The organism is Pseudarthrobacter sp. BRE9, assembly GCF_031844305.1.
In the GTDB taxonomy this organism is placed as follows: Bacteria; Actinomycetota; Actinomycetes; order Actinomycetales; family Micrococcaceae; genus Arthrobacter.
This window is the reverse complement of record NZ_JAUZUY010000001.1, coordinates 965395-1023065: the sequence shown is the minus strand read 5'-3', so window position 1 is coordinate 1023065 and position 57671 is coordinate 965395. Positions and strand designations below refer to the sequence as shown.

Below are 57671 nucleotides of genomic sequence, written 5' to 3'. Positions count from 1 at the left end.
ATCCATGAAGCGGGACTGTCTGTTCCGGGAGACATCGCCATCGCGTCGTTTGACGGCTCAGCAGACTCTGAATACTCCTGGCCCGCGCTGACCACGGTTGAGCAGCCAGTGGCGGCCATGGCGGAGGCTGCCGTGGCGGCTCTCGTTGGAGCCAGCCGGGGAGAGGACCCGCGGCACCGGATTTTCCCCACCAAACTGCACGTACGCCAGTCCTGCGGCTGCCCCTAGCCGGGTGGCTGCACGGCGGGCAGGCGCAGCCGGCCTACCCGTTCGCCCAGCACCCGCCGTGCTTCCGCGCTGAGTCCGGCGTCACTGATGACCTCATCCACGTCATCCAGGGCGGCGATGGAGCTGATGCCCAGCATTCCCCACTTGGTGTGGTCGGCCAGCACCACCGTCTTGCGGGCTGCCGCCACAAAGGCCCGGTCGGTTTCGGCTTCGAGCAGGTTGGGCGTAGTGAACCCGGCGTCGGCGTCCATTCCATGGACGCCCAGGAAGAGGACATCCAGATGCAGCTGCTTAAGGGCCCCCGTTGCGATGGGGCCTACCAGGGCGTCCGACGGCGTGCGCTCGCCGCCCACGAGAATCACCGTTGAGGCGTAGCGGGCCGACCCGGACGAGGCGGCGTGGTGGAAAAGGTCAGCAATCCTGACCGAGTTGGTCACCACGGTGATCCGCGGCCCGCCGGCCAGTTCCCTGGCCAGCGCCCACGTGGTTGTTCCTGCGCTGAGGCCAACCGCCATGCCCTCGTGAACCAGGGCGGCCGCCTCCACGGCGATGGCCCGTTTCTCCGCGGTCAGCTGGGTGGACTTCAGCTCGAAACCTGGCTCGTGCGTGCTGGCGTCCCCCGGCAGCTTGGCGCCGCCGTGGATGCGTTCCAGCTTGCCGCCCTCTTCGAGCAGCTCGATATCCCGCCGCACCGTCATCAACGAGACGCCCAGCTGGTGGGCGAGGTCCGAGACCCGGACCACCCGCTCCCGCTGGACGGCGTCAACAATGGCCTGGTGACGTGCAGCGGGCAGCATCTGGGCGGAATCCTTCGGGCGGGGGACAGGGCTGGGTCCAGTCTAGGCCTGCACCACAACGAAGGAGTGGCAGTTATCCGGAAGCGTGCGTCAGAGGCGAGGAACGAGCCAGCACGCGGAGGATGACTGCCACTCCTGAGCCCACCTACTTCCGGAGCGACTGCGCGATCTGCTGCATGATCGTGGGATCGGAGAGCGTGGTGGCGTCGCCCGGGTCGCGGCCTTCGGCAACGTCTTTGAGGAGGCGGCGCATGATCTTGCCGGACCGGGTCTTGGGCAGTTCGGGCACCACCAGGATGTTCTTGGGCTTGGCGATGGGCCCGATCTCCTTGCCCACATGGTTGCGCAGTTCCTGTACCGTGGCGTCACCGTTGTTCACGGCGTCACCGCGGAGGATGACGAACGCGACGACGGCCTGCCCGGTGGTCTCGTCCGTGGCACCCACGACGGCGGCCTCGGCCACGGCGGGGTGGCTCACCAGGGCGGATTCGATCTCCGTGGTGGAGAGCCGGTGTCCGGAGACGTTCATGACATCGTCCACCCGGCCCAGCAGCCAGATGTCCCCGTCCTCGTCCTTCTTGGCACCGTCTCCGGCGAAGTACATGTTCTCGAAGCGGGACCAGTAGGTGTCCTTGAACCGCTGCGGGTCGCCCCAGATACCCCGCAGCATGGCCGGCCACGGTTCACGGATCACCAGGAAGCCGCCGTGGCCGTTCGGGACTGATTCGCCCATTTCGTCCACAACGTCCACGGCGATGCCGGGCAGCGGAACCTGCGCCGAGCCGGGCTTGGTGGCGGTCACGCCAGGCAACGGGGCGATCATCTGGGCGCCCGTTTCGGTCTGCCACCAGGTGTCCACGATGGGCGTCTTGTCACCGCCGATCACCTTGCGGTACCACATCCAGGCCTCAGGGTTGATGGGCTCGCCCACCGAACCCAGCACGCGCAGGGAGGAGAGGTCGTACTTCGCCGGGATCTCCGCACCCCACTTCATGAAAGTGCGGATGGCGGTGGGGGCGGTGTAGAGGATGGAGACCTTGTACTTTTCCACGATCTCCCACCAGCGGCCCTGGTGCGGGGAGTCCGGGGTGCCTTCGTACATGACCTGCGTGGCTCCATTGATGAGCGGCGCGTAGGCGACGTAGGAATGGCCGGTGACCCAGCCGACGTCGGCCGTGCACCAGTACACGTCCGTTTCCGGATGCAGATCAAAGACTGCCTTGTGGGTGTAGGCGGTCTGGGTGAGGTACCCGCCGGTGGTGTGCAGGATGCCCTTGGGCTTGCCGGTGGTACCGGAGGTGTAGAGGATGTACAGCGGGTGCTCCGAATCGTGGCCCACGGCAGTGTGCTCCGGGCTGGCCGTGTCCACCGTGTCCGCCCACCAGTGGTCCCGGCCCTCCTTCCAGTCCACGTCCTGGCCGTTGCGCTTGACCACCACCACGTTCTGCACGCTGTGGCCATCCTTCGCGAGCGCCTCATCCACTGCGCTCTTGAGGGCGCTGGGCTTGCCGCGCCGGTATGTCCCGTCCGCGGTGACCACCAGCTTGGCTTCGGCATCCTCAATCCGGGAGCGCAGCGCGTCCGCGGAGAAGCCCCCGAACACCACCGAATGCACTGCCCCGATCCGGGCGCAGGCCAGGAGCGTAATCACGGCCTCTGGAATCATCGGCAGGTACACGGCCACCCGGTCGCCCTTGACCACGCCGAGGGACTCGAAGGCGTTGGCCGCCTTCTTCACCTCTTCGGTCAGCTGCGCGTACGTGTAGGAGCGGGTATCTCCGGGCTCGCCCTCGAAGTAGATGGCCACCCTGTCGCCCTTGCCGTCCTCCACATGCCGGTCCAGGGCGTTGTAGGCGGCGTTGAGTTCACCGCCCACGAACCACTTGGCGAACGGCGGATCAGACCAGTCCAGGGCCTGCGTGAAGTCCTTGCTCCACGTGAGCAGTTCCCGTGCCTGCTTTGCCCAAAACGCGGGGCGGTCGGCATCCGCTTCCTCATACTCCGACGCGGTGACAACGGCGTTCGCCGCGAATTCCGGGGCTGGCGGGAAGGCCCGGGTCTCATTCAGCAGGTTTTCAAAGGCATCGCCCTGGTGGCCCTGCTGGCCTGCCGGCTGGGCGGAAGCGGAAGGAACGGTGGCCGTGGAGCTGGGGGTGTCCTGGGACATGTGAACCTCATCATTCATCGATCTTTGCCGCGCGGGACGCCGCCACCGCATGGCCCACCGTTCGCACGGCGTTGGGCTGCAGCCGGGGACGGACATACCGCAAAGAGCTGTTCCGCAACCAAGCCTAATGCTTACCGTGCCGCCTCTGTGCGCCCCGTCACATACGCCACCGCGAACGGCATTTTTTATGCGGTGAATGGTGTCTTCATGACTTGCCCGGCACCCCGTGGGACCTGCCCCAGCTAGTGATCGGCTTGGCCGTTGACTAGGCTGAGATGGAATTGTGACTTCACTTCGGACCGCTCCGGCCGGGCGCAAACAGCGCCTTGCCGGGCCTGGACCGCATGTCAAGACGGCACAGTTTTCGGGTCCGGACCGGGCCCGGTGCCGCCACGCTAAGGAGAGCAGAATGAACCAGCAGAGCTACGGCCAACGAACGGGCCCGGACGCCAAGGCGGGGTCCGGAAGCTCCGGATCCGCCGTGGGCGGATCAGGGAACGCAACACGGGCCGGCGATGCCGCCAAGGGACAGGCTGCAGGGCAGAAAGCTGCCTCCGGGAAGATCGACCCGAAGGCCAACCAGGCCGTGCTTGGGCCGTTCACCGTTCGTGACCTGGTTGTCTTCGCCAGCACCCTGATCCTTTTTGTTGCGTCCCTGCTTCCCCTCTTCGGCGCCCGGTACAACCTGTGGAACCTGAACAACCTGTTCTTCCTGGGACTGGGCATTATCCTGCCGTTGATCGCCAGCGCGCTGTTCGCCGCGCGCCGCCTGGCACCGGCCACCAGGATCCGCGTGGGTTCGCTCTCGGTTGACCAGTTCGCCTCCGTGGTGGCCTCCTTCGCCGTCGCCTTCTTCTTCCTGTCGGTTGCAGGCGGGTACGTCACCAGCCTGCTGGTGGGACTGATTGGCTCGGTCATCCTCTTCGCAGCCACCGTGCTGGGCCGGTTCCTGCCATACCTCTCCGGCGATTTCAAAGACCGGCCTGAGGCGCCGGCGCACATCGTGGCACGCGAAGCCGCGGTGCCGGCGCGGAAACCGCGGACCCCCAAAGCTCCCAAGCCCCAGTCCGGTTCCAACCAGTCCGGTTCCAACCCGTCGAAGGGTGGCGTCAATGGCGGGACCATGTTCGGTGGCGCCGGTGCAGGCTCCTCCGCGGTCCAGCCGGGGTCGTCCAGCCCCGCCCCTGAACCTGAGCGGTCCGCCCACATGCCCGCCACCGCGGCCGTGCCTGTGACGAACGCCGGGGGCGCCGCTGCCCCGACTACGGGAGCCGCCAGCGCCGCTGCCACTGGCGCAGGGACCGGCGCGGCAGGCGCCGGAGCTGGCGCCGCGGGTGCAGGCGCCGCTGCCGGGGCCGTCGCCGGCGGTGCGGGAGCGGCCGCCCCTGCGCCAACCGCGCCAGTATCAACCGCCCCCGAAGTCTCCGACCGGGACGCCGGCGCACCGCATGTGGACGCCGGCCCGCCCACCCAGGCAGCCGACGTCGTCCGCCCCGACTCAACCCCCGCAGCGGTTGAGACCCAGCACGGGGCCGTCCCTGCAGCCGGAGCTCCGCAGGCGGCATGGGAGCCGCCGGCCGCCACCGCCGTGCACCAGCAGGTCCGTTCCGAGCAGCCGATCGGGGCAACTGTGGACCCGTCCAGCCGCCACGACGAGACTGACGGGCAGCCGGTCCATGAGGCGTTCTGGTTCGCCGTCGCCCAGCACCGCACCGCTTACGACCCCCGCACCGGAGCGCCTGCCTTCGTGATTGAACCAGGTGGGTGGGTGCTGGCCCTTGAGGACCGGGGCCACGAATTCCTGGTCCAGCACACGGACGGACGGCTGGGCGTCCTGCGCGACCTCAGCAACATCGAGCGCGGCTGACGCCGGTGGCCGGGCCCCGCAGCAGGACCGGGCAGGCCACAGGCATGCCCGTGGTCTCGTCCGAATCCGTCCTGGCGCTGAAGCGGCGGGCACGGCGCATCCACCGGGCCCTGGCCGAAAAATATCCCTACGCCCACGCGGAACTTGACTTCCGCAACCCGTTCGAACTGCTCGTAGCCACCGTGCTGTCTGCCCAAACCACCGACGTCACGGTCAACCAGGTCACCAAAGTGCTGTTCACGCGCTGGCCCAACGCCCGGGCGTTGGCCGAGGCGGACCCCACGGAGCTTGAAACCATCCTCAAGCCCACGGGGTTCTTCCGCGCCAAAGCGAGGAACGTCCAGGCGTTGTGCACTCGCCTGGTGGACGACTTTGATGGGGAGGTACCGGGGAGGATGGAGGACCTGGTCACCTTGCCCGGCGTGGGGCGCAAGACCGCCAACGTGGTACTCGCCAACGCCTTCGGCATCCCGGGCATCTCGGTGGACACGCATTTCGCCCGGCTGGCGAAGCGGTTTGGCTGGACCCAGTCCGAGGACCCTGTGCAGATCGAACAGGACGTGGCGGAGCTGTTTGAGCGCAGGGACTGGACCATGCTGTCCCACCGGGTGATCTTCCACGGCCGCCGCGTCTGCCATGCCCGGAAGCCCGCGTGCGGAGCCTGTCCCGTGGCCAACTGGTGTCCCAGTTACGGCCTGGGGGAGACCGACCCCGTCAAAGCGGCCAAGCTCCTCAAATATGAACTGGCGCCCGGCAGCGAGGCGTTGCTGGAGCAGTACCTGTCGGAACAGCACCGGGCTGCGGAGATCCGGATGGCTTCCCAGTCGAGGGCCACGTGAGCGCACGCGACGACCTGGCCGGGCTGGTCCGGCGGGCGGAATCCGGAACAGCCGGTCCGCCTGATCCGCGCTGGGCCGCGCTGACCGTGGATGCGGCACGTGCCCGCAGGGCAGCGGTTTTGATGCTCTTCGGCGTGCTCGATGACGTCCCGGCCGCGTCCGGCAAGCCGCTGGCGCCGGCGGACCTGGACGTCCTGCTCCTGGAGCGCGCCCACACCCTGGGCTCCCACCCCGGGCAGGTGGCGTTCCCCGGCGGCAGCATCGACCGGGGTGAAACCCCGGTGGCGGCTGCGCTCCGGGAAGCCGAGGAGGAAACCGGACTGGACTCCGGCGGGGTGGAAGTCCTGGGCACGCTCCAGGAACTGGGCCTGGCCCACAGCAACTTCCTGGTGACGCCCGTGCTCGGGTGGTGGCATTCGCCGTCGCCGGTCCGGGTAGTGGACTACGGCGAATCAGCCCAGGTGTTCCGCGTCCCGGTCAGGGACCTCCTGGACCCGGACAACAGGGTCATGGCCACTGTCCACAGGGCAGGCCGCACGTTCGACAGCCCTGCCTTCACCGTCAAGGGCGTGGTCGTCTGGGGATTCACCGGCATTGTGCTGAGCGGCCTCTTCGAGCAGCTTGGCTGGTCCGTCCCGTGGGACCGCACCCGGCTGCACCCGATAGGGGTCTAGTTTTCAGGCCTGCTGCTGGCGTAAATCCACCACTATTCCGGTGGCGGCATTCTCGCGCATGGCCTTGATTCCGTCGCGGAGCAGGCTTAGGGACTTGAAGGTTGGTGACACCGCAACAATATTGCCCTCGGCGTCGGTGAGCCGTAACCGGTACGACTCATCGCCTGTACGGTGTATTTCAAATCTTCCCGCCATGGACGGGGACCTCCCTGGTATGCGTCGTTGCATCAGCGTGTGGACCGGTCTGCTTCAGTCGCCGCTTCGACTGTAACGTCCGTCACCGGGCGCGCATAGCTACCGCCGGGTAGATTACTTTTGCGTCCCCAAGGGCAGTTAGGCCTGCTATTTGGCGAGGTCGTAGGAGTCCACGACGGCCATGCTGACCGGGAACTCAACGGGGATCCGGCCGAACAGCAGCTCTTTCGCGGCCCTGGCTGATTCCTCGATGGCCGCGATGCAGGCGTCCACACCCTCCGAGGGCGCATGCACCATCACTTCGTCATGAAGGAAGAAGGCGAGTTCGGCCCGCACAGGCCCGCCGCTCCGGGCGGTTCCTTCCGTCCGCAAGGCGCGCAGCCGCCGTCGTAATTCCGCAAGCCAGCAGGCCGCCCAGTCCGCTGCCGAGCCCTGGACCACGAAGTTGCGGGTAAAGCGCCCGCGGGACCGGGCTATCGACTCAGCCCGCCGCTGCTCCTCCGCGGTGGCTGAGCGCTGGCTCAGGAACCACTGCCCGGACGGGGGAGGGCTGCTGCGGCCAAGCCTTGTGGTCACCGTCCCGCCCGCTTCGCCCGTCCGGGCGGCCCGCTCCACAAAGTCCACGGCACGCGGATAGATGCGTGCCAGCTGTGGCATCAGGCGGCCCGCCTCGCCGGAGGTGGCCCCGTACATGGCACCCAGCAGGGCCATCTTCGCCTTGGCGCGGTCGCCGCCAAATCCCTTGGCCGCGATCCCGGCATACAGGTCCTGGTCCCGCGCCGCCTCGGCCATGGACGAGTCCTGCGCGAGGGCCGCCAACACGCGCGGTTCCAGCTGCGAGGCATCGGCGACGATGAGCTTGTGGCCGGGGTCGGCGTGCACTGCGCCGCGGACCTGGCGGGGGATCTGCAGGGCGCCGCCGCCACGGGACGCCCAACGCCCCGACACCACGCCGCCCACCACGTATTCCGGGCGGAACCGTCCGCCGTCCACCCAGGCATCCAACCAGGACCAACCGTTCGCCGTGTGGAGGCGGGAAAGCTTCTTGTACTCCAGCAGCGGCTCAATGGCCGGGTGGCTGGACTCCCTTAGCTCCCACTTGCGGGTGCTTTTGACCTCGATCCCGTTGCGGTGCAGGGCGCGCATCAGGTCCTGCGGGGAATCCGGGTTCAGCCCGGGTGAGTTGAGCAGGGCACGCAGCTCCGCAGCCAACGCCTCCAGTTTCGCCGGACGCTGGCCGGCGGGCGGGCGCGGACCCAGGTGGCTGGCCAGTATGTGTTCGTGCAGGTCCTCGCGCCAAGGCACTCCGGCATGCTGCATCTCGGCTGCCACGATGGCAGCCGCGGATTCCGCCGCCAGGAGCAGCTGGAGGCGGTTCCGGCGGTTTTCCTCCGTACCCACGCCGGCCAGCGCAGCCTGTTGGGCCGCGTACTCGGCGCGGAGCTCCTCAAGCGTCCAGCCGGATCGCGGTGCCGCAGCGGGGTCATCGAACAGGGCGCCCTGGTCTGCCGGGGGACGCGGTGGCTGCAGCGCCTTCGGCGGAAGCACGGGATCCTCCACCGGTACCCTGTCCGTGTTCCGGGCATAGTCAGTGTGGGCGCTGAACTGCGAGAAGGTCAGGATGTTGCCGCAAAGGGTGACGTCGTAACAGCGTTCCACCTCCACGCCGGAGGCGAGCAGCGCCGGGTACCAGTCCTGGGTCCGGTGCCAGACCCAGCGGGGTGGTTGGCCGCCGGGGCGCCGGGCTTCCAGTTCACGGACGACGGCGGCAAGGTCGTTGGGTGCCACGATGCGGGGTTCGGGCTTGGCCGGCCGGGCGTGGCCCGCCTGCGTCAGTTCCTGGAGCGCCGCGCCGTGCGGGTGGGCGGCGAGCAGCAGGTACATGCTCCCATTCTGCCTTGCCGGTGGCATGTGCCTTGCCGGTGACGTGGAACCATTGGGGTTGTCCACGGTGCGGGTTGTCCACATACAGGATTTGCTCCCTTAACTCGGTTACTGGGCCGCGGCAGAGTGGCTCCATGAGCAGGCACCAGCTGAATGCATCCCCATCCGGGCCGGGACGGGCCGCCGGCTCCTCCTGGCGGCCAACGGACGTGGCGCCACCATCCCGCGGTGGTCCTTCTCCGGACAGCGCGGAAGTGCCTGGTGCCGCCTGGCTGCCGGAAGGTTCAAGGCCTGTAGGTTCGGTGGCGGCCGCTTCTGTGCCGGGGGGTTCCGCGCCGGTTGGTCTCGGAGAGGTGCTGCTCGTGACGTCCTCCGGCGTCCTCCGCGCCGAAGTGGAGCGTATTGTGGCAGCCGCCGGTGCGCACCTGCACGTCGTCCCCGACGCAGTCGAGGCGGGACGCTACTGGGAAGCGGCGTCCTGCGTCCTGGTAGGCAGTGACGTGCGCGAGCTGCCGCCTCGGCGGCGCACACCTGCTGTCATGGTGGGCCTCGACGGAGAAGGGGACAGCCTCTGGCACCTCGCGGCTGCCCTCGGGGCCGAACGTGTTGCCGTGCTGCCCGACGCCGCCGCCTGGCTGGCCGACCATCTGAGCAGATCGCGGTCCCCGGGGCCGGGCGGACTAGTTCTTGGCATCACGGGCGGTTGCGGCGGGGCCGGAGCCACTACCGCCGCCATCTGGATAGCGCAGGCGGCAGCAGGGCTGGGGGTGCGGGTCCTGCTGGTTGACGGCGACCCATGGGGAGGGGGCCTGGAGCTGGCACTCGCCGCAGAGGAAAACCCCGGGCTTCGGTGGCCCGACCTTGCTGAGGCCAGGGGAAGCATCGATCCCCTGCAGCTCTCGGATTCCCTGCCCGTTGCGGGAGGCTTTTCCTTCCTGTCCTGGCCTGGCACAAGGGAGCAGCCCCTTCCTGTCGCCGCCGCAGCCGCAGCGGGTGTGCTTGACGCTGCCCGGCGCGGCTACGAACTGGTCCTGCTCGATGTGGGACGGGGTGCGGAACCGCTCCATACGGTGGCGTGGGACTGCGACCGGATCCTGATGGTGGTCCCGGCGCAGCTGAAAGCGGCAGTGGCGGCCGTACGCCTGCTGCAGGAACTTCCGCCGGTGGAGGCTGCCCTGCTGGTCCGGGGCCGGCCCGGATCTGCGCTGGACAACTCGCTGATCGCTGATGCCGTAGGACTGCCGGTTCAGGGCCGTATACCCGAACTGCGCGCCGTTGCAGGCGCCATGGAATCCGGCCGTCTGCTGGACCTGGGAAAGCGCCGCAACATCCGGCGTTTCGCTGCCTCCGTGCTTGACTGGCTGGGCGACGACCTGCCGGCGGGAGACCTGGCATGAAGCGGGCGCCGGGTGGTCCGTTGGCAGCGGCCCCGGCAACGGGCAGCGCAGCGGGGGCCGGCGGCTTGGCTTCACGGCGCAGCGCCCGCATTCTGGAAGGGAACCAGGCCATCGGCCGGACGCGCAGCACGGAAACAGCCGGCAGGGGCAGGACCGTCGATTCCGGGCTGCTGGAATCCGTCCGCGAGTCGATGATGGCTGAGGCCGGAGCCGTTACCCCTTCACGGGTTGCCGCCGCCGTCCAGGCTACCGGCAAGCTGTTGGGCACCGCCGGATCACTTGCCGCCGTGGAACGGATCAGTGCCGAGCTCAACGGACTGGGTCCGCTGCAGGAGCTCACCCGGGACCCTGCCGTCACAGACATCTTCGTCAACGCTCCCGACTCGGTCTGGGTGGACCGGGGCGGCATCGAGCGCGTTCCTGTCCTGTTTGACGGCGAGGCCCAGCTGCGGGCGCTGGCCTGCAGGCTTGTCGCTGCAGGCGGGCGCCGCCTGGATGACGGTTCACCCTGTGTCGATGTCAGGCTTGCCGGCGGCTACCGTGTCCATGCCGTGTTGCCGCCGGTTTCCACGTCCGGGACGCTGCTGAGCGTGCGGATCCGTAGGGAGAGGGTCTTCAGCATGGAAGAGCTGCGCTCCGGGGGAATGTTCGGGCCGGGAGTGCAGGCGGTGCTGGAGAAAGTAGTGGCGAGGAGGCTGAGCTTCCTGATCAGTGGTGCCACCGGTTCCGGGAAGACCACGCTGCTTTCCACCCTGTTGGGGCTGTGCTCGGCGGCGGAGCGGCTGGTCCTGATTGAGGATGCGTCCGAACTGAATCCCGTCCATCCCCACGTGGTCGCCCTGGAATCACGCCACGGGAACCTTGAAGGCGGTGGTGCGGTGGATTTGGGGGAACTCGTCCGGCAAGCGCTGCGCATGCGTCCGGACAGGCTGGTGGTGGGCGAGTGCCGGGGCGCGGAAGTCCGCGAGCTCCTCACCGCAATGAACACAGGCCACAGCGGCGGCGGAGGCACCATCCACGCCAATACGGCAGCAGCGGTCCCGGCCAGGCTCAACGCCCTCGGGGCGCTCGCGGGGATGGGACCCGAGGCCGTGCGGCTCCAGGCCGCCAGCGCCCTCGACGTTGTCATCCATGTGGGCAGGACGTCCCGGGGCAGGGAAGTTTTGTGCATCGGACTTGTTGGCGACGGCGGGGAGGAATTGACGGTGGTGCCGGCGATTGAAGGATCAGGTGTGCCGGGTCCCGCATGGCCGGCGCTGGCAGCCCGTTTGGGCATTGGCCCCGGGGACATCCTGTGACCATCCTCCTCACTGCGGTCCTCGGCGCCGCCGTGTGGCTGCTCCTCAAGCCGCCCCTGGATGCTGCTTCAAGACTGCGCGCAGCCGGCAAAAGCGCGAAAGGACCCGGAATCCGGAAGAACCGCATACGGCCTTGGGGCAGCCCGGCCGGCAAGGGCCCGGCAAGGACGCAGGGACCCGGCCTGACCCTGGTGGTGCAGCAGCTGGCGGCGCTGCTCAGGGGTGGACGAACACCGGGCAGGCTGTGGGACGAGCTGTGGACCGTATACGGCGTTCCGGGGGACGGGCAGCGGCCACACCAGGCACTCCCGTCCCCCGTCCTGTCAGGGGGTTCAATCGCCGTCCTGGCCTCCGCACGCGCGGCCGCGGCAACCGGAGCTCCTGTGTCGGAGGCCATCCTGCGCGCGGTTTCCACTGCGTTCGGCCGCAAGGCCCGGGAGGGCAGGACCTGGTCTGAGCTTGCCGCCTGCTTTGACATCGCCGAAGCCAGCGGATGTCCGCTTGCCTATGTGCTGACCAGGTTCGCCGCCCAGCTGGAAGCGGAAGATGATGCGGACGCGGCCCGGCAGACGGCCCTCGCCGGTCCCAAAGCCACAGTCCGCCTCCTGACCTGGCTTCCATTGATGGGTCTTGGACTGGGTGCTGCCCTGGGGGTGGACCCGCTGGCCACCCTGCTGGGAACACCGCTGGGACTGGCCACACTGTTCGGCGGCGTGGTGCTCACAGCAGCAGGGAGGGCCTGGTCCGCCCGGCTTGTTTCGGCGGCCGCAGGGGCAGGAGTGCCGTGACGCCGGGTTGGGCCGCGGGCCTGGCGCTGTTCCTGGTGTTCGCCGCCGGTGCTTGGCTTGCCTGTTCAGGGCTCGACCGGTCGCGTCATCGGCTGCGCTACCTGTTTCAGGCCGGCGCGGGGGTACATCCGGTGGCTGCCGCGGAGGGGCCGGCAGGTGACAGGAGCTGTGGCTTGAAGGATACGGCCATGATGCTCGAACTCGTGGCGGCGATGCTGGATGCCGGAGCCGGTATCGGGCGTTCGCTCGAACTGGTGGCTGCCTCGGCCGTGCCGCAGTACAGGGAGTCGCTGAGGCCGGTGGTCTCGGCCCTGGCCATCGGTGCCGACTGGGAAACAGCATGGCGGAGCTCTGCCGTCCGACTCCCGGAAATCCTGGAGCTCCGGGATGCGCTGGGCTTCGCCGCACTTACCGGGGCGCCGTCGTCCGCGATTCTCTACGCCCAGGCCGCCAGGCTTCGCCGGGAACGGTTCAGGGCCGCGGAAAAGCGTGCCGCTTCGCTGGGCGTGAAGCTGGTGGTTCCGCTGGGCCTGTGCTCCCTCCCTGCTTTTATCTGCTTAGGCGTCGTCCCGGTGCTTCTTGCCCTGGTGCCATCCGGGTAACCGGCCGCTGCCGTGCCCCAGGATGCAGGCTGATCCCTTCCTTCACAAAGCCAGGAAAAGCCCACCTTTTCCACTTAGCGCATCCCCTCCCTTACCGGCTCCCGCGAGGCCGGGAAGAGTCAAGGCAGCCGGGAAAACCACCGGCAAACAATGGAAAGGAAACCACATGTCCGCCAACCACTACCGCCGTCACTACACCGCAGGAAGCTCCGCGTTCGCCGCGTCCGCGCAGAAGCCCACTAAACGGGACGGCAGCCCGGCCGGCACCGGCAGCCTGCCCAGCTCGAGCAGGCCGCCTTACCCTTCTGCCCGTCCCTTTGCGCCGGAGGCTTCTGTCCCGGTTACAGGCAACGTCGTGGAGCTCTACCCCGGTTCAGGCAGTACCGCACCCAAGGAGCGGCGCCACACGCGACTGCTGGCCTCACAGGCCGGCATGGCCACCGCGGAATACGCCATCGCCACCCTCGCCGCAGTCGGATTCGCCGGGCTGCTCGTGTTCATCCTCCGCAGCGATGAGGTGCGTGGCTTCCTGCTCAACCTGATCCGCACCGCGCTGGCGCTGCCGTGACGCGTTCGCCGGCCGGGGTACTTCTTCATCGATCCCTCCAAGCCGGACCCCTGAAAGCCGGACCCCTGAAAGCCGGACCCCTGAAAGCCGTGACCGGCAGCATGGCCTGCGGCCCACGGGACCAGGAAAAATCGGACGCCGCTGCACACTCTAGGGGCACGATAACGGCCGAGTTTGCCGTGGCACTGCCTGCCGTACTGGCATTGCTGGCCATGCTGCTTGCGGGAGCCGCCGCGGGGATGACGCAACTGCGCATCGAAGAGGGTGCCAGGGCGGGTGCCAGGGCGCTGGCCCGGGGAGATGACCCCGCGGCAGTGGAACGGACGGTCCGCACGCTTGCCGGCGGCTCGGCGGCCGCGGCAGTTGCGGCTGAGGGCGAATGGTTCAGCATCACGGTCACGGACCGCGTGCCTGGACCGTTGGGATCATCCATCCCGTGGACGCTTACCGCGCGTGCTTCCACGCGGAGCGAAACAGTGGGGACGGGAACCAACATTGGCACTGGTGCCCTCAGGGACTCGACGCACAGCCAGGCAGCCGGATGATGGGCGATGCCGAACGGAGCTCCCCTGTCACATGGCGCAGCCACGTCACCGCTGTCCACGGCTATCCCACCGCCGGGCGGCGCTATCCCGCGGCGGTCCGCAGGTATCCCACGGTCAGGCGGCGAAATCGCAAGGTCGGGCGAAGGTATCGCACCGCGGGCAGATGGAGGGCGGGAAGGCACGTTGGCTGCGAGCGCGGTTCCGGGACGGTCCTGGCCGCAGGGCTGGCACTGGTGGTCGTAACGGCGATGGCCGCCATGCTGCTCCTGGCCCAGTCGGCCGTGCTGGCCAGCAGGGCGGCAGCGGCCGCGGATCTGGCGGCCCTTGCCGCAGCGGATGCCCTCCGCGGTATCACCACGGGTGAGCCCTGCAGTGTCGCAGCCGACGTGGCCGCCCGCCACGCTGCCACGGTCCTTAGCTGTTCAGAGGGCGCGGGGCAGACCATTGAGGTGCGGACCGAGCTCGGCGAGCGCCCGCTGCTGGGCGCTGCAACGGGACAGGCCCGGGCAGGGCCTCCGCCGTAGCGATGACGGCATGAGCGGGAGTCAGCTCCTGGCTTCCACGTCCAAGCGGGTGGTCTCGGAGGCGTCCTTGAGCAGGACGTCCAGCAGGGTCACTGCGGCGGCCTTGTCCAGTGGATTGTTCTTGTTCCCGCACTTGGGGGACTGCACGCAGGACGGGCAGCCGGAGTCGCACTCGCAGGCCTTGATGGCGTCCCTGGTTGCTGCCAGCCACACCATGGCCTTGTCGAAACCCCGTTCGGCAAACCCGGCTCCGCCGGGGTGCCCGTCGTACACGAAGATGGTGGGGACCCCGGTATCCGCGTGCAGTGCCGTGGAGACTCCGCCGATGTCCCAGCGGTCGCTGGAGGCAACGAGGGGCAGCAGTCCGATCGCGGCGTGCTCCGCGGCGTGCAGTGCACCTGGGAACTGGGCCTCGATGAGACCCGCCCCCGTCAAGGAGCGGTTGTCCACCACGAACCAGACTGCCTTGGTGAAGAGCTCGCGTGCACCCAGCTCAAGGGGCTCCTCGCCCAGGACCTCATTGGAAATCAAGGCCTTGCGCTGGAAGGAGACAACCTGCGTGGTGACTTTCACGTCACCGAAGTGGACGGTTATATCGCCCCACTGCATGGTCCGCACAGTGTCCAGGACTTCGATCTGGGTCACGTCCCGTGCGGTGGTGTAGTAGTCGGGGTTTGCCCGCCGCACCATGACGCAGTGGTCGTCCTCGTTCAGGTCCTCCACCACGTAGGTGTCGCCCTGGTGGACATACACCGCGCCCGTGTGCGCCTGGTAGTGGGTCTGCGGCGAGTCCATGGTTCCCAGCAGGGAGCCGGTCTCGGCGTCCACGATGCTGACCGGGCCTCCGCCGTCGGCCCGGAGGTTGACCATGGCCGCGGCGCTCTGCGAGTGGGTCCAGAACCAGCCGGCAGGCCGCCGTCGCAGGTATCCCTGGGCCACCAGCCGGTCCAGGAGCCTTTCTGCGGTCCCGCCGAAGAGCTCCAGCTCGGCCGGCCCCAGGGGGAGTTCCGCCGCGGCGGCGCAGAGGTGGGGTCCGAGCACGTAGGGGTTGGACGGGTCGAAAACCGTGGCTTCCACCGAGACGTCGAAAATCGCCTCGGGGTGGTTCACCAGGAAGGTGTCCAGCGGATCGTCACTGGCGACAAACGCGGCGATGGCATCCTGGCCTGCCCTGCCGGCCCGGCCTATCTGTTGGAACAGGGAGGCCCGCGTGCCGGGCCAGCCGGCGACCAGGACCGCATCGAGACCGGAGATGTCGATTCCCAGTTCCAGGGCGGAGGTGCTGGAGACGCCCAGGAGCTGGCCGGAACGCAGGGCTTTCTCCACCGCCCGGCGTTCCTCCGGCAGGTATCCCGATCGGTAGGCTGCCACCCGCTGGGGCAGGCTGGGATCCACTTCGTCAAGGAGCCGCTTGGTGATGGCCGAGATGGTTTCGGCCCCGCGGCGGGACTTGATGAAGGCGATGGTGCGGACCCTGGCGGACACCAGGTTGGCCAGCAGGTCCGAGGTCTCGGCCACGGCCGTCCGGCGCTCCCTGGCCCCGTTCTCGCCCCGGACTTCGGTCAGCGCCGGTTCCCAAAGCGCTACGGTGGTGGCCCCGTGGGGCGAGCAGTCCTGGGAGACGGCCTTCACCGGGGCGCCGATGAGGCGTGAGAAGGAGACATCAGGCTCCGACGCCGTGGCGGACGCCGCAATGAAGACGGGCTCGGGGAACGAGGTTCCCGCTCCGTAGTACGCGCAGATCCGGCGGAGCCGCCGCATGAGGTTGGCCACATGCGAGCCGAACACGCCCCGGTAGCTGTGTGCCTCGTCCACGATGACGTAGCGCAGCCGGCGGAAGAACCCGGCCCACCAGGCGTGGTTGGGAAGGATACCGAAGTGCAGCATGTCCGGGTTGGCCAGGATGAAGTTGGCGTGGTCCCGGATCCAGCGGCGGGCGGCCGGATCGGTGTCGCCGTCATAGGTTTCCGCCCGGACCGTTGGCAGCTTCAGGGCCCGGATGGCGTTCAGCTGGTCGGCGGCCAGCGCTTTGGTGGGGGAGAGGTAAAGGGTGACGGCGCCGTCGTCGTGGATCTTCCCCGGGTCCGCGAGCACCCGCAGTTCGGATCGGTGGATCGCGTCAAGCGCCGGCAGCTGGTAGGCCAGCGACTTCCCGGACGCGGTTCCGGTGGCCACCACAACATGCTCCCCGGCATGGGCCGCATTGGCCGCGTCCACCTGGTGCCGGTATGGCTCCCGGATACCCAGCGACCCGTACGCCTGGGCAATGTCGGGGTGCACCCATGCGGGCCAGGGCGCATGGATTGCCTCCCGCGCCGGTATGGTCCGGACATGTCGGAGCTGTTCCGGGTCCGGGCCGCGGCCCAGCAAAGGAATCAGGGAGTCATGGGGGTTCACCCCACCATTCTTTCATCCGGGGCCGCGCCGCGGGCCCGCGGTTCGCCCATGGGAAAACCGAACGGCATGCGCCCCTGACGGCCCGGCTCAGCTCAGCGAAAGATCCGATCCATCGTGGGACGTCGAGAGCATCAGGACCCGGGCAACCGTTGTCCAGCCAAGGTGCGAATAGAGCTTCTGCCCGTCCCTGGATGCCAGAAGGAGACCCGTGCGGACATCATGCCCGAAAGCCTGGGCCGCCAAGGCGCGCATGATGAAACTGCCCAGGCCCCTGCGCTGGAATGCCGGCTGGGTGATGATCTTGTCGAACACCGCGGTGTCGCCCACCACGAACACCTGGCCGCTGGCCGCCACGGCATCTCCGGAGCGGACTTCAGCGTAATGGACGCCATCCTGCTCGGAAGTGGACAGTGCCAGATCGTCGTCGGAGAGCCAGGGGTCCTCGGCATCCTGGGTGTCCATATCCACAATCATCATGGTCTGCGAATCGGAGGTGACGTTGAGCCCTTGCCGGGCGGCCAGCGCAGCATACCGCGGGGGATCGTTGGTAAGGATGGTCAGTACCCGGGCAGGGGATTCTGCGGTCCAGGCAGCCAGCGCGGCGAACTCGTCATCAGTGGGTTCAGACGCGAAGACTTCCCATTCACCGCTGGTATCAGCCCGGAGCGCCGCAGGGAAGCGGCCCTCCGTGGTGGTCCGGTAGCCGCGACACCCGGCCCAGCCCGCAACCCACACCTCAAGCAGGCCAGTGATGTCTTCAACCAGGGTTTCCGGGCTCATGGCAAGAAGACTATTCCAGCCCGATCGCCAGCAACAGGGGGTAGGGAACTGCTTATGCAATCGTAATGAGGCCCCATGCTCCGGGCGTTGTGAAGCAGGACCCGGCCACCGCGGCAGCCGGTACCCTTAAATGCGTGGCTTTGAACAAAATTGTGCTCTTTTACGGCTTCACCCCCATCGCAGATCCGGACGCCGTCCGGCTCTGGCAGCGTGCCCTCTGCGAGAAGCTGGGCCTCACCGGCCGCATCATCATCTCCACGGACGGAATCAACGCCACCGTGGGGGGTGAGATCCGTGCGGTGAAGCAGTACGTCAAGACAACCCGTGAGTACCCCGGGTTCCGGGAAATCGACGTCAAATGGTCCGACGGCGGCGCTGAGGACTTTCCGAAACTCAGCGTTAAGGTACGCGACGAGATTGTCTCCTTCGGCGCTCCGGGTGAGCTGAAAGTGGATGCCAACGGCGTGGTGGGCGGCGGCAAACACCTGAAGCCGGAAGAACTGCACGAACTCGTGGAGGAGAAAAAGCAGGGCGGCGAAGACGTGGTCTTCTTCGACGGCCGGAACGCGTTCGAAGCGCAGATCGGCCGGTTCAAGGACGCGGTGGTCCCGGACGTTGCCACCACCCACGACTTCATCAAGGAACTGGACTCCGGAAAGTACGACTCCCTGAAAGACAAGCCCGTGGTCACCTACTGCACCGGAGGCATCCGCTGTGAGGTGCTCTCCAGCCTGATGGTGAACCGCGGCTTTAAAGAGGTGTACCAGCTGGACGGGGGCATCGTCCGGTACGGCGAAGCCTTCAAGGACCAGGGACTGTGGGAAGGCTCGCTCTACGTCTTCGACAAGCGCATGCACCTGGAGTTCAGCGAGGACGCCAAGACCATCGGGCAGTGTGCCCGCTGCTCGGCGCCCACCAACAAATTCGAGAACTGCTCCAATCCCAGCTGCCGCACCCTCACGCTGTACTGTGCAGAATGCGCCTCCAGCCCCGAGACGCTGCGCTGCCCGGAAGGCTGCACCGCGGCCTGATTCCGGCCCCGCCCCGCCCAGCTGTGGCACAAGGGACAACCCCGGCCACCATCAGAGCCGGTACACGTGGAACGCGTAGTTGGCCGCGGTCCTCGCTTCCACCCTGACCGTCAGGACGCTGTCCGTGGACACGTAGATGACGTTTTCGCGGTTGATGCCGCAGCGCAGGCCCAAGTCCACCAGCGTGAGGGTCTCGGTGCGCACCGTGAAGGTCACGCGGCGCTGGCTCCTGCACGCGATGGCCAGGATGTACGTTCCAGTTTTAAGGACCGGTGACGAGATGGTCCGGACCTCAGCGGCAGCGAGGAGCCCGGCATCGGCCTGGACCACGGGCCCGGTGCTCTCCGGAAGCGCCCGCGAGACCCAGTCACCCAGTTCCGCGTCGCTGACCGGGTCCTGCTGCAACGGGTCCCTGGTGAAGGCCGGCGCCGGGGCAATGGTGGCGGTGCCCTGCACGGTGCCGGGCCGGGCGTCGTCGTACGTATATTCGCAGCCGGCCAGCGCACCTGCCGCAAGCACCAGCCCAAGGGCGACGGCGGCCGCGGGCTTCGGTGCCAGCGGCGCCCGTGCTGTCCCTTGGGGAAGGGGCGCGGAGGTTCTCCGCACACTGGGCATAGTCAGACTTTATGCCCGCGACGGGCGGCGGGCCATAGCCGGAACGGGGCCTTATTGCGCCGGCACCAGCTGGTAGGCGTAGAGCAGCGGAGCGTCCACACTGGAGCTGCTGATTTCGACGCGTCCGGCGGCGGGCAGGCTTATTTTGGTGGTCTCCCGCCGGCCGTTGCAGGCGGCCCCGGCTTCCGCCACGGGCTTGCCGTCCAGCGACACCGCGAAGAAGGCCTTCCCCGTACCGTCACAGACAGCGGTGAGCGTGTAGCTTCCGGCGGGCACCCTTGCGGCCTCCTGCACAATCCGGTCCCGGTTGAGGATCTTGCCCGAGTCCTGGAGCACAACAGCCGCCGTGGAAGACGGCAGGGCAGTGGCCCGCCACTTCGGGACATCAGCGTTCTCCACGGAGGTCACAGGCGAACACCCCGCCACCGCCAGGCCGAGGACCGCGGCAAGCACTGTTCCCGGCAGCATTGTCCCCGGCAGCGGGCGGCGGACCGCAGCGGCCGCCGTGCGGGCGCGCGGCAGGAGGGCAAGGCGGGAAGGCATGGCTCCACCGTACCCCGCAGGCACGCCGGACTAAACTTGAGCGGTGCCTGAATCCCCTTACGAGTTCACCGCCGGCAACACGCCGGACGCTCCCCGCAGCGACCTGCCCGGACTGCTGACGTCGCTGGCCGCGGACCTGCGCCGCCTGCACTACACGCTGGACGGCGTGGCCGGGCTGCTGGGCCCCACGGCCTCCGCGGCACTGAACCGGGACCAGATCATCCCCGCGTTGCTCGCGGCCGAGCGCGCAGTGCGGGAAGACAACGGCGTGGCGCCGCTTGCCGCCGTCGTCCGTCTTTGGCTCCTCGCCGAGCCCCAGGAGCGGGAGACGCTCGACGCCGCGCTGCCGGGCACGGGCGTGGAGGGCCTCCTGGAGCTTGGGCTGGTGCAGCCCGTTCCCGGCTCCAGCCTGCTCGCTGCGAAGGCCGACCTGCGGCCGTACGGCTGGGACAAGAATGACGACGGCAGCGGCGGCGCCGAACTCTGGGTGGCCAGCGACCTTGCGGCCCACCAGCAGGCGGGAGTGCTGCGGCACGACCACGTCCTGGGCATCGGGCAGGCATCAACCACCCTGGTGCAGACCACCATCCGCCGCCACACCGAACGCGCCCTGGACCTGGGAACCGGCTGCGGCATCCAGGCCTTCCACCTGCTGCACCACTGCCAGCACGTGACCGCCACCGACATCTCCGAGCGTGCCCTCGCCTACGCCCGGTTCAACATCCTGCTTAATGCAGAGGCGTTGTCCGTCGACCCTGACCGCCTCGAAGACCGGGTGAGCCTGCGCCTGGGTTCCCTCCTGGAGCCTGTTGCCGGTGAGGACTTCGGGCTGGTGGTCTCCAACCCGCCGTTCGTCATCACGCCCCGCCGCTCCGGCGAGGATGCTGCGGACCAGTTCACCTACCGCGACGGCGGCCTGCCGGGGGACGGGATCGTCGCCGCCCTGGTGGCAGACCTGCCCGGCATCCTGGCGCCGGGCGGCTACGCCCAGATGCTCGGGAACTGGGAAGTTCCGGCCGGTGCCGGCTGGGACGGGCGGCCAAGGTCGTGGGTGCGGCCGGGTACTGACGCCTGGTTCATCCAGCGCGAGCAGGTCAGCCCGGAACAATACGCCGAAACCTGGCTGCAGGACGCCTCGGAATCCCGGGACCGGCAGCACTACCGCGACGCCTACGCCGCCTACCTTGAAGACTTCGCCTCCCGGGACGTGGCGGGAATCAGTTTCGGCATGGTGTGGCTGCGGCGCCCCGCTGCGGCCGGACGGGCCGCGATCAGCCGTTTCGAGGAAGTCACCTATCCCATCGAGCAGCCCATCGGACCCCACCTGGGTGCCGCCGTCGAACGCAGCGACTGGCTGGCCGCGCATGATCTGGCCGGCACCCACCTGCTCGTGGCCGACGACGTCACCGAGGAACGCCACCAGCGCCCCGGCGCCGAGCACCCCGGGGTGATCCTGCTCCGGCAGGGTGCCGGACTGCGCCGCACCAACCTGATGAGCACCGAGCTGGCAGGGTTTGCGTCCGCGTGCGACGGAGACCTCACCGCCGGGCAGATCGCCGGCGCTTTGGAGGCCCTCCTGGGCGGCGGGGTGGACGTCGGAAGGGGCGGGGAGGAAGGGTTCGACGCCGGGTCCTTCCAGGGTGCGCTGCTCGCCGACGTGGCCAACCTGGTCCGCGACGGCTTCCTCATTCCGGCCGGGTTTCCGGCCTGACGGCAAGACTCCTCACGCGCTCGCCGGAACCGGCGTCTTTTCCACATGAATGCGCACTATTCCCCAAAATATGGTGAACTAGGCGAACATGGGCTCATCTGCCCCAGCAACCTTTTTCTGTAGGAGCACCGTGCCAAGCAAGGCCAAAACCGGCAAGAAACTCGTGATTGTGGAGTCTCCGGCCAAGAGCAAGACCATCGCCAAGTACCTCGGCGAGGGCTTCATCGTTGAGGCCTCCATCGGTCACATCCGCGACCTGCCGCAGCCGTCCGAACTCCCCGCCGAGCTGAAGAAAACCTCGGTGGGCAAGTTCGCCGTCGACATTGAGCACGACTTCAAGCCGTACTACGTGGTGTCCCCGGACAAGAAGAAAAAGGTGACTGAGCTCAAGGCTGCGCTCAAGGACGCCGACGAACTCTATCTCGCAACCGATGGGGACCGCGAGGGCGAAGCCATCGCGTGGCACCTGCTGGAAGTACTCAAGCCCAAGGTCCCGGTGTACCGGATGACGTTCGGCGAAATCACCAAGGAGGCCATCCAGCGCGCCATGGGCAACCTGCGCGACGTGGACCAGGACCTGGTGGACGCCCAGGAAACCCGCCGCGTCCTGGACCGCCTCTACGGCTACGAAATCTCCCCCGTGCTGTGGCGCAAGGTGGCCCGCGGCCTGTCCGCCGGCCGCGTGCAGTCCGTGGTCACCCGCATGGTGGTGGACCGTGAACGCGAGCGCATGGCCTTCAAGGCGGCCTCCTACTGGGACCTGACCGGGCAGTTCGGCGCCGATTCCGGTTCGTTCAAGGCCAAGCTTGCCGCCGTTGACGGCGCCAAGGTGGCCACCGGCCGCGACTTCAACGACAACGGCGAGCTCACCTCCCGGAACGTGGCCCACCTCAACGAGGAACTGGCAACGTCCCTGGCGGCCGGGCTGCAGGATGCTTCGTTCACGGTCCGGTCGGTTGACACCAAGCCGTACACCCGCCGTCCCGCGGCGCCGTTCACCACCTCCACCCTGCAGCAGGAGGCGGGCCGCAAGCTGCGCTTCTCCTCCAAGAGCACCATGCAGATCGCCCAGCGGCTGTATGAAAACGGCTACATCACTTATATGCGTACGGATTCCTCCGCGCTGAGCGACGAAGCCATCACCGCTGCCCGCCGGCAGGCCTCGGAGCTGTACGGCCCCGAATACATTCCGCAGTCGCCGCGCGTGTACTCGAACAAGGCCGCCAACGCGCAGGAAGCGCACGAAGCCATCCGCCCCGCCGGCGATTCCTTCCGCACGCCTGCCCAGGTGGCGAAGCAGCTTTCCGGGGACGAGTTCCGCCTCTACGAACTCATCTGGAAGCGCACCGTCGCCTCCCAGATGGGAGATGCCAAGGGTTCGACGGCGACCATCCGCCTGGGTGCCGTCGCCACCGACGGGCGGGACGCGGAATTCTCCGCCTCCGGCACCGTGATCACCTTCCCCGGCTTCCTGGCCGCCTATGAGGAAGGCAAGGACGAGACACGGGGCGACGACGACTCCGACGAAGCGCGCCGCCTGCCCAACGTCGCCAAGGGCGACTCCCTCACCGCCGCGGACATCCAGGCCGTGGGCCACGAGACCTCGCCGCCGCCGCGCTACACGGAAGCGTCCCTGACCGCGGAACTGGAAAAGAAGGGCATCGGCCGCCCGTCCACGTACGCCTCCACCATCTCCACCATCCAGGACCGCGGCTACGTCCGGAAGCAGGGTTCCGCGCTGGTGCCCAGCTGGATCGCCTTCTCGGTCATCCGGCTCCTGGAGCAGCACTTCTCCGACTACGTGGATTACGAGTTCACCGCCGACATGGAAGGCGACCTGGACAAGATCGCCAACGGCCAGGAAGCCGGCGCCTCCTGGCTGCGGCACTTCTACTTCGGCGAAGACTCTGATCCCGGCCTGCTGAGCATCGTCAACAACCTCGGTGAGATCGACGCCCGGGAAATCAACTCGATCCCCATCACCGACGAAATCACCCTCCGGGTAGGCAAGTTCGGACCCTACCTGGAAAGCTCGGCCGCAGTGGTGGACCCGAAGACCGGCGAGATTGTCGAATCGGCCCGTGCGAATGTGCCCGAGGACCTGGCACCCGATGAACTGACAGCTGCCAAGGCCAGGGAACTGATGGAGACGGCCGCCCCCGAGGAACGCGTGCTCGGCACCGATCCGCACACCGGGCACACCATCGTGGCCAAGAACGGCCGCTACGGCGCCTACGTCACCGAGATCATCCCGGAGATGACCGAGGAACAGATCGCCGCGCAGCCGGTGGAGTACTACAAGAACGGCAAGCCCAAGCCGCCGAAAAAGCCGGTCAAGGCCAAGCCCCGCACGGGCTCGCTCTTCAAGTCCATGACCGTCGAGTCGGTCACCCTGGACGAGGCCCTGCAGCTCATGAGCCTGCCCCGGGTCCTGGGCGAGGACGCCGAAGGCAACCTCATCACGGTCCAGAACGGCCGGTTCGGCCCCTACCTGAAGAAGGGCACGGACTCCCGCTCCATCGGGTCGGAAGAGGAGATCTTCACCATCACCCTGGACCAGGCCCTGGAGATCTACTCCCAGCCCAAGCAGCGCGGTGCCCGTGCCGCGGTGCCTCCGTTGGCGGAGTTCGGCCCGGACCCGGTGTCGGAGAAGAACATCGTGGTGAAGGAAGGCCGGTTCGGGCCCTACATCACCGATGGGATCACCAACATCACGGTTCCCCGCGCCACCTCGCTGGAGGAGCTCACCCGCGAGCAGGCAGTGGAGTTGCTCGCCGAGAAACGCGCCAAGGGCCCCGTCAAGCGGACCGCCACCCGCAAACCTCCGGCCAAGAAGAAGGCAACGGCCAGGAAATAGCACCGTGGCCGGGGCGTTTGCGCCGGCCACCGGATCGTGATCGGGTAGTCGTATGACTGAACAGCCTCCGCATACGGACCTCCAGCCGCTTAACGACCTCGAAGAGAAGCTCGCCACCGGCGGACAGCCTGACGCGAACCCGGTGGACGTCATCCTGTCGTTCCTCAACAGTGAGGTCTACATCATCAGCTCGGACACGGTGGAGGGCGTGGACTCCCAGGTGGAGCCCCTTGTCCTCGCCAACGCCGACGGCGACCCTGTCCTTGCCGTTTTCTCGCACCCGAGCAGGGTGGACCAGCAGTACCTGGAAGCTGCGCCCAACGTCCTGGGCACCCAGGGCGCTGCCATCATCGCCAACCTCGGAGACGAACTTGGCATGGTGATCAACCCCGGCGCCGCCTATGGTTTCGAGATCAACCCCGAAGGTGTGGCCAACATCCGGCGCGACTTCAAACGCGCTGACGAGCAATAATGTCCCCATGCGTCTAGGCGTCCTCGATATTGGTTCCAATACTGTCCATCTGCTCCTGGTGGATGCCCATCCCGGCGCGCAGCCGGTTCCTTTCGCGTCCCACAAGCGGCCGCTGTCCCTGGTCCAGTACCTTGAGCCGGACGGCAGCATCAGCGACGAGGGCCAGCACGAGCTGACCGAGTTCGTGCTGGAAGCATGGGAATTCGCCGCCCGGCACAAGGCCGAGGACCTGCTGGCCTTCTGCACGTCAGCCATCCGCGAGGCCACCAACGGCCCCGCCGTGCTGGCCCGGGTCAAGCACGAAACCACGGTCACCCTCCAGGAACTCACCGGCAGCGAAGAAGCGTCCATGACGTTCTTCGCGGTGCGGCGCTGGCACGGGTGGGGCGCCGGGCCGATCCTGAACCTGGACATCGGCGGCGGCTCCTTTGAAATGGCTTTCGGCCAGGACGAGCTTCCCGAGGTGGCCACCTCCGTGCCGCTTGGCGCCAGCCGCCTCACCAGGGACTGGCTCGCCGAGGACCCGCCGTCGGCCAAGAGCGTGAAGGAACTCCGGCGGTACATCAGGGCGACACTCAAGCCTGCCGTCCGCGAATTCGACGGCCTGGGCCGGGCAAACGTGGTGGCCGGCACCTCCAAGACATTCCGCTCCCTGGCCCGGATCGCCGGTGCCGCCCCCAGCGCTGAGGGCCCGTACGTCAAGCGGGAACTGCACGCCTCGGACCTGGGCATCTGGACCCAGCGGATCTCCGCCATGAGCTCGGAGGACCGCCTGCACCTTCCCGGCGTCTCCGAGGCACGGGCGCATCAACTCCTGGCCGGCGCGCTGGTGGCCGAGGCCGCCCTTGAGATGTTCAAGTTCAAGAAGCTCCGCATCTGCCCGTGGGCGCTGCGCGAGGGACTGATCCTCCGGCGCCTGGACCAGCTGGTATTTTCCGGCCCGCTGGAGCCGGCCCCGCATGTGTCCGCCTCCCGGTCGGTGGAAGCGGCGGTCTGAACGGGCCGTTAAAAGCGGAAGCACCGGGGCGGGCAACAGGAAAATGGGGGAAAACCTGTTGCCGCGCCGCCGGTGCCCTGGCAGGCATCCCCATGCCTGCCGCATCACTCGCACCCTCAATGAGGTAATAACTACGTTAGGACCCCAAGTTGTGTGCTGCCTGCGCCCAAGATGGGAGTTGCCTGTGAATGCGTGCGAACTGCAATGATGGAGTCATGAGCAACCGAATCGCATTCCTTGGCTGTGGATCCATGAACGAGGCCATTCTTGGCGGCCTGCTGGAGGCAGGAACGGATCCCGCGGATGTGGTGGCCACGGTCCGCCGGGCCGGGCGCGCCTCGGAACTGGCCGAGCGGTACCACGGGATTACGGCGATTGCCGGCGAGGAAGAGCCCGACAACAACAGGCAGGCGACCAAGGGATCCGCCGTCGTGATCCTTGGCGTCAAGCCCGTGGGCATCACCGACCTGGCCAGGGAAATCAGCCCCGCCCTTTCGCCGGAGACCGTTGTGGTCAGCGTGGCCGCCGCCGTCTCCATCGCCCAGCTGGAGGCCGCCCTGCCGCCCGGGCAGCCGGTGATCCGCACCATGCCCAACACGCCGGCAAAACTTGGGCGCGGCGTCGTGTCCGTCTCGCCCGGAACCCACTGCACTCCTGGGCAGCTCCAGAAGGTCAAGGAGATCCTGAAGGGGGCCGGGACTGTCGTGGAGGTTCCTGAGGAGCAGGTAGACGCGCTCTCTGCCATCAGCGGGTCCGGCCCGGCCTACGCTTTCTACCTCGCCGAGGCCATGGCATCGGCAGGGGAGGAGCTGGGTCTGGACCGGGAGCTGTCCCTGCTGCTGGCCCGCGAAACGGTGGCCGGTGCCGGCCTCATGCTCGCCGAACCCGGGGCAGACCCCGCAGCGCTGCGCAAGGCTGTCACCAGCCCCAACGGCACCACTGAACGCGCCATTGCCACGTTCGACGAACAGGGCATCCCTGCGATCATCGCGGCCGGCGCCCGAGCGGCAGCAGACCGGGCAGCGGAGATCACCAAACAGCTCGGCTAAGGCCGGGCCGCGAACCGCTCCAGCAGGTCAACGTGGCCGGAGACGATCAGCATGTCGCGGGAGGACACCTTCGTCTCGGGCCGGGCGTAGGTGAAGTCCTCACCCGGGGACTTCACGCCCACAATGGTCACGCCGTACTTGGACCGGACCTTTGACTCGTCCAGGGTGAACCCCACCGTTTCGCGCGGCGGATACATCTTCACGATGGCAAAGTCGTCGTCGAACTCGATGAAGTCCAGCATGCGCCCGGACACCAGGTGCGCCGCGCGGACACCGGCGTCGGCCTCCGGGTAGATGACGTGGTTGGCGCCGATCCGGGTGAGGATCTTGCCGTGTGACGGGGTGATGGCCTTGACCCACAGGTGCTCGATGCCGAGGTCCACCAGGTTGACGGTTATCAGCACCGAGGACTCAATGGAAGTACCCACACCCACCACCGCGGAGCTGAACTCCTGGGCTCCGAGTTGGCGGAGTGCGTCGATATTGGTGGCGTCCGCCTCCACCACGTGGGTCAGGAGGGGCGCCCATTTCTGCACCAGGTTCCGGTCCCGCTCGATCGCGAGGACTTCCCGGCCCTGCTTCACCAGCTGCTCGGCCGTGGATGACCCGAACCGGCCCAGCCCGATGACCAGTACCGGGGCGTTGTGGGCGGGGCGCCGGGGGGCGTCTGTGGAACTAGCCAATGATCGGCCTCTCTTCGGGATAGTGGTACAACTGGCTGCGCTGGCGCAGGGCCAGCGCAGCGGCAAGGGTAACGGTACCCACGCGGCCCGCGAACATCAGCACCGTGAGGACGTAGACGCCCGCGGGCGGCACCTCCGCGCTCAGATTGGTGCTGAGTCCCACCGTGGCGAACGCGGAGATGGTTTCGAACAGTACGCGGTCAAGTGACTGGCCGCTGATGTGCAGCAGCAGGAAAGCCGACACGGACACCAGGGTGGCGCCTGCGACGATCACGGAGATGGCCACCCGCATGCTCCCCTGGGGGATGGTCCTGCCGTAGACCTTGACGTCGGCGTCGCCACGGGCTTCGGCGACGATGGCCAGGAACATCACGGCGATGGTGGTCACCTTGATGCCGCCGGCCGTGGACGCGGAGCCGCCGCCGGCGAACATCAGGGCGTCGGTCAGCAGCATGGTGGTGGAGTCCATGAGGTTCTGGTCCACCAGGTTGAACCCGCCGGAGCGCGTCATCACGGACGCGAAGAGCGCGTGGGTGATCTTGTCGCCCACGCTCATGGTGCCGATGGTCCGTGCGTTGTCCCACTCCATCAGCGCCCAAAGGAACGCCCCCGCCACCAGGAGGATCAGGGAGACCTGGATGGTGAGCTTGGTGTGGAGGTTCCACTTCTTCCAGTTCAGGCCGTTCTGCTGCAGGACCATCACCACGGGGAACCCCAGGCTGCCCATGAAGACTCCCACCATGAGGGGGATGAGGATCCAGAGGTCCGTCTCGTAGGGCACGATGCCGTCCGAATGGGGCGTGAAGCCGGCGTTGTTGAACGACGAGATGGAGTAGAAGATGCCGTGCCAGACCGACTGCCAGAACGACTCACCCAGAGTGAGGAACCGGGGGACGAGTGCCAGCGCCAGGACCCCCTCAATGACCACGGACGTGGTGATGACGATCCGGAGCAGGGTGCCCACCTCGCCCAGGCGGCCGGCGTTGTTCATGGATTCCGCCGCGATGATCTTGCCCCGGACGCCCAGCCGCTTGCTCACCATCAGTGCCAGCAATGACGCCAGCGTCAAGGTGCCCAAGCCGCCGATGAAGATGCCCACCAGGATCACCAGTTGCCCGAAGAAGGACCAGTGGACCGCCGTCGACACCACCGTGAGCCCCGTCACGCACACCGCCGAGACGGCCGTGAACAGCGCCTGGTGGATGGGGGTGGGGGTTCCGTCGGCTGAAGAGACCGGCAGGGACAGCAGGAACGTGAACACTGCGCACACGACGGCGAACGCCGTCAGGGCCAGCCGGGCCGGGGTGGTGTTGGCAATGTCGTCAATGAAGTCCCGCACCCGCGGGAAGAACCGGAGGCCCTCCCGCTCCTGCGCCGGGGGGTGCCAGGTGGCCGGAGTCCGGGGCCTTGACTGGCTCTGCGTCATGTGTGGCTTTTCCTCGGTTGAAACGGCTTCCCCCAGTAGTAAACCACTAAAGCCCGCGTCATGGCCGGTGGGCGGCGGCGCGGGCTCGGGTAGCCTGTGATTGATGACATACCTGCCCGGCCTCAGCCAGCCCGCGCCGCCAACGGTGGTGGCGTGGAGTCCTGACATGACAGCCTACAACTTTGGTCCGGGCCACCCCATGGCGCCGGAACGGATGGACCTGACGGCCCGCCTGGCCCGCAGCCTGGGCCTGTTCGACCTGGAGCATGTCGACGTCGCGGCGCCGGAGGTGGCCTCCGATGCTGACCTGCAGTCCGTTCACTCGGCAGATTACGTGGCGGCAGTCCGCCGGGTCAGTGCGGACCCCTCGCAGCCGGACGAGTCCCGGGGGCTGGGAACTGAGGATGATCCCGCGTTTGCCGGCATGCATGAGGCCGCGGCACGCCTGGCCGGCGGTTCCCTGCTGGCGGCCAGCCGCGTGCTGGAAGGCTCCGCCGTCCACGCCGTCAACTTCGGCGGCGGCATGCACCACGCGTCCAGGGACCGCGCCAGCGGATTCTGCATCTACAACGACGCCGCCGTTGCAGTGCAGAAGCTCCTTGACGGCGGCGTGGGCAAGGTGGCCTATATCGACGTCGACGCCCATCACGGGGACGGCACCCAGAACATTTTCTGGGACGATCCGCGGGTCCTCACGCTGTCCCTGCACGAAACCGGGCTGACCCTCTTCCCAGGGACCGGGTTCGCCAATGAGGTCGGCGGCCCCGCAGCGGAAGGAACGGCGGTGAATGTCGCCCTGCCGGCCGGCACCGGGGACGCCGGGTGGCTGCGCGCCTTCTACGCCGTGGTGCCGCAACTGGTGGGTGCCTTCCAGCCCGAGGTGATTGTGAGCCAGCACGGCTGCGATTCACACCGCACCGACCCCCTGACGCACCTCAATCTCAGCGTGGACGGACAACGCGAGGCGGCCAACGCCGTCGGGCATCTGGCCGGGCGCTACTGTGGCGGACGGTGGATCGCCACCGGCGGCGGGGGATACAACGTGCTGGACGTGGTGCCGCGGGCCTGGACCCACCTGGTGGCCATTGCAGCGGGACGGCCCGTGCCGCTGCGAACGCCCGTGCCCGCTGACTGGCGGCAGTATGTGAGCGAGAAGTTCGGCTCGGAAGCGCCTGCGCTCATGGGGGACGACGTGGAGCTGTGGTGGCGGTCCTGGGAAGTGGGCTTCGACCCCAATGACGCCGTGGACCGCACCGTCATGGCAACCCGCAAGGCTGTGTTCCCGCTGCACGGGCTGGACCCCTGGTTCGACTAGGTTCGCGGGGCGGCCGAAATAGTTGATGCCTTTCGAGGCATATGTCGCTAGGGTGGGAGGCATGGTGACAGACGACGTATTTGCCGTCATAGCGGAATCCACCCGGCGGGACATCCTGGTGGCCCTGCGGGCAGGGGACAAGGCCGTGGGGGAGCTGGTGGAGGAACTGGCGGCGAGCCAGCCCACCATTTCCAAGCACCTGAAAGTCCTCCGTGAAGCACAGCTGGTCAGCATGCGCGCCCAGGGCCAGAAGCGGTACTACGCCTTGAACCGCGGCCCGCTGGAGGGCATTGCCAGCTGGCTGGAGACGTTCGACGTCGGCTCGGCAGTTCCTGCGGCGAAGTCACCTGCCGCCCCTGCCTCCGCCGCGGGTGCGAAGGAAGAGGCTGCCGCCCCCTCAGCAGGAGCAACTGGACATGCCTCACCGCGGAAAGCGCCGGAGAAGGAACACGCCATGGCCGATGCTGTGGCAGCGGAGGCTGTCTCCGCCGGCGTGCTGGTGCGCGAGGGCGCCGACCTGAGCCCCGCCGTCGTGATTCCCGGCGGTACGGCCGCCCCGTTGAGCGACGACAGCGTCCCCCAGCAGATTGGCCGCACCGTTGGCCGCGCCGCCACGAAGGCAGCGGACCTGTTGGCGAACCTCCCCAACCTGCCAAAATTCGGCCGGAAGAAGTAGGCGGACCGGATTACTTGGCCAGCAGGCGCACGTGGTCCGGGGTGAGCTCTGAGATCCTGCTGACGCCCAGCAGCGCCATGGTCCGTGCCATGTCCTTCTCGAGGATTTGCAGGGTGCGGTCCACACCGGCGCGGCCGCCGGCCATCAGGCCATACAGGTAGGCGCGGCCGATCAGCGTGAAATCGGCGCCCAGGGCCAGGGCGGCCACGATGTCCGCGCCGCTCATGATCCCGGTGTCCAGCATGATGGCGGCGTCGGTGTTGTCTGCCGTGAAGGCCTGCCGGACCTCGGGGACCAGGTGGAACGGGATGGGCGCCCGGTCCAGCTGGCGGCCGCCGTGGTTGGACAGGACCACGCCGTCGGCGCCATGGTCAACCACGCGGCGTGCGTCCTCCACGGTCTGGATGCCCTTGACCACCAGCTTTCCCTTCCAGGTTTCGCGGAGCCAGTCCAGGTCCTCGAAGGTCAGGGTGGGATCGAACATCGAGTTGATCAGGTCCGCCACGGTGCCGGTGTAGCGGGAGAGCGAGGCGAACGTCAGCGGCTCGTGGGTGAGGAAGTTGAACCACCAGGCCGGGCGGTAGGACGCGTCCAGCACGGTCTTGAGAGTCAGGGCCGGCGGGATGGTCATGCCGTTGCGCACGTCCCGCAAGCGGGCGCCGGCGACGGCGGTGTCCACGGTGACCATCAAAGTATCGTTTCCGGCTTTGGCGGCCCGCTCGATCAGCTCCAGCGAGCGGTCCCGGTCCGTCCACAGGTACAGCTGGAACCAGTTGCGGCCGTTCGGTGCCGCTGCGGCCACGTCTTCTATGGAGGCGGTGCCCATGGTGGAGAGGGTGTAGGGGATGCCGGCCGCCTCGGCCGCCTGCGATCCTGCATATTCGCCCTCGGACTGCATCATCCGGGTGAACCCCGTCGGCGCGATTCCGACGGGAAGCCGTGAGGGTTTGCCCAGGATCTCCGTGCTGAGGTCGATGCTGGAGACATTCCGCAGGATGCCGGGCCGGAATTCGATGTCCAGGAACGCCTGGCGGGCGCGGCGGAGGGTGATTTCCCCTTCGGCTGCACCATCCGTGTAGTCGAAGGGCGCCTGCGGGGTGCGCCGCTTGGCGATGTCGCGAAGCTCCCAGATGGTGCTGGCGCGCTTGAGCCTGCCTTCCTTGCTGAACTCCGGCTTCTTGAACTGCATCAGCGGCGCCAGGTCAGAGTATTTGGGAACACGGCGCTTCAGGGCAGCGGGCAGGGCGGACGACGACGGAGCCCCGGCGGGTGCCGGCGCTGCGGGGATGTCCGTGGTGTCCGGCGCCGGCGTAGCCTCCGGGTTGTTGGGCTGGATGGTGTGGGTCATGGCTCCTCCTATGGTCCAACCACACTCTAGGCCATGTGGTCCAACCACATCAACTACCATTGGGCCTATGCGCACCCATCAGTTGGTCCTAACGTGGATCGAGGATCAGCTCTCGGCCGGCCGGTTGGCCGTGGGCGGCAGGCTGCCGGCGGAGCGCTCCCTGGCCGAACAGCTCAAGGTGTCCCGCACGTCAGTCCGCGAGGCCATCCGGATCCTGGAGGCGATGGGAGTGGTCCGGGCCGGCGTCGGATCCGGGCCCGAATCCGGGACGGTAGTTATTTCGGACCCCACTGCGGCGCTGGGCTCTGCCCTTCGGCTGCACGTGGCCACCCAGCACCTGCCCGTGGCGGACATCGTTGAAACCCGCGTCCTGCTGGAGGCATGGGCTGCGGCGAAAGCACCCCGGGACGCGCCCGAACTCGACAGTGCAGCTGCGCTCCTGGAGGCCATGGATGCCCCCGAAGGACTGCCGGCCGGCGACTTCCTGGCCCTCGATGTCCGGTTCCATCTGGCTCTGGCCAACGCCGCCGGCAATACGGTGGTCAGCGCCATGATGGGGTCGCTCCGGGAAGCCATCCAGGGATACGCGGCCGAACTGACGTCCAACCTGCCGGACTGGGAGGCCACGGCGACGCGCCTGCGCACGGAGCACCATGCCATCCTTGCCGCCGTCAGGAACGGCGACGGCGGCCGGGCAGCGGAACTGGTGTCCGCCCACATCGAGGGATTCTACAAAGAGGCCGGGCTGGCGGCGGGGTAAAGAGGCGGTAAAGAGAGGCGCGGGATAAGAACCGGTCAGCCGTGCACCGTACTGCGCGGCGCCTTGGCCGGGCCGGTGCTCGCCCGGACTTCCAGCCGCGGCTGGTAGCGGCCGCCGGGGGTTTCATTCCCTTCCTTCCGGATCAGCGCCCGGAGCTGATGCCAGGCCTGCTCGCCCAGCTCAGTGATGGGGACCGCGCCCGTGGTGAGGGCCGGCGTCGTGTACCTGGCGAAGGGGATGTCATCGAAGCCGGTCACGGAAATGTCCCCGGGGACGTCCAGGCCCCGCTCATGCAGCCCGCTCATCAGGCCCATCGCCACGAGGTCGTTGAAGGCCAGGATGCCCGTCGCCCCGCTCTGCAGGACGGCATCCACTGCTTCGTGTCCGGTGTCGAAGTCGGAGCCGCCTTCCAGCATGGTCACCTCCACCTCGGGGTGGGCGGCCCTGAACGTCTCCAGGCCCTTGAGCCGCATCTCGTTGGAGGCGCTGCGCGGCGGTCCTGCAAGGAAGGCAAGGCGGGTGTGGCCCAGTTCCACCAGGTGCCCCGCGATGTCCTGGACGCCCTGGCCATAGTCCACCACGAGGCTGGGCACATTCGGTGCGGCGGTGGTGCGGTTGATCAGTACCAGCGGGTGCAGCGAGGGCGCGATCTCCTCCAGCTCCGCATCCGACATGCGCGGGGCGCACAGGACCAGCCCGTCGCACCGCCGGCGCGCCTCGCCCGCCAGGATGGACTCCTCGCTGGACACTTCGAATGAATCCGCGATGAGCACGCGGTAACCGTCCTGGGCTGCCGCCCTGCTCAGGCCGCGGAGGATCGCCTGGAAGGTGGGGTTGGCCAGGTCCGGCACCACAATGCCGATGGTGTCCGTCTTGCCCAGGGCCAGGCTGCGGCCCACCGGGTTGGGCTGGTATTTCAGCTCGGCCGCGGCTGCACGGACCCTGGCGGCAATGTCCGGGTCCACCGTGAAGTTCCCGTTCATGACACGCGAAACGGTGGCATGGGAAACGCCCGCCTTCACGGCGACATCCGCGATGCCGATCCGGCCGCTTGCCGACTTCCTGGCCATAGGGAACCCTTCTTTTGCGCCATCCGCCGGCGCGGCCGGGAACAGTTGATGTCCCGGCAGGCCGGCCGTGACGGCAGGTGCTTTGAAAGACAGCATATACGGCAGCAGGAAAGCGATTTCTATCCTTTTCCCGCCCGTTTTCCCAGGCAGCGCGCCCTGGCCCGGTTGGCGCGCCGAGAAAACGCTTTCTATTAGAGCCCAAAGTGGTTGACGGATCACCCGGGGGGTTGATACAACTTCTATAGATAACCGAGAAAGCGCTTTCTCGCACTATTCCATCCGGTGCAGCAAAGTTGCCGCCGCCGGTCCACAGCCGCCGTTCCGACGGCCGGTAATGAGCTTTCGAAAGGGACCCCATGGTCAACACAGCCGAGACCACGTCGGCCGCAGCTGCTTCCCACGCCACCACCCGGAACGGCGGGAGGGCGCGCATCGCCCTGATCGGCACCGGTGGCCGCTCCGAGATGTACATCCGGGCCATCTTCGGCAAGCATGCCGACACCGCCGAACTCATTGCATTCTCGGATGTGAACCCCGGACGCGTGGAGTTCTACCAGCAGCTCATCCAGGAACTTGGTGCGCCGGGGCCGGTGGCATCATTTGATCCCGGAGACCTCACCGCGTACATCCAGGCCAACAACATCGACCGGATCATCGTCACCACACCGGACTACACCCATGCGGACTACATCGTGGAGGGCCTGCGCGCCGGAGCCGACGTCGTCGTCGAAAAGCCGCTGACCATCGACGCCGAAGGCTGCCGCCGCATCACCCAGGCAGTCCAGGAGACCGGCCGGAACGTGGTGGTCACCTTCAACTACCGCTACTCGCCCCGCAACAGCGCGCTCAAGGAAATCATCCAGAGCGGCGTGATCGGCAAGGTCACCTCCATCGACTTCAGCTGGGTGCTGGACACCGTCCATGGCGCGGACTACTTCCGCCGCTGGCACCGTGAGAAGAAGAACTCCGGCGGGCTGCTCATTCACAAGGCGTCGCACCACTTCGACCTGGTCAACTGGTGGATCGACGACGTCCCGGAGCGGATTTTCGCGTCCGGTGGCCTCAAGTTCTACGGCGACAAGAACGCTGCCGAGCGCGGCCTTGGCCCACGCCCGGAACGGGGAACGCCCGACGCCGATGCCCCCGCCGGCGAGAAGGACCCCTTCGCGCTTGACCTGAGGGAGGACGAGCGGCTCAAGGCCCTGTTCCTGGACAACGAGCACTACGACGGCTACCGCCGCGACCAGGATGTGTTCACCGCCGGCATCACCATCGAGGACAACCTTGCCCTGGTGGTGGAGTACCAGGGCGGGCCGCGGCTGAGCTACTCGCTGAATGCCCACAGCCCGTGGGAAGGCTACCGGGTGGCGGTCAACGGCACCGAGGGCCGGGCCGAGCTTGAAGTGGTGGAACGCGCCGCCGTCCTGCACAGCACGGACAAGAAAACGGTCGTGGACCCTTCCGCAACCCCGGTTGAGGAAGAGGACGCCGTCCGCCGCAACGGCGAGCGCCTGGTGGTCCAGCGCCACTGGGAGGCCGCCTATGAGGTGCCGATCGTCAATGGTGAGGGCGGCCACGGCGGCGGTGACGAGCTGCTGTTGTCGGATCTCTTCAACGGACCTGGCGAGGACCCGCTGGGCCGTCCCTCCGGTTACCTGGACGGGCTGCGTTCAGTGTCCGTGGGCATCGCGGGCAACCGCTCCCTGGAAACGTCCTTGCCCGTCCGGGTCGAGGACCTGGACCTCGGCGTCGACCTTTGCCGCGCCAAGTAGGGGAAAAGACATGAGCAGGATATTCGTTACCGGCGGTTCCGGCCGCCTTGGCCGCAGCGTGGTGGCGGGGCTGGCGCAGGCGGGCCACGAGGTGGTCTCGGTGGACCGTGACGCGGTGCCCGCCGAACTCCTGCCGGCCGGCGTCGTCCAGGAAACCGCTGACCTCCTGGCGCCGGGCGAGGCGCTGCGCCTCCTACGGGACGCAAAGCCCGACGCCGTCATCCACCTTGCGGCGATCGCGGTACCGTTCAGCGCGCCGGAGGACGTCATTTTCAGTACCAACACCCGGCTCGCCTTCGCGGTGATCAGCGCGGCGACGGAGCTGGGCGTGCAGAAGATTGTGACCGCAAGCAGCCCCACGGTCCTGGGTTATGGATGCCCGGCGGGGTGGCTGCCGCCGTCGTTCCCGCTCGATGAGCGCACGCCGCCCAAGCCCTGGAACGCCTATGCGCTGTCCAAGCTCATCGCCGAGCAAACGGTGCAGATGTTCGCCGCGGCGCAGGGGGAGAAGATCCGGTACGCGGCATTCCGCCCATGCTTCGTCATCTCGCCGGAGGAGTGGGAAGGCGCTCCCACGCAGCAGGGGCACACCCTCGCGGAGCGCCTGGCCGACCCCGCCCTCTCCGCCCCGGCTCTGTTCAACTACGTGGACGCCCGGGACGTGGCCGACTTCCTGGACCTGCTGTTGCAGAAGATGGAAGACATTCCCAACGGGGAAACCTTCTTCGTGGGGGCGCCTGACGCCCTCGCCACCGCGCCCCTGGCGGAGCTGATGCCCCAGTTCCTGCCGGGAAGCGGAGCGCTCAGCGCCGGCCTTACCGGAACCAGCCCCGCGTTCTCCATCGCCAAAGCCCAGGAACTGCTGGGGTGGCAGCCCACGCGCACGTGGCGGACAGAGCTCAAGTCCCATCCAACCCTCAACGACGAGGCCTCCGCGCTGGTGACCGCCGGCGGAGGCAAGGAGACATCATGAAATTCGACGGCGTACTCTTCTTCCCCGTCACCCCGTTCACGGCCGAAGGCGCCGTTGACGTGGAACTGCTCAAGGAACACATCAGCTCCCGGTTGCCCTTTGGGCCAGGCGGCGTCTTTCCCGCCTGCGGCACCGGAGAATTCCACGCCCTGAGCATCGAGGAGGTCCGCACCGTGGTGACGGCCGCCGTCGAGGTTGTTGCCGGGCAAGTCCCTGTGGTGGCCGGGGCGGGCGGACCACTGGGCCACGCCCTTGCCGCCGCCAGGGCTGCCGAGGAAGCCGGCGCTGACGCTCTCCTGGTGCTGCCTCCGTACCTGGTCACCGGCCCCACGGACGGGCTGGTGGCCTACATCGAGGCCGTGGCAGACGCCAGCACCCTGCCGGTCATCGTGTACCACCGCGGCAACGCCAGGTTCACTGCCGCATCCATGGCCAAGCTCGCCGCCAACCCCAAGGTCATCGGTTTCAAGGACGGCCTGGGCGACGTGGGCCTCGCCCAGGAAATCGTGTCCGCCGTCAAGGCCACGGGCCGGAAGGACTTCGCCTTCTTCAACGGCCTGCTCACCGCCGAGCTGACGCAGGGCGCCTACCGCGGGCTGGGCATCCCGCTCTACTCCTCGGCGGCTTTCGCCATGGCCCCGGAGATCGCCAAGGCCTACTATGACGCCTACGCTGCAGGAGACGAGGAACGCCGCAGCGCCCTCCTCGAGGGCTTTTACGCACCCCTGGTACGGCTTCGCGACCAGACCCCCGGCTTCGGCGTTTCCCTGATCAAGGCCGGCCTGCGGCTGGGTGGACTGCCGGTGGGTTCAGTCCGGCCGCCGCTGGTCGATCCCACCGAGGAACAGCTCGTGGAGCTCAAGGCCATCCTGGCCAAGGGCTACGAGCTGGCTGGGCGCTGATGAGCGCACCGGCGGCCGAAGCCGTCCGCACGGTTCCGCGCATCACCGCCCTGTCGACCCGGCTCCTCACCGTTCCGCTGCGCCGCAGCTGGGGGGTGGAGGCGCCGGAGAACCACGTGATCGCCACTGAGGTTCAGACAGACGACGGCGGCACCGGCTTCGGTTTCTCCTGGACGCCCACCATCGGCCCCCGGGCAGTCAAGGCGCTGCTTGATTACGACATCGCGCCTTTCGCCTCGGGGCTGCCCGCCACCCCCGAGGCGGTGTGGGATGCCCTCTGGAAGCGGCTGCACGAGGCCGGCGGCGGAGGCCTCACCACCATCGCCATGGCAGGCGCGGACCTGGCGCTCTGGGACCTGCAGGCCCGCCGCGCCGGCACGTCGGTCACCGGCCTGCTGGGCCAGCGACAGGAATCGGCCGAGGTGTACGGCTCCGGGGTGAACCTGCACTACACCCTTGACGAACTGGTGGCGCAGGCCGAACGTTGGGTCGCCGCGGGGCACCAGGCCGTGAAGATCAAGGTGGGCAAACCGGACATCCGGGAGGACCGCGAACGTGTGGCCGCCGTCCGCTCCGTCCTGGGCCCGGACCGCAGGCTCATGATCGACGCCAACCAGCGGTGGGACCTGCCCACCACGTTCCGGGCCCTCGACGTCCTGGCCGAATTCGGGTTGGAATGGCTCGAGGAACCGATCCGCGCGGACGATCTCTGGGCCTACCGCAGGCTCCGGAAGCATTCGCCCGTGCCCATCGCCCTGGGCGAAAACCTGCACAACATCTACCGTTTCCGCGATTTCATAGATGCGGAGGCGGTGGACATCATCCAACCCAACATCATCCGGGTGGGCGGTATCACCCCGTTCCGGCGGATCGTTGAGCTGGCGCGGACCAACAGCATCAAGGTCATGCCGCACCTGCTGCCGGAACTGTCCGGGCAGCTGGCGCTGACGCTCGCGGAGCCCACCATGGTGGAGGACGTGGAGGAGGCGTCGTTCGAACAGCTGGGGATCCTCGCAGGCCCGTCACCGGTCCGCTTCAGCAATAGCCGGGTGAGGCTGTCAGACCAGCCGGGGCTGGGCTTCCGCTTCCGGGACGCACCGTAGATGTGCGACACAGTGCACTGAAGAACGCACCAACCACAGAACAGGTACCTGACGTGACAACTGCAACACTTTCATTGTCCGAGCTCACGGCCGCGGCCACGGAGGCCGCCAAAGTCTCCGCTGCTGCCTCCGACGCGCAGCGCGCCGCCTGGCTCACCGCCGTGGCCGACGCTCTGGACGCCAACGCCGCCGAACTGGTCGAAATCGCCGATGCCGAGACCAGCCTGGGCACCACCCGCCTCACCGGCGAAGTGGCACGCACCACTGGCCAGCTGCGCCTGTTCGCCCGGGTGATCACCGAGGGCTCCTACCTCGAAGCAGTGATCGACCACGCGAACCCGAACGCCACCCCGCCCACGCCTGACCTGCGCCGCATCCTCCGGCCGATCGGACCCGTGGCCGTGTTCTCGGCGTCGAACTTCCCGTTCGCCTTCTCGGTGGCCGGCGGTGACACCGCCTCGGCGCTGGCAGTGGGCTGCTCCGTGATCGTCAAGGCCCACTCCGGCCACCTGCGCCTCTCCGAGCGGACGGCAGAAATCGCAGCTGAGGCCCTCCGGGCCGCGGGTGCGCCGGAAGGACTCTTTGCCCTGGTGACCGGCCGCGAGGTAGGAACCGCCCTCGTCCAGGACCCTGCCATCAAAGCGGTGGGCTTCACCGGTTCCATCCCCGGCGGCCGGGCCCTGTTCGACCTTGCCACCTCCCGTCCCGAGCCCATCCCGTTTTACGGGGAACTGGGGAGCCTGAACCCCGTGGTCATCACCGCTGCGGCACTGCAGGCCCACTCCGCGGAACTCGCCGCCGGGCTGGCGGGATCCTTCACCCTCGGCGCCGGGCAGTTCTGCACCAAACCCGGACTGGTCTTCATCCCGGCCGGAACGGATTTCGCCACCCAAGTGGCGGAGGCCAGCAAGGACAAGCCGGCCCTGGGCATGCTCACCGCCCGGATCGCGGAAGCCTACCCGGACGGCCTGCGCGCCTTCGCATCCGTGGACGGCGTTGACGTGGTCGGCGGCACCGTGGACCAGGATGCCGCCGCCAACGGGGCTGCGCCGGTGGTGTTCTCCACCACCGCCGCCAAGGTGCTGGAACGCCCGCAGCAACTGCTGGAGGAATGCTTTGGCCCCACCACCATCCTGATCGAATACACGGACCGGGAGGAACTGTCCGTAGTCCTGGCCAAAGTCCCGGGCAGCCTGACCGCCACCCTGCACGCCCAGCCCGGTGAGGACATCGCCGGCCTGGTGGAGCAACTGTCCGGACTCGCGGGACGCGTCCTGTTCGAGGGCTGGCCCACGGGAGTGGCCGTCAACTGGGCCCAGCAGCACGGCGGCCCGTACCCGGCCACCACCTCGCTCTTCACCTCGGTGGGTGCCACGGCGGTCCGCAGGTTCCAGCGTCCGGTGGCCTACCAGGACGCGCCGGAGGCAGTGCTGCACCCGGCCTTGCGCGAGGACAACCCCCTGGGCATCCCGCGCCGCGTTGACGGGGAACTACAGCTTCCGTAGCAACGCCCGCTCAGTTGATGTCCCTTTAATCGCAACGCCCGCTCAGTTATTACCGGTATAACGGCCATAACTGAGCGGGCGTTTCGCGTTTGGGTGCAGTATCTGAGCGGGCGTCTGGTCAGAGCTGCAGGGTCACCGGCCGGTCCAGTCCGTTCACGGTTGCCACGGGCCAGCGCGGGTCCACGGTGAGGACGCGAAGCCCGGACTCGGTGAGCTGCACGGTGTCTTCGATTTTGACGCCGGGGCCCGAGGGGTTCCAGGTGAAGGCCTGGTCCAGCACCACCGTGTCGGTGACCTCCGACGTCACCCGGGGATCGCGGCCCGCGTAACCGGCTGGACCACCCTGGTGGTGCTGTTCCCACTGGTCCGCACCGAAACCGTGCCGCAGGTAGGCTGCCTGGATCTCGGCGAAGATCCCGTCCAGGCGGGCGCCGGGAACGGTGGCGTCAAAAATGTCCGCCTCCACTGCCGCTATCCGGGACTCGGCGTCGCGCTCTTCCGGGGTGCCGCCGTCGAACCGGATCCAACGGGTGATGTTGGCAACCAGGCCGTCACGGCGGGCACACACGACGGCCATGGCACGCCTGCCAAGGGGGGAATGCGTTGCCAGCGGATGCCGGAAGGTACTGCGGGAGCTGCCGTTGCACAGGAGCACCAGCGGTTCCGCGCCGGCCGCCACCACCCGGGCGGCCAGCGCCGAAACCAGCTCGAATTCCGTGGTGTCCGGGCGGGCGGCGGACAGGGTATCGGTCATGATGCCGGCCAGTTCCGCGCTGAGCATGGAATAGCGGGCACTTTCGGCCGGGAGGAGCTGCTGCCGGGCTGCGCGCAGCTGCGCCGTGACGTCAGCTTCGGACAGCGGCGGCCGGGAGCCGTTCCCGACGGCGGCCGCGGCCTGGTGCAGGTTCCCATACCAGGGCACGGTGTGCAGGCTGACCCCGGCGGGCAGTTCTTCGGCCGCGATCCTGCCGGTTTCATTGTTGAACGTGACCAGGTGGTCGCCGTCGCGGTCCACCAGCAGGGCGGCGATGGGATCGCCGGCGAGGCTGATGTGGACGCGGCTGCCGTCCAGGTACCAGGTCAGCGCGGTGTTGGTGGTGAGAAGCAGGGAGTCCTGCCCGGCCTTGTCCAGGATGTCCAGGACCCGCCGGCGCTTAATGGCCCGGTCCGTCCCTGACCCTGGAGCCAGGCGCCCGCCCCTCTGCGGAGCGACGGCTGAGGTTGTTGTTTGGGTCATGACGGGTCCCCCTGCTGCTTGATCAGTTCTTCGATGTCGGTTGTGGACAGGATTCCGTCGGCCACAAAAACGGTGATGCGCCGCCGCACCGGGCTGTCCGGCCGGGCCATCACGGGCGCGTCCCATGCCAGCGACTGTCCCACTCCGGGGTAGCCGTCCACGCGGACAAACCAGGGATCAGTGCAGTCCTCCGGGGCAACGAACACCAAGGTGGCCGGCCCGCCGTCGAACTTTCCTGACCAGGCGAGCCAGCGCGTGACGCTGCCGTGGGTCTGCGACTCGCCGGAACCGGCGGGCGTCCATACAGCGGCGTCCCCGCACTGGGGCAGGCGCCAGAAGAAGCCGCCGTAACCGCCCTCGAAGCGTCCGTTCGAACCAGGGCTGCCCAGGCTGACCGGCGTGCCACCTGCAGGGGACAGCGCGAAGTCGAGGGACAGCCGCCAGACGGAGGGCGCGACGCCGGACCACGCCCACGTGCGTTCCTCACCAAGGATGGGGGCGCCGTGGGGGCCGTTCCAGCTGAGGGTCTCCTGCAGGCGGCCCGCATGCCCTTCGCCGGCCTCGGTCCGCGCCGCGGTGGTGCCGGTACTGACGATGCTGCCGTGGTCGGGACGCCAGACGTACTGCCCGGCTTCGCGGGTATAGGTCCGGCCGCCCCAGAAGTTCACCCCGTCCACGTCCTGCAGCGCCACCCCAACGCCCAGGTGCCACACGTGGTCCAGGGGTTGGTGGTCCGTTACCACGGTTCCGGCCAGGGTGCGGACCGGGTGCAGGTAGGGGCGGGGGGAGGAGACTGCGCGGATGTGGCTGCCGTCCTGGTAGTCCGCCACCGGGCGTCCGTCCAGGGTGAGGGTGCGGGTGGGCGGCAGGGCGCGCGCCCAGGGGACTCCGAGTTCTGCGAAGGTTGCCTGCGCCTTGACCGCGCGGGCCAGCAGGTCGCTGATGCCGCGGACCACTGGGTGCGCGTCACCGCCCTCGCCTTCCCAGGAGATGTACTCTGCGTCGATCGGGGCCGGCGCCGGGGAGGTGCGGATGGCTTCCAGTACGGCGGTGAACGCGCCGGTGTCCTGCAGCGCGCAGAGCAGGGGAGCCCCTGTGGCCCGGGCGTCCAGGAGGTTCTCCAGCAGGTCGGTGCGGACGTACGTTTCCCTGCGCTCGCCGTCAGGGGTGGTGATCAGCACTTCGTCGCGCGTGTAGGAGAGGGTGATGTCGCCCAGGGTTCCGTGCACGGTGACGGTGGGGTCCAGCTGTTCGGGGGCGCAGAGCGTGAGGGCGCACAGCAGCGTGGTTCCCAGGGCGGTGCGGACGCGCAGCACGGAGGTGTCGTCGCTTTCAGTCTGGTTGGCCCGGTACAGGTCCGTTTCCACGGAGGCGACGTCGTCGAGGGTCCGTGCGCCGGCCAGGTGCAGGCCCGTGGCAACGGCGTGGGCCAGGGCGTTGGTGGCCACGCCGTCCACCACATCCACCCCATCGAGGCTGCGTTTTCCGGCCCAGCGGGAGCGTTGGAAGTAGGCATTTGTGCGGAGCCACTGTCCGGAGGCACTGATGCCCAGGACGGTCCCGATCTCCCCGGCGGCCACCGCGTCCCCGATGGCGGGCAGGGCGTGCGATCCCAGGCTCTGGAAACCCACCTGGACCAGGCGGCCCTTCTCCCGCGCCGTATCGAGGACCTGCTCGAACTGGGCCAGGGAGGCCACCGGAGGCTTTTCCACGAAAACGTCCATCCCGGCGGACAGGGCGGCGATGGCCAGCGGGGCATGCGTCTGGATGGGGGTGGCAATAATGACGACGTCGACGCCCGGCTGTGCGGCCAGCAGCCCGTCCAGGTCCGGGAACACAGCAACCGAACCGGAAAGGCTGCCGGGCTGCGGCGGGTTGGGATCGGCGACGGCAACCAGTTCCAGGACGCCGGCCTGTTCAAGCCGGGCCAGGTTGGCAAGATGCCGCTCGCCGAAGCCGTGCACGCCCACCAGGGCCACCCTCGGGATGGCCGTGGACGCGGTCTGCTGGTGCGTGGATTCCGCTGAGTGCTGTGTGGTCACGTGGGTCCTTGGGAGCAGTTGTAAAAGGGGTCAGAATGCCAGCGTCTTGGCCAGGAATTCAAGGGCCTCGCCCTGCATGGCCGCGGTGAAGACGTGCCCGCCGGGCCAGAAGCTGCCCGTGTACCGGTCCGTGCCGCCGTGCAGGGATTCCAGCACCCGGTGCGCCTGGCGCATCCCGTCCTCCGGAAAGAGCTCGTCCGCAAGGGCGTACTGCACCAGGAACCGGGCGTCCGCTGCACGGGCTGTAAGTTCGGGCCAGTCGCCCAGCTTCCACAGCCCGGGGGTCTGCAGCAGCCAGGAATGGGCGTCCAGGTAGGCAGGGAGAAGGGACTCGAAGGTGGTCATCATGCAGGTCACCACGGCGGCGCGGATGCGGGGACTGAGGACGGAGAGGGCAAGTGACCGCCCGCCGCCGCCGGAGAAGCCGATGCAGCCCAGCCTGTCCTGGTCCACGTCCGGCAGCGCCGCCAGGATGTCGAGCGCGGCAAGGTCGTCATGCGCCACCATGCCGGCCAGGCTGGTGCCCAGCAGGCCGGCGGCTTTGGCGACGGTGTCTTCGTGGAAGCCGGCCGCCGCATTGTATTGGTCGGCTTCGGAGGGTACGACGCCGTCCTCCCGCCACTGGGCCTGCCTCGCCGCTGTTGCCGAGGCAGTCCGCCAGGGGGGAGTTGAAAGGTCGAATTTGCGGCTGCCCCAGGCGAACGTGTCATGGGCCAGGACCGCGAAGCCGCGGCGTGCGATGTCGGTGGCCAGGGAGCGGCCGTCGTAGTGGCCGGCGCGCGCGGCTGCCGCCGACGGGTGGCTGTCCGGCAGCTCCACCAGCCGGTCCGCCCCGCCGAACTTGTTTCCGCCATGGCAGTGCAGCGCCAGGACCCCCGGCAGGGGCCCGGAACTTCCGGCCGGCCGGACCAGCCAGCCCGTTGTCCGCGGCCCGAAGCCCAACTGCCAGCTGAGCTGGGAGGTGGTGGCGCCGTCGTACGTTTCCTCCCAGTGCACCGTCACGCTTGAAGGTGCGCCTGCGGCCGGGACACCCAAGGCGTCCGAGAACTCCTGTGCCGGCAGGGTGGCTGCCTGGTGGCGTGGATGCTCCCGGATGTAGGCAGGCCAGTCGTCGTAGCCGGCGATGGCGCTGGGACGGGCTGTTGGGACCAATGCCGTTGGAATCATTGTGCCTGCCTCCTTTCTTGTCTGCGTCTGCCGGGAGATCTTTCCGAAGAGTACATCGTGTTGTAACGGTTCAAAACTTGTCGAGGTCCAGCTGCCACACGCCGCGGCTGGCATACTCTCTGGGGGTAGGCGCTGCTCATGGCAATGACGTCCGGCGTGGTTCCGCCCGCATCCGGGTAGCCACTTTGTCCCAGCAGGAAAACTTCATTGCTTGTGCCCCTTGGCTTGTTGGTGACGGTGGGGTGGCAGGGGTAAGAGAAAGCGTTTTCTCAAAAACTAACAAAGGGCTATACAGGAGTCAAGAAACCGTTTACTTTGGTACGGAGCCGCAATTCAACAACACCCTCCGGCCCCGGACCACTGCAGCCCTGCAAAGCAGCAGCAGGCCGAACCGGAGGTGCCCATCCCCATCGCCTGGCGATGACCGCAACGTGGAGGCCACGATGACCAAAGGAGACCACATGGCCGCAAAACACAGCTCCAGGACGCAGCGTCCGGCCCAGGTGCCGGACGCAGCGCGCCTGGCGTTCCGAACGGAGCAGCTCCTGTGAGCGCCATCAGCGAACTCAGTTCCATCACCCGGCGGAAGGGCAAAGCCACCCCCGAGGAGAAGAAAGCGAACAGGCGGGACAACAAGGCCGCCTACATCTTCCTGCTGCCGTGGCTGGTTGGCCTGGTGGCCATCACCATCGGCCCCATGCTGATGTCCCTCTACCTTTCCTTTACGGACTACAACCTGCTCCAGCCGCCGGAATGGACCGGGTTGGACAACTTCACCCGGATGCTCAGTGACGCCCGGCTGCACAACTCGCTGCGGGTCACGTTCACCTATGTCTTTGTCGGCGTACCGCTGCAGCTCGCGGTGGCACTGCTCATTGCGCTCGTCCTGGACAAGGGGCTTCGCGGTCTTCCGTTCTACCGTTCGGTGTTCTACTTGCCGTCCCTCCTGGGCGGCTCTGTTGCCGTTGCCATCCTGTGGAAGCAGATCTTCGGTACCACCGGCCTGGTCAACCAGGTCCTGGCCATGTTCGGCATCCAGGGCCCGGGGTGGATCTCGGACCCCAGTACCGCACTGGGATCGATCATCCTGCTGCACGTCTGGACTTTCGGTGCCCCAATGATCATCTTCCTGGCAGGCCTGCGGCAGATCCCCAACATGTACTACGAGGCCGCCAAAGTGGATGGCGCCACCACCCTCCAGCAGTTCTGGCGGATCACCCTGCCGATGCTGAGCCCCATCATCTTCTTCAACCTGGTGCTGCAGATCATCGGTTCCTTCCAGTCGTTCACCCAGGCGTTCATCGTCTCGGGCGGCAACGGCGGCCCGTCCGACTCCACCATGTTCTTCACGCTGTACCTCTACCAAAAGGGCTTCGGCCAGTTCGACATGGGCTACGCATCAGCCATGGCCTGGGTGCTGCTGCTCATCATCGGCGTGTTCACCGCCATCAACTTCATCGCTTCTAAGTATTGGGTTTTCTATGACGACTAAGCTTGAGACGCTGCCCACCCCGGAGAAGTCCGCGGGCGCCGGCAAGCCTACGAACCGCAAGCGCAGGGTCCGCGAGTCCCGGGGAACGCTGTCCTTCAGCCGGGCCCAGCGCGGCAAATCGCTCATGAAGCATGGCATCCTGATCCTGGCCGGCGGGCTGATGATCTACCCGCTCCTGTGGATGGTGGTGTCCTCGCTGCGTCCGAATGAGCTGATCTTCCGCGATCCCGGCCTCTGGCTCAACAGCCTGGAAATGAGCAACTACACCTCCGGCTGGTCAGCGCTGACGCACCCCTTTGGCCACTACATGCTGAACTCGGCCATCGTGGTGGTCGGCTCCATCCTGGGGAACCTGGTTTCCTGCTCCATGGCTGCCTACGCCTTCGCCCGGCTGCAGTTCACGGGCAAGAAGCTGTTCTTCGGCATCATGCTGCTGACCATCATGCTGCCGTTCCACGTGGTCATCGTTCCGCAGTACATCCTGTTCTCGCAGATCGGCTGGGTGAACACCTTCTGGCCGCTGCTGGTGCCCAAACTGCTGGCCACGGACGCGTTCTTCGTGTTCCTCATGGTGCAGTTCATCCGCGGCATCCCTCGCGAACTTGATGAGGCGGCGCGGATCGACGGCGCCGGCCATCCGCGGATCTTCCTGCGGGTCATCCTGCCGCTGATGGTGCCGGCGCTGGCCACCACCACCATCTTCACCTTTATCTGGACCTGGAACGACTTCTTCGGAGCCCTGATCTACCTCACGGACCCGGACATGTTCACCGTTCCGGTGGCGCTGCGGGCGTTTGTGGATTCGCAGTCGGCCACGAGCTGGGGCTCCCTGTTCGCCATGTCCATCGTGTCCCTGCTGCCCGTCTTCCTGGTGTTCCTCTTCGGCCAACGGTTCCTCATCAAGGGCATCGCCACCACCGGGATCAAGTAAACCGGTATTGGCAGAGGCCGGAGCGCAAACCCCGTACCCGAACGGCCCGTCCCAGTGACGGGCCGTTCGTGGGTCCGCGGGTGAACCGGTCGCTCACTTCTCACCGCAGCATCGTCTTGTAATACAAGTTCCTGACTTGTAGTATTAGGACCAGAAAGCGCTTTCACGGAACCGGCCTCGCGCAGTCCTGCTGCCGGCCGGCAGCAACATCCCCCACAACACCGCACCTGGATCAAAGAAGATCGGAGTACACAGTGCCGCTTTTTCCCCGTCCTGCGTCCGCTGCCAAGCAGCGTGCAGGGGCACCCACATCAGACGCCAGCCACCCACCCCGTGTTGGCCGAACCCGTAAAGCCGGCGCGGTTGCCGCCGCAGTCGCCGCCGTGATGGCCCTTAGTGCGTGCGGCGGGGGAGCCGCCCCGCAGAGCGCGGATGGCACCGTCGAGCTTCGCTTCTCCTGGTGGGGCGGCGACAAGCGTGCCCAGTTGACCCAGGAGGCCATCAAGCAGTTCGAAGCCGAAAATCCCAAGATCAAGGTCAAGCCCGAGTTTGGTGACTGGAGCGGTTACTGGGACAAGCTGGCCACGCAGGTGGCGGCCAACGATGCCCCGGACATCATCCAGATGGACGAGAAGTACATTACGGAATACTCCAGCCGCGGCGCCCTTCTTGACCTGTCCAAGTACGACATCGACACCTCCAAACTGGACGAGGCGGCACTGAACGCCGGAAAGAGCGAGAAGGGACTGACGGGGATCGCCGCAGGCATCAACGCTGCCACCATCCTGGCCAACCCCGCCGTTTTCCAGGCTGCCGGGGTTCCCCTCCCGGACGACACCAAGTGGACGTGGGACGACTTTGGCCGCATCGCCGCCGAGATCACCGCCAAGTCGCCCAAGGGAACCTATGGCGCCGCTGCCTATGGAACCGATGAGGCTTCCCTGGGAGTCTGGCTCCGGCAGAACGGCAAATCGCTCTATACCTCCGACGGCAAGCTGGGCTTCGAGCCGGGCGACATCGCCGACTGGTGGGCCTTCCTGAAACAGCTGAGCCAGAAGAAGGCAGTGCCCTCCGCATCCGAGGTGGTGGAAGCCGAGGCTGCTCCGCTTGACCAGAGTGGGCTGGCGACCGGCAAGAACGGCATGGCCTTCTGGTGGTCCAACCAGGCTCCCGCTCTGGAAAAGGCAAGCGGCGGGGACCTTAAGATCCTGCGGTTCCCCACCAAGACCGGCTCCGCCGCCGATGCAGGCCTCTGGTACAAGGCGTCGCAGTTCTGGTCCGCCTCCTCGCGCACCAAGCACCCGCAGGAAACGGCCAAGTTCATCAACTTCCTGACCAACAACGTTAAAGCCGGCGAGGCGCTCCTGGCTGACCGCGGTGTCTACCCCAACTCCGAGGTCCGGGCTGCGATCCAGCCCAAGCTGACCCCGGCCGACGTCAAGGTGGTCAAGTTCATCGACCAGATCAAGGACGAACTCGGCGAGGCCCCGGCACCGCCGCCGAAGGGTGCAGGAGCGATCCAGGAGATCATCAAGCGGTACACCTCCGAAGTCCTGTTCGAACGGCTCTCTCCAGAGGACGCGGGTAAGAAGGCGACCGATGAGATGAAGTCCGCTATCAGCAAATAGTCCTCACCCCGCCAACACGGCTCCGGAAAGTCTGCCAGGTGCCTCCTCCTCGCAGACGTCCGACGGCGGGTGGCAGTCCTGCCCCGGAAGGAACCAATGGTTCCTTCCGGGGCGGAGCTGTTTAAGCTGCACCGGCGCATAGAGACAGCCGCTCTTGCATGTTCCGGATTCGCCGCTAAGGAACGCCGCTTTCCCTTGATCCTGGCCGCTGAAGGCTTCCTCCTGGCCCATGGTTGCGTGGTGGAAATGCCCTTCTCTGCGCAGGGACTGCATGGACTGCATGGGTCAACTCGGCTGGCCCGAGCCGCTTTTCCGGAGGTACGCAGGATGTTCCGGGTAGTGGTGGTGCAGTGGAGGGGTAGGTATGGCCGGTTGGGGTGGTGGTCGCTACCGTGTGCCTTGGGCCGGGGACGGGTTTTGCGGTCCAGCCGGTGTTTCTTTGGTGTGGTTGCAGGTTTCGCAGAGGCCCTGCCCGTTACCGGTGCTCGTGGACCCGTCATCGTGCCACGGGATGATGTGGTCGTGGTGCCGGATCGGGGGGGCGTCACAGTACGGGGTCCGGCAAGTATCGTCGCGGATTTGGAGGAAGCGTTTCAGCCCGGCCGGGAAGAGCCGGGCCTTGGAGTCCATTGCCACCAGCTCCCCGGTAGCCGGAGCGGTGTAGAGCCGGCGGACCCAGACCTCCAGGTCTCGTTGGCCGGCGACGCCGTCGATGCCGCTGGCAGCCGGGTTGCTGAGGGCGGTGTCCCTGGCCCAGGCTGCGGGGGTGATGCCGTAGCCGGGGAGCCTTGCGGGCTCGGCATCGGCCTGGAGGAAGGTGCGGTCGGTCATGACGAGCTGGATCTGAACCCCGCTGATCCCGCCGGGGGTGCCGGTGACGCGTTCGACGAGAGTGTCGGCCATGACCTGCCCCCGCGACCTCTCATCACCGCTGGTCCGGAGACTGTCGGCGTCGCGGGTGAGGGCCGCGTATCCACCCCCGCCCGGTCCTCGGGAGTGAGGCAGATGGTTTCCTTCACCATCAGCGTCACCCGCCACTCATTCAACAATCCACTTCTGAACGCGGTGAACGTGTGCGGCATCCCGGTAAGGGTTTTGGCCAGGCCCAGCAGCCGCGAACCCTTTGGACGGGGACTCCCGCCGGGCTAGCGCGATCTGCGCCCCGACCGCGGTGCCCTGTTCATCGGCCGGGACCCCGGCGGCGGCCTGTTCCCGCCGTTGGGAGAGATCGAAAGCCACCGCGGTATCGGCCTGCCGGGCACCGGCCAGGCACTTCAGATCCTCCAGCCCGCGCATCTGATCGATCAGCCCCGCACCATCGGCAGCCAGCGGAACGGAACGCAGCAGGGCCAGCACATCAGCAATCGACGGCGCAGCAGGCGGGAACGGAAGCGCATCCGTGGCGGCCGGAACAACAACCGTGGATAGCGGCGGACCGGCAGCCAATGGCCCCTGAGGCTCTGCCCCCAGTACCGCTGCCGTCCCCACAACCGCTTCCATAACTAAAGTCTTCCACCAGGGTGTGACAACCACCGCCGCCCAAAAGCCCCATGTGGAAAACGGGAAGCGCGCCCGTCCCGTATGGAAAACGGATAGGCGGCGTCCCCAAGCCATCCGGCGCAAAGCCAAACGCCGGCGCCAAGGAGGCGCCGCCGTCGTAGGCTGTCCAGACGCCGTTGCTTACCCTTCGGCGACCACCGCAACACCCCCGGCCGGAACAGTGCCGGAGAATTTCCCACCGGTCAGCAGGTCCGTGCCGGTGGCCGACACCGAAGCATCCGAAGGGGTGTGGTTGATCGCGAACAGGTAGCTCTGCCCGTCGGAGGAAAACCGGCGCACAAGCTCCACGCCGGGATCGGCTGCGGCAGCGGGGGAGACGCCGGACTCGGCCAGCAGTTTGTCCAGGACAGCCTCAATCCCGTCCGGATCGGGGAAGGTGGCCAGGTACCAGGCCGCCCCTGTACCCACGCTCCTGCGCGTGAGGGAGGGGACGCCCTCCAGCGGGTACCCGGTAAAGGCCTGCACGGCCTCGGCGCCGGCCAGGTGGACGTGCTCGCTCCAGATCGAAGCCAGGGTGCCGTCGCTCAGCTTCAGTTGGGAACCGGCAAGGAGGGGATGCAACTCCTCCACCCGCACGCCCAGGAGCTCACGGAAAGCGCCGGGGTAGCCGCCCAGCCGCACGTGGTCCTGCATGTCCACGATCCCGCTGAAGTAGCTGATAAGCACGGTCGCTCCGGCAGCTGCCGCGCCCGCGATGTTGGCGGCGTTGTCATCCGACACGGCATACAGGGTGCACACCAGGACCAGGTCGTACCCCGCCAGTGAAGCAGAAGGATGAACCAGGTCAACGGAAATCCCGCGGAGGAACAGTGCGCGGTGGAAGGCCCGCAGAAGGTTCAGGTACTTCACGTCGATGCTCGGCTTGGAATCGATCTCGGCGGCCCACCACGCCTCGTAGTCAAAGACAATCGCGGCGCGCGACTGGACCCTCGAACCACGCACGGGCTCAAGCCGTTTCAGCGCAGCGCCGAGCTCCACCACCTCACGCCACACGCGCGTGTCCCGTCCGCCGTGCGGCACCATGGCCGAGTGGAACTTCTCAGACCCGGCAAAGCTCTGCCGCCACTGGAAGAACATCACGGCATCTGCCCCGCGGGCCACGTGTGCCAGAGAATTGCGCAGCATCTCGCCCGGCATCTTGGGCTGGTTGCGCGGCTGCCAGTTGACGGCCGACGTCGAATGTTCCATCAGGATCCACGGGTCGCCGCCCGCAATCCCCCGGGTGAGGTCCGCGCTGAACGCGAGTTCGATCTGGCGTTCGGGATCGGCGGCCACCAGGTAGTGGTCATTGGCGATGACGTCCAGGTCCTTGGCCCAGTCGAAGTAGTCCATGGACTTGGTGGCGCTCGACGCCATCAGGTTGGTGGTGCAGGGGATGTCAGGGGTCACCTCGCGCAGGACGGCAACCAGCCCGCGGTAGTAGTCCATCAGGGCCCAGGAGTTGAACCGCTGGAAGTCCAGCTGCTGGCCCGGGTTCAGGGTGGACGGCGCGACGGCGGGCGGCAGGATTTCATCAAAGGAGCCGTAGTTCTGGGACCAGAAAGCAGTGCCCCAGGAGGCATTGAGCGCATCGATGCTCCCGTACCGGCGCTCCAGCCAGGCGCGGAAGGCGGCGGCGTCCTCGTCTCCGTAGAACTCGGAGACGTGGCAGCCCAGCTCGTTGTCCACGTGCCAGAGCGCCAGGGCCGGGTGGTCCTTGTACCGTTCGGCGAGTGCGCGCGTGATCCCGGTGGCATAGCGGCGGTAAACGGCCGACGACGGCGTGTAGTGCCGCCGTGACCCCGGTCCCAGCACGGTTCCGTCAGCCGTCACCGGCAGGATTTCCGGATGCTTGCGGACCAACCAGGCGGGGGGAGCGGCGGTGGCGGTGGCCAGGGCGACCTTCACGCCGATGCCGGCGAGGTTGTCCATCACCTCGTCCAGCCAGCCGAACTCGTACCGCCCTTCGGCGGGTTCCAGCAGGGCCCAGGAGAAGATCCCCACGCTCAGGAAGTTCACCCCCGCCTCCTGCATGAGCTCCAGGTCCTCAAGCCGGACGCCGGCAGGCCACTGCTCGGGGTTGTAGTCGCCACCGAAACCGATGCCCCCGACGTTGTTCCAGATGCTCGACGGTCCGGTGCTTTCCTGCTCTGTCATGGGACTCCTTTGTCTGTTTGGGGCGGAAACTCGATCTGACATCAGACCTTTGGAAAACGCTTGCCCAATTCTGGGAATGCGGATATTGTATCGTTTCAGAAGCCGTGTAAGCCAGCTCACTACTCGCGTTGTAGGCCGAGAAAAGGCAAAACACTCATCGAGCAAGGAGGCTCCCCGTGATCAACAGAAGGCATTTCCTCACTACCGTGGCCATCGGCACCGCATCTGCCGCAGCGCTGTCGGCGTGCGCGAACGGATCCAGCTCTTCCGGCCAGACTGGATCCGCTGATAAGCCCGTCACCATCAACTACACCTGGTGGGGCAACGACGACCGCGCCGAGCGCACCCGCAAGGCCATCGCCCTCTTCGAGTCGAAGAACCCGGACATCAAGGTCAACGGCAATTTCACCGACTTCGCCGGCTACTGGCAGAAGCGCGCCACCGAGGCTGCCGGCGGCGGGCTTCCGGACGTCATGCAGTGGGACCTGTCCTACCTGCGCGACTACGGCCAGCGCAACCAGCTCCTGGACCTCAGCACGGTCAAGATCGACACGTCCGCTTTTGAAAAGTCCCTCCTGCCGTCGGGCCAGATCAAGGGCAAGACCTACGGCATCCCCACCAGCACCAACGCCTTCGCCGTCTACTACGACCCCGCCAAGCTGGCATCCCTGGGCGTCGCCGAGCCGACAGGCAAGTGGACCTACAAGGAATTCAACGACTTCCTGACCCAGGTGGGCACCAAGAGCAACGGCGCCCTCTACGGCGGCACCGACTACACGGGCGTCTGGTGGATGTTCAACATCTGGCTGCGGCAGAACAAGATCCAGGCCTTCACCTCCGAGGGCAAGCTGGGCTTCAGCAAGGACGACCTGAAGAAGTGGTGGAACCAGACCGCGAACCTGCGCGGCACGGGCGCCATCATCCCCGAGGACCGCGTGACGCAGCTGGCGCCGAAGTCACCGTTCGGGTCCAACGCCACCGCCACCGAAGTCACCTGGGACAACTTCATGGCCGGCTACCTGGGGGACAGCGGCGCCAAGGAACTCAAGCTCGTCCCGGTTCCCTCGGACGACCCGGACAACCTGGGCCTGTTCCTCAAGCCCTCCATGCTTATGGTGGCCAGCGCCAAGACCAAATTCAAGGACGCAGCCGCCCGGTTCATCGACTTCATGGTCAACGACCCCGAGGTGGGCCAGATCTTCAAGACCTCCCGCGGTGTCCCCGCCTCCAAGACCCAGCGTGACGGCACCACGTTCGAAGGCACGGACAAGCTGGTGGTGGATTACGAGAAGTCCATCGAGAAGTACCTCAAGGACGCCCCCGAGCCGCCCATCGTCGGTTTCGGCACCCTCGAAGCCTCCTTCAAGCGCATCGCCTCGGACCTGAACTACGGCAAGCTCACCATCGATGGTGCAACCGACGCCTGGTTCAAGGAAGCCGAAGACCTCATCAAGCAGAACGGCTGACCAGGCGCCATGCCCTCCCATCCAGGTTCGACGACTGACGGAATGAACTCGTGACTCAAAGCCCAACTCTGAGCAGGCGTTCGGCGTCGTCCGCTTCCCCGCTGCCGCGCAAGTCGCGGCAGCGGGGCACGGACGCCCGTGCCGGCTACACCTTCCTGCTGCCCTGGCTGCTGGGATTCATTGCCCTCACGGTTGGGCCGATGATCTCCTCGCTCTACCTGTCCTTCACCAACTACAACCTTTTCGAGCCGCCCAAGTGGATTGGCCTGGACAATTACACCTCCCTGTTCCAGGACGAGCGCTTCCTGCAGTCGGTGGGCGTGACCGTGGGCTACGTGGTCTTCGGCACGCCGCTGAAGCTCGCCGCGGCGCTGGCGGTGGCCATGCTGCTGAACAGCAAGCGCCGCGGCCAGGGCTTCTACCGCTCCGCCTTCTACGCCCCGTCCCTGATCGGTGCCTCGGTCTCCATCGCCATCGTCTGGAAGGCCATGTTCGGTGATTCCGGCCCGGTGGACCAGGGCCTGTCCTTCTTCGGAATCAACCTGGGCGGCTGGGTGGGCAACCCCGCCATGACCATGCCCATGTTCATCCTGCTGACGGTGTGGCAGTTCGGCGCCCCGATGGTGATCTTCCTGGCCGGCCTCAAGCAGATCCCCGGTGAGCTGTACGAGGCAGCCTCGATGGACGGCGCCGGCCCGGTGCGCAAGTTCTTCAACATCACCTGGCCCATGCTTTCCCCGGTGATCTTCTTCAACCTGCTGATGGAAACCATCCACGCGTTCCAGATCTTCGCGTCGGCCTACATCATTTCCAACGGTGAAGGCGGCCCGGCCGGCTCCACCCTCTTCTACACCCTGTACCTGTACCTGCGGGGCTTCAGCGATTTCCGGATGGGCTACGCCTCGGCCATGGCCTGGCTGCTGGTCATCGTGGTCGGCATCATCACGCTGATCTTCTTCCGCACGTCCAAGTCCTGGGTCCACTACAGCGGTGATTCACGATGACAACCATGGCAACCCCCACCCAGTCCACTTCCGGCGCCACCGCCCCGGCCTACAATCCGAAATCCGAATCCACCGGAGCCAAGCGGGCCAAGAGCGTCATCTTCCACATCGTGGCCCTCGCCCTCACCGCCATCGTGCTCTACCCCGGCCTGTGGATGATCGCGTCGTCCTTCAAGCCCAACTCGGAAATCGGCGGCCAGAACACGTCGCTGTGGTCAAACAACTTCAGCTTCGACAACTTCGTCACGGCCATGGACGGGATCGGCGGGGTGTCCACCCTGCAGTTCTTCACCAACTCGCTGATCCTTGCCATCGGCGCGGTGGTGGGGACTGTCCTGTCCGCGAGTGTCTCGGCATACGCCTTCGCCCGGATCAACTTCCCCGGCCGCAGCATCTTCTTCGGCATGATGATCGCAACGCTGCTGCTGCCGTTCCACGTAGTGATCATCCCGCAGTACATCGTGTTCCAGCAGCTGGGCCTGGTGGACACCTATGTGCCGCTGCTGATCGGCAAGTTCCTGGCCGCGGACGCGTTCTTCGTCTTCCTCATGGTCCAGTTCATGCGCGGCCTGCCCGCCGAACTGGACGAGGCGGCCAGGATCGACGGCGCCGGACATGTCCGGATTTTCGGTTCCATCATGCTGCCGCTGATGAAGCCGGCCCTGATCTCCACGTCGATCTTCTCCTTCATCTGGAGCTGGAACGACTTCCTGGGCCCGCTGCTGTACCTGAACACCCCGGACAAGTACCCGCTGCCGCTGGCACTGCGGCTCTTCGTGGACCAAACCCAGTCCTCGGACTACGGCGCCATGATCGCCATGTCCGTCCTGGCCCTGCTGCCGGTGCTGATCTTCTTCCTGATCTTCCAGCGGTACATTGTTGAAGGCGTCTCCACCCAGGGCCTCAAGGGCTAGCGGAAGGCGAGACAGAAAATGAGCGTCATGGACAGCACCACACCCGCATCCAGCCACGAGCCCATCCCGGTGAACCGGTTCGCCCTGTTCTCCGAAACCCTCCTGGCGGGGGTGCTGGTGCTGGTGCTGTCCATCCCGCTGGTCACCATCCCCGCCGCCTACGCGGCCGGCACGGCCCACCTCGAGCGGCACCTGAACGGCAGGGACGATTCCGTCCGCGGCCTGTGGGGCCTGTTCAAGGCAGTCCTTCCCGGCAGCTGGAAACTGGGGATCACCACGGCGGCAACCGCCGTCGTGGTTGTCCTCAACCTGCTGCTCGCATGGGTGGGGCAGCTGCCGGGCCGCGGCGTGGTGCTGCCCGCCACCCTGTTGCTTGCCGCCGCTGCAGCCATCCTGCTGCTGCGCACGGCATCCGCGTGGTCCGATTTTTCCGCCCCCGGCACCTCAGGGACGGAGGCGTGGCGCCGGGCCCTCCAGGCCGGCCAGGCAATCTCGCTGCGCGACTGGACCGGTTCCCTGCTGCTCGCTGCCGCGCTGTTCTGCGCCGTAGTGTTCGTCTGGATGCTCGCCGCGCTTTTCGTGGTGGTTCCCGGCACCCTGATCCTGGCCGCGGCCGCAGTGAAGCTGCGCTCCCACGGCCACCGCAACTGACTGTGCCTCCCCGCCGCACCCGTCCCGCCCCGGCCGTCCGTCCCCGGATCAGCCAGCCCCGCTGGTACCACCCCTTAAAGCAGCACAACTACCGGCTCTTCCTGGCCATGCAGCTGGCCGGCAGCCTTGGTGTGTGGATGCAGCGCCTGGCCCAGGACTGGCTGGTGCTGCAGCTGACCGGAAGCCCCGCCGCGGTGGGCGCCGCCGTCGCCCTCCAATTCCTGCCCATGCTGGTGGTGGGGCCGCTCGCCGGATTGTTGGTGGACATCTTCCCGAAGCGCCGGATCATGATGGTGTGCCAGTCGGTCATTGTGCTGCTCGCTGTGGGGCTGGCCGCATGGGCCGCGAGCGGCACCATCACCGTGTGGGTTGTCTACACCAGCTGCATTGCCCTGGGCATCACCGCAGCGGTGGACCAGCCCACCCGGCAGGTCTTCGTCAACGAAGTGGTGGGCGACGCCGGCCTGCGGCCCGCCATCGGACTCAACAACGCGCTGTCCCAGCTGGGGGCCATGGCCGGGCCGGCACTGGGCGGCGTCCTGATCGCACAAGCCGGGCCTGCAGCCGCCTTCGCCTCCAACGCGCTGATCGGCGTACTGGTGCTGGCCCTCATCGCCGCCATCCGCAGCCAGGAGCTGCACCCCGGTATCCCGGCTGAGCGGGGACGCGGGCAGGTCCTTGCGGGCTTCCGGTACGTGCGGGAACGGCCGCGGCTGCTCCTCCTCATCCTGCTGGCCGGCCTGCTGGGTGCCTTCGGCATGAACGGGCCCGTGGTCCTCGCCGCCTTCGCCGAACGGGTGTGGCACAACGGCGTGGAAGGCTTTGGGCTGTTCAACACCGTCAGTGCTCTTGGTGCGCTGGCAGGTGCCCTGCTGGCGGCCCGTCTGGGGAACATGGGCCGCCGCGGCATCGTGGCTGCGGCAGGCTTCTTCGGATTGTCCCAGCTGGTGGCCGCCCTCATGCCCAACCTTGTGCTGTTTGTGGCCATGCTGGTGGTGGTGGGCATCATGACGCTCCTGTTCCTGACCAGCGCCGCCACCGCGGTCCAGCTTGAGGCCGGACCCGCCATCCGCGGCCGCGTCATG

Annotated in this window: 49 protein-coding genes and 1 pseudogene (2 of these 50 only partly in view); 33 read left to right on the top strand and 17 right to left on the bottom strand. The window is 67.3% G+C overall.

Annotated features, from left to right (window positions below; all coding sequences use genetic code 11):
- Positions 1 to 228, top strand: partial view of a LacI family DNA-binding transcriptional regulator gene (locus Q9R31_RS04795; RefSeq protein WP_311261573.1) — the 3' end only. Its footprint begins 795 nt before the window's first position; only the last 228 of its 1023 coding nucleotides appear in the window; the start codon falls outside the window, past its left edge; its stop codon occupies positions 226 to 228.
- On the opposite strand, the gene Q9R31_RS04790 is transcribed toward Q9R31_RS04795, so the two are convergent.
- Complete coding sequence (locus Q9R31_RS04790) at positions 225 to 1025, bottom strand: DeoR/GlpR family DNA-binding transcription regulator (protein WP_311261572.1); 801 nt, start codon at positions 1023 to 1025, stop codon at positions 225 to 227. The two genes, Q9R31_RS04795 and Q9R31_RS04790, sit on opposite strands and share 4 nt — an antisense overlap.
- A gap of 145 nt (positions 1026 to 1170) precedes the next feature.
- The gene (gene acs, locus Q9R31_RS04785) at positions 1171 to 3192 is read right to left on the bottom strand and encodes an acetate--CoA ligase (RefSeq protein WP_311261645.1); all 2022 of its coding nucleotides are present in this window, start codon (positions 3190 to 3192) and stop codon (positions 1171 to 1173) included.
- Positions 3193 to 3601: 409 nt separating this feature from the next.
- Here acs and Q9R31_RS04780 point away from each other — a divergent pair, with 409 nt between their 5' ends.
- Genes Q9R31_RS04780 through Q9R31_RS04770 form a run of 3 tightly spaced genes read left to right on the top strand, consistent with a single transcriptional unit; the run spans position 3602 to position 6572 of the window.
- Positions 3602 to 5059: a hypothetical protein gene (locus Q9R31_RS04780; protein WP_311261571.1), complete on the top strand. Its 1458-nt coding sequence runs from the start codon at positions 3602 to 3604 to the stop codon at positions 5057 to 5059.
- Between the two features lie 44 nt (positions 5060 to 5103).
- On the top strand, positions 5104 to 5898 hold the full coding sequence (gene nth / locus Q9R31_RS04775; RefSeq protein ID WP_311261570.1) for an endonuclease III: 795 nt from the start codon (positions 5104 to 5106) through the stop codon (positions 5896 to 5898).
- Positions 5895 to 6572 (top strand): CoA pyrophosphatase, encoded by a 678-nt coding sequence (locus Q9R31_RS04770; protein ID WP_311261569.1) that lies wholly within the window; start codon positions 5895 to 5897, stop codon positions 6570 to 6572. The genes nth and Q9R31_RS04770 overlap by 4 nt, the downstream gene beginning before the upstream one ends.
- Positions 6573 to 6575: 3 nt before the next feature.
- On the opposite strand, the gene Q9R31_RS04765 is transcribed toward Q9R31_RS04770, so the two are convergent.
- Together Q9R31_RS04765 and Q9R31_RS04760 are read right to left on the bottom strand one after the other, a co-directional pair.
- The gene (locus Q9R31_RS04765) at positions 6576 to 6767 is read right to left on the bottom strand and encodes a YegP family protein (RefSeq protein ID WP_311261568.1); all 192 of its coding nucleotides are present in this window, start codon (positions 6765 to 6767) and stop codon (positions 6576 to 6578) included.
- A gap of 147 nt (positions 6768 to 6914) precedes the next feature.
- Positions 6915 to 8651 carry a bifunctional 3'-5' exonuclease/DNA polymerase gene (locus tag Q9R31_RS04760; RefSeq protein ID WP_311261567.1) on the bottom strand — a complete coding sequence of 579 codons (1737 nt, stop codon included), beginning with the start codon at positions 8649 to 8651 and terminating at the stop codon, positions 6915 to 6917.
- Between the two features lie 356 nt (positions 8652 to 9007).
- On the opposite strand from Q9R31_RS04760, the gene ssd reads away from it, so the two are divergent.
- The 7 genes from ssd to Q9R31_RS20115 all read left to right on the top strand — a co-directional run bounded on the left by ssd (position 9008) and on the right by Q9R31_RS20115 (position 14373).
- Entirely contained in the window at positions 9008 to 10048 is a 1041-nt protein-coding gene (ssd, locus tag Q9R31_RS04755) for a septum site-determining protein Ssd (RefSeq protein WP_397428204.1), read from the top strand.
- Complete coding sequence (locus tag Q9R31_RS04750; RefSeq protein ID WP_311261565.1) at positions 10045 to 11346, top strand: TadA family conjugal transfer-associated ATPase; 1302 nt, start codon at positions 10045 to 10047, stop codon at positions 11344 to 11346. The genes ssd and Q9R31_RS04750 overlap by 4 nt, the downstream gene beginning before the upstream one ends.
- A complete protein-coding gene (locus Q9R31_RS04745) occupies positions 11343 to 12134 on the top strand; it encodes a hypothetical protein (RefSeq protein WP_311261564.1) in 792 nt (263 codons plus the stop codon). The genes Q9R31_RS04750 and Q9R31_RS04745 overlap by 4 nt, the downstream gene beginning before the upstream one ends.
- Complete coding sequence (locus Q9R31_RS04740; RefSeq protein ID WP_311261563.1) at positions 12131 to 12736, top strand: type II secretion system F family protein; 606 nt, start codon at positions 12131 to 12133, stop codon at positions 12734 to 12736. The genes Q9R31_RS04745 and Q9R31_RS04740 overlap by 4 nt, the downstream gene beginning before the upstream one ends.
- A gap of 166 nt (positions 12737 to 12902) precedes the next feature.
- Positions 12903 to 13304, top strand: a complete 402-nt coding sequence (locus Q9R31_RS04735; protein WP_311261562.1) for a DUF4244 domain-containing protein — start codon at positions 12903 to 12905, stop codon at positions 13302 to 13304.
- 179 nt (positions 13305 to 13483) lie between these two features.
- Positions 13484 to 13849 (top strand): TadE family type IV pilus minor pilin, encoded by a 366-nt coding sequence (locus Q9R31_RS04730; protein ID WP_397428195.1) that lies wholly within the window; start codon positions 13484 to 13486, stop codon positions 13847 to 13849.
- A 233-nt stretch (positions 13850 to 14082) separates the two neighbouring features.
- Positions 14083 to 14373 carry an Rv3654c family TadE-like protein gene (locus Q9R31_RS20115; protein ID WP_397428194.1) on the top strand — a complete coding sequence of 97 codons (291 nt, stop codon included), beginning with the start codon at positions 14083 to 14085 and terminating at the stop codon, positions 14371 to 14373.
- 21 nt (positions 14374 to 14394) lie between these two features.
- Here the strand turns inward: Q9R31_RS20115 and Q9R31_RS04720 are convergent, their stop codons facing one another.
- Positions 14395 to 16770 carry a DEAD/DEAH box helicase gene (locus Q9R31_RS04720; protein WP_311261560.1) on the bottom strand — a complete coding sequence of 792 codons (2376 nt, stop codon included), beginning with the start codon at positions 16768 to 16770 and terminating at the stop codon, positions 14395 to 14397.
- A gap of 87 nt (positions 16771 to 16857) precedes the next feature.
- Positions 16858 to 17550 carry a GNAT family N-acetyltransferase gene (locus tag Q9R31_RS04715; RefSeq protein WP_311261559.1) on the bottom strand — a complete coding sequence of 231 codons (693 nt, stop codon included), beginning with the start codon at positions 17548 to 17550 and terminating at the stop codon, positions 16858 to 16860.
- 134 nt (positions 17551 to 17684) lie between these two features.
- On the opposite strand from Q9R31_RS04715, the gene Q9R31_RS04710 reads away from it, so the two are divergent.
- Entirely contained in the window at positions 17685 to 18581 is an 897-nt protein-coding gene (locus tag Q9R31_RS04710) for a rhodanese-related sulfurtransferase (RefSeq protein ID WP_311261558.1), read from the top strand.
- A gap of 51 nt (positions 18582 to 18632) precedes the next feature.
- On the opposite strand, the gene Q9R31_RS04705 is transcribed toward Q9R31_RS04710, so the two are convergent.
- Positions 18633 to 19196 (bottom strand): hypothetical protein, encoded by a 564-nt coding sequence (locus Q9R31_RS04705; protein WP_311261557.1) that lies wholly within the window; start codon positions 19194 to 19196, stop codon positions 18633 to 18635.
- A 51-nt stretch (positions 19197 to 19247) separates the two neighbouring features.
- Positions 19248 to 19739, bottom strand: coding sequence for a hypothetical protein (locus Q9R31_RS04700; RefSeq protein ID WP_311261556.1), 492 nt, complete (start codon positions 19737 to 19739; stop codon positions 19248 to 19250).
- Between the two features lie 43 nt (positions 19740 to 19782).
- On the opposite strand from Q9R31_RS04700, the gene Q9R31_RS04695 reads away from it, so the two are divergent.
- From Q9R31_RS04695 to proC, 5 genes are all read left to right on the top strand, one after another.
- Entirely contained in the window at positions 19783 to 21450 is a 1668-nt protein-coding gene (locus Q9R31_RS04695; protein WP_311261555.1) for a methyltransferase, read from the top strand.
- A gap of 130 nt (positions 21451 to 21580) precedes the next feature.
- Positions 21581 to 24307 (top strand): type I DNA topoisomerase, encoded by a 2727-nt coding sequence (gene topA, locus Q9R31_RS04690; RefSeq protein WP_311261554.1) that lies wholly within the window; start codon positions 21581 to 21583, stop codon positions 24305 to 24307.
- Between the two features lie 52 nt (positions 24308 to 24359).
- Complete coding sequence (locus Q9R31_RS04685) at positions 24360 to 24779, top strand: SseB family protein (protein ID WP_311261553.1); 420 nt, start codon at positions 24360 to 24362, stop codon at positions 24777 to 24779.
- Positions 24780 to 24786: 7 nt separating this feature from the next.
- On the top strand, positions 24787 to 25776 hold the full coding sequence (locus Q9R31_RS04680; protein ID WP_311261552.1) for a Ppx/GppA phosphatase family protein: 990 nt from the start codon (positions 24787 to 24789) through the stop codon (positions 25774 to 25776).
- Between the two features lie 215 nt (positions 25777 to 25991).
- Positions 25992 to 26825, top strand: coding sequence for a pyrroline-5-carboxylate reductase (gene proC / locus Q9R31_RS04675; RefSeq protein ID WP_311261551.1), 834 nt, complete (start codon positions 25992 to 25994; stop codon positions 26823 to 26825).
- Here the strand turns inward: proC and Q9R31_RS04670 are convergent.
- Both Q9R31_RS04670 and Q9R31_RS04665 read right to left on the bottom strand, forming a co-directional pair.
- Positions 26822 to 27508 (bottom strand): TrkA family potassium uptake protein, encoded by a 687-nt coding sequence (locus tag Q9R31_RS04670; RefSeq protein WP_026265713.1) that lies wholly within the window; start codon positions 27506 to 27508, stop codon positions 26822 to 26824. The two genes, proC and Q9R31_RS04670, sit on opposite strands and share 4 nt — an antisense overlap.
- A complete protein-coding gene (locus Q9R31_RS04665) occupies positions 27501 to 28934 on the bottom strand; it encodes a potassium transporter TrkG (protein WP_311261550.1) in 1434 nt (477 codons plus the stop codon). Before Q9R31_RS04665 ends, Q9R31_RS04670 begins: the two co-directional genes overlap by 8 nt.
- Positions 28935 to 29037: 103 nt before the next feature.
- Here Q9R31_RS04665 and Q9R31_RS04660 point away from each other — a divergent pair, with 103 nt between their 5' ends.
- Entirely contained in the window at positions 29038 to 30249 is a 1212-nt protein-coding gene (locus Q9R31_RS04660; RefSeq protein WP_311261549.1) for an acetoin utilization protein AcuC, read from the top strand.
- A 61-nt stretch (positions 30250 to 30310) separates the two neighbouring features.
- Positions 30311 to 30925, top strand: a complete 615-nt coding sequence (locus Q9R31_RS04655) for a metalloregulator ArsR/SmtB family transcription factor (RefSeq protein WP_311261548.1) — start codon at positions 30311 to 30313, stop codon at positions 30923 to 30925.
- Between the two features lie 10 nt (positions 30926 to 30935).
- Here the strand turns inward: Q9R31_RS04655 and Q9R31_RS04650 are convergent, their stop codons facing one another.
- Complete coding sequence (locus tag Q9R31_RS04650; protein WP_311261547.1) at positions 30936 to 32273, bottom strand: alpha-hydroxy acid oxidase; 1338 nt, start codon at positions 32271 to 32273, stop codon at positions 30936 to 30938.
- A gap of 67 nt (positions 32274 to 32340) precedes the next feature.
- On the opposite strand from Q9R31_RS04650, the gene Q9R31_RS04645 reads away from it, so the two are divergent.
- Positions 32341 to 33033, top strand: a complete 693-nt coding sequence (locus Q9R31_RS04645; RefSeq protein WP_311261546.1) for an FCD domain-containing protein — start codon at positions 32341 to 32343, stop codon at positions 33031 to 33033.
- 35 nt (positions 33034 to 33068) lie between these two features.
- Here Q9R31_RS04645 and Q9R31_RS04640 read toward each other — a convergent pair whose 3' ends face one another.
- On the bottom strand, positions 33069 to 34103 hold the full coding sequence (locus Q9R31_RS04640; protein WP_311261545.1) for a LacI family DNA-binding transcriptional regulator: 1035 nt from the start codon (positions 34101 to 34103) through the stop codon (positions 33069 to 33071).
- 356 nt (positions 34104 to 34459) lie between these two features.
- Here Q9R31_RS04640 and Q9R31_RS04635 point away from each other — a divergent pair, with 356 nt between their 5' ends.
- The 5 genes from Q9R31_RS04635 to Q9R31_RS04615 are packed head-to-tail and all read left to right on the top strand — an operon-like array spanning position 34460 to position 40358.
- A complete protein-coding gene (locus Q9R31_RS04635; protein WP_311261544.1) occupies positions 34460 to 35875 on the top strand; it encodes a Gfo/Idh/MocA family oxidoreductase in 1416 nt (471 codons plus the stop codon).
- A 10-nt stretch (positions 35876 to 35885) separates the two neighbouring features.
- Positions 35886 to 36848, top strand: a complete 963-nt coding sequence (locus Q9R31_RS04630; RefSeq protein WP_311261543.1) for an NAD(P)-dependent oxidoreductase — start codon at positions 35886 to 35888, stop codon at positions 36846 to 36848.
- Entirely contained in the window at positions 36845 to 37750 is a 906-nt protein-coding gene (locus Q9R31_RS04625; protein ID WP_311261542.1) for a 5-dehydro-4-deoxyglucarate dehydratase, read from the top strand. The genes Q9R31_RS04630 and Q9R31_RS04625 overlap by 4 nt, the downstream gene beginning before the upstream one ends.
- Positions 37750 to 38853, top strand: coding sequence for a mandelate racemase/muconate lactonizing enzyme family protein (locus Q9R31_RS04620; RefSeq protein ID WP_311261541.1), 1104 nt, complete (start codon positions 37750 to 37752; stop codon positions 38851 to 38853). The genes Q9R31_RS04625 and Q9R31_RS04620 overlap by 1 nt, the downstream gene beginning before the upstream one ends.
- A gap of 53 nt (positions 38854 to 38906) precedes the next feature.
- On the top strand, positions 38907 to 40358 hold the full coding sequence (locus Q9R31_RS04615; RefSeq protein ID WP_311261540.1) for an aldehyde dehydrogenase (NADP(+)): 1452 nt from the start codon (positions 38907 to 38909) through the stop codon (positions 40356 to 40358).
- A gap of 118 nt (positions 40359 to 40476) precedes the next feature.
- On the opposite strand, the gene Q9R31_RS04610 is transcribed toward Q9R31_RS04615, so the two are convergent.
- From Q9R31_RS04610 to Q9R31_RS04600, 3 genes are read right to left on the bottom strand one after another with little or no spacing between them, the layout of a single operon-like run.
- Entirely contained in the window at positions 40477 to 41595 is a 1119-nt protein-coding gene (locus Q9R31_RS04610; protein ID WP_311261539.1) for a M24 family metallopeptidase, read from the bottom strand.
- The gene (locus tag Q9R31_RS04605) at positions 41592 to 43637 is read right to left on the bottom strand and encodes a DUF6807 family protein (protein ID WP_311261538.1); all 2046 of its coding nucleotides are present in this window, start codon (positions 43635 to 43637) and stop codon (positions 41592 to 41594) included. The genes Q9R31_RS04610 and Q9R31_RS04605 overlap by 4 nt, the downstream gene beginning before the upstream one ends.
- Before the next feature lie 30 nt (positions 43638 to 43667).
- A complete protein-coding gene (locus Q9R31_RS04600; RefSeq protein WP_311261537.1) occupies positions 43668 to 44804 on the bottom strand; it encodes an acetylxylan esterase in 1137 nt (378 codons plus the stop codon).
- 547 nt (positions 44805 to 45351) lie between these two features.
- On the opposite strand from Q9R31_RS04600, the gene Q9R31_RS04595 reads away from it, so the two are divergent.
- The 3 genes from Q9R31_RS04595 (at position 45352) to Q9R31_RS04585 (ending at position 48855) form a co-directional block, all read left to right on the top strand.
- Positions 45352 to 46296, top strand: a complete 945-nt coding sequence (locus Q9R31_RS04595) for a sugar ABC transporter permease (protein WP_311261536.1) — start codon at positions 45352 to 45354, stop codon at positions 46294 to 46296.
- The gene (locus tag Q9R31_RS04590) at positions 46286 to 47227 is read left to right on the top strand and encodes a carbohydrate ABC transporter permease (protein ID WP_311261535.1); all 942 of its coding nucleotides are present in this window, start codon (positions 46286 to 46288) and stop codon (positions 47225 to 47227) included. Before Q9R31_RS04595 ends, Q9R31_RS04590 begins: the two co-directional genes overlap by 11 nt.
- A gap of 254 nt (positions 47228 to 47481) precedes the next feature.
- On the top strand, positions 47482 to 48855 hold the full coding sequence (locus tag Q9R31_RS04585) for an extracellular solute-binding protein (protein ID WP_311261534.1): 1374 nt from the start codon (positions 47482 to 47484) through the stop codon (positions 48853 to 48855).
- Between the two features lie 175 nt (positions 48856 to 49030).
- Here Q9R31_RS04585 and Q9R31_RS04580 read toward each other — a convergent pair.
- Positions 49031 to 50355, bottom strand: a pseudogene (locus Q9R31_RS04580) (HNH endonuclease).
- A gap of 180 nt (positions 50356 to 50535) precedes the next feature.
- Entirely contained in the window at positions 50536 to 52551 is a 2016-nt protein-coding gene (locus Q9R31_RS04575) for a beta-galactosidase (protein ID WP_311261533.1), read from the bottom strand.
- A 176-nt stretch (positions 52552 to 52727) separates the two neighbouring features.
- Between Q9R31_RS04575 and Q9R31_RS04570 the strand changes: the two genes are divergently transcribed.
- The 5 genes from Q9R31_RS04570 to Q9R31_RS04550 all read left to right on the top strand — a co-directional run.
- The gene (locus Q9R31_RS04570; RefSeq protein WP_311261532.1) at positions 52728 to 54017 is read left to right on the top strand and encodes an ABC transporter substrate-binding protein; all 1290 of its coding nucleotides are present in this window, start codon (positions 52728 to 52730) and stop codon (positions 54015 to 54017) included.
- 50 nt (positions 54018 to 54067) lie between these two features.
- Complete coding sequence (locus Q9R31_RS04565; protein WP_311261531.1) at positions 54068 to 55021, top strand: sugar ABC transporter permease; 954 nt, start codon at positions 54068 to 54070, stop codon at positions 55019 to 55021.
- Complete coding sequence (locus tag Q9R31_RS04560; RefSeq protein WP_311261530.1) at positions 55018 to 55935, top strand: carbohydrate ABC transporter permease; 918 nt, start codon at positions 55018 to 55020, stop codon at positions 55933 to 55935. Before Q9R31_RS04565 ends, Q9R31_RS04560 begins: the two co-directional genes overlap by 4 nt.
- 18 nt (positions 55936 to 55953) lie before the next feature.
- A complete protein-coding gene (locus Q9R31_RS04555) occupies positions 55954 to 56586 on the top strand; it encodes a Poxvirus protein I5 (RefSeq protein WP_311261529.1) in 633 nt (210 codons plus the stop codon).
- Positions 56587 to 56693: 107 nt separating this feature from the next.
- Positions 56694 to 57671, top strand: partial view of an MFS transporter gene (locus tag Q9R31_RS04550; RefSeq protein ID WP_397428203.1) — the 5' portion only. Its footprint extends 189 nt past the window's final position; 978 of the gene's 1167 nt are visible here — the first part of the coding sequence; its start codon is at positions 56694 to 56696; its stop codon lies off the right edge, out of view.

Excerpts from the sequence above, each read along its gene's own strand:
- Q9R31_RS04715 (WP_311261559.1), bottom strand. The coding sequence starts at position 17,550 with ATGAGCCCGGAAACCCTGGTTGAAGACATCACTGGCCTGCTTGAGGTG.
- Q9R31_RS04630 (WP_311261543.1), top strand. The coding sequence starts at position 35,886 with ATGAGCAGGATATTCGTTACCGGCGGTTCCGGCCGCCTTGGCCGCAGC.
- Q9R31_RS04590 (WP_311261535.1), top strand. The coding sequence starts at position 46,286 with ATGACGACTAAGCTTGAGACGCTGCCCACCCCGGAGAAGTCCGCGGGC.
- Q9R31_RS04705 (WP_311261557.1), bottom strand. The coding sequence starts at position 19,196 with ATGCCCAGTGTGCGGAGAACCTCCGCGCCCCTTCCCCAAGGGACAGCA.
- Q9R31_RS04600 (WP_311261537.1), bottom strand. The coding sequence starts at position 44,804 with ATGATTCCAACGGCATTGGTCCCAACAGCCCGTCCCAGCGCCATCGCC.
- Q9R31_RS04560 (WP_311261530.1), top strand. The coding sequence starts at position 55,018 with ATGACAACCATGGCAACCCCCACCCAGTCCACTTCCGGCGCCACCGCC.
- Q9R31_RS04575 (WP_311261533.1), bottom strand. The coding sequence starts at position 52,551 with ATGACAGAGCAGGAAAGCACCGGACCGTCGAGCATCTGGAACAACGTC.
- proC (WP_311261551.1), top strand. The coding sequence starts at position 25,992 with ATGAGCAACCGAATCGCATTCCTTGGCTGTGGATCCATGAACGAGGCC.
- Q9R31_RS04760 (WP_311261567.1), bottom strand. The coding sequence starts at position 8,651 with ATGTACCTGCTGCTCGCCGCCCACCCGCACGGCGCGGCGCTCCAGGAA.
- Q9R31_RS04735 (WP_311261562.1), top strand. The coding sequence starts at position 12,903 with ATGTCCGCCAACCACTACCGCCGTCACTACACCGCAGGAAGCTCCGCG.
- Q9R31_RS04635 (WP_311261544.1), top strand. The coding sequence starts at position 34,460 with ATGGTCAACACAGCCGAGACCACGTCGGCCGCAGCTGCTTCCCACGCC.
- Q9R31_RS04685 (WP_311261553.1), top strand. The coding sequence starts at position 24,360 with ATGACTGAACAGCCTCCGCATACGGACCTCCAGCCGCTTAACGACCTC.
- Q9R31_RS04655 (WP_311261548.1), top strand. The coding sequence starts at position 30,311 with ATGGTGACAGACGACGTATTTGCCGTCATAGCGGAATCCACCCGGCGG.
- Q9R31_RS04780 (WP_311261571.1), top strand. The coding sequence starts at position 3,602 with ATGAACCAGCAGAGCTACGGCCAACGAACGGGCCCGGACGCCAAGGCG.
- Q9R31_RS04640 (WP_311261545.1), bottom strand. The coding sequence starts at position 34,103 with ATGGCCAGGAAGTCGGCAAGCGGCCGGATCGGCATCGCGGATGTCGCC.
- Q9R31_RS04750 (WP_311261565.1), top strand. The coding sequence starts at position 10,045 with ATGAAGCGGGCGCCGGGTGGTCCGTTGGCAGCGGCCCCGGCAACGGGC.
- Q9R31_RS04610 (WP_311261539.1), bottom strand. The coding sequence starts at position 41,595 with ATGACCCAAACAACAACCTCAGCCGTCGCTCCGCAGAGGGGCGGGCGC.
- Q9R31_RS04680 (WP_311261552.1), top strand. The coding sequence starts at position 24,787 with ATGCGTCTAGGCGTCCTCGATATTGGTTCCAATACTGTCCATCTGCTC.
- Q9R31_RS04650 (WP_311261547.1), bottom strand. The coding sequence starts at position 32,273 with ATGACCCACACCATCCAGCCCAACAACCCGGAGGCTACGCCGGCGCCG.
- Q9R31_RS04790 (WP_311261572.1), bottom strand. The coding sequence starts at position 1,025 with ATGCTGCCCGCTGCACGTCACCAGGCCATTGTTGACGCCGTCCAGCGG.
- Q9R31_RS04620 (WP_311261541.1), top strand. The coding sequence starts at position 37,750 with ATGAGCGCACCGGCGGCCGAAGCCGTCCGCACGGTTCCGCGCATCACC.
- Q9R31_RS04700 (WP_311261556.1), bottom strand. The coding sequence starts at position 19,739 with ATGCCTTCCCGCCTTGCCCTCCTGCCGCGCGCCCGCACGGCGGCCGCT.
- Q9R31_RS04645 (WP_311261546.1), top strand. The coding sequence starts at position 32,341 with ATGCGCACCCATCAGTTGGTCCTAACGTGGATCGAGGATCAGCTCTCG.
- Q9R31_RS04660 (WP_311261549.1), top strand. The coding sequence starts at position 29,038 with ATGACATACCTGCCCGGCCTCAGCCAGCCCGCGCCGCCAACGGTGGTG.
- nth (WP_311261570.1), top strand. The coding sequence starts at position 5,104 with ATGCCCGTGGTCTCGTCCGAATCCGTCCTGGCGCTGAAGCGGCGGGCA.
- Q9R31_RS04625 (WP_311261542.1), top strand. The coding sequence starts at position 36,845 with ATGAAATTCGACGGCGTACTCTTCTTCCCCGTCACCCCGTTCACGGCC.
- Q9R31_RS04765 (WP_311261568.1), bottom strand. The coding sequence starts at position 6,767 with ATGGCGGGAAGATTTGAAATACACCGTACAGGCGATGAGTCGTACCGG.
- Q9R31_RS04665 (WP_311261550.1), bottom strand. The coding sequence starts at position 28,934 with ATGACGCAGAGCCAGTCAAGGCCCCGGACTCCGGCCACCTGGCACCCC.
- acs (WP_311261645.1), bottom strand. The coding sequence starts at position 3,192 with ATGTCCCAGGACACCCCCAGCTCCACGGCCACCGTTCCTTCCGCTTCC.
- Q9R31_RS04555 (WP_311261529.1), top strand. The coding sequence starts at position 55,954 with ATGAGCGTCATGGACAGCACCACACCCGCATCCAGCCACGAGCCCATC.